The sequence below is a fragment of the Micromonospora arida genome (assembly GCF_003857035.1).
Lineage (GTDB): Bacteria > Actinomycetota > Actinomycetes > Mycobacteriales > Micromonosporaceae > Micromonospora > Micromonospora arida.
This window is the reverse complement of sequence record NZ_QGSY01000164.1, coordinates 57,672-114,732: the sequence shown is the minus strand read 5'-3', so window position 1 is coordinate 114,732 and position 57,061 is coordinate 57,672. Positions and strand designations below refer to the sequence as shown.

Genomic DNA, 57,061 nt, shown 5'->3' with positions numbered 1-57,061 from the left:
CGCCGACCCCGGTGGGACGCCAGCGCCGGCCACCCCGCTGGCCGTCGCGTTCGACACCGCCGCCGCGCGATACGACGTGCCACGCGACCTGCTGGTGGCGCTGGGGTACGCCGAGTCGCGGCTGGACATGCACGCCCGCACACCGAGCGCGGCGGGCGGTCACGGGCTGATGCACCTGGCGAGCGCCCCCGGCGTGCGCACCCTGGACGAGGCCGCCGCGCTGACCCGGCTCAGTCCGGCCGCGCTGCGGACCGAACCCGCGGCGAACGTGCTCGGGGCGGCGGCCGTGCTGCGCTCGTACGCCGACCAGGCGGGCCTCGACGCCGCAACGCGCGACGACGTGAACGGTTGGTACGGCGCGGTCGCCCGGTACGGCGGCGCCAGCGAGGCGTCGGTCGCGCGGCTCTACGCCGACACCGTCTACGACCTGCTGCGGACCGGGTTCACCGGGCGCGGCGAGGCGGTGGCCGGGCGACCGGTCGCGCCCCGGCGGGGTGGCCTGGAGCGGGCCGCCGTGCTCGGCGGGATCGGCACCCTCAGCACCGACTACGGGCCGGCCGCGTGGGCGCCGGCGAGCACGAGCAACTACACGGTGGCCAGTCGACCGGGCAGCCACCCGGTCACCCGCATCGTCATCCACATGACGCAGGGCTCGTACGCCGGCGCTGTCAGCTGGTTCCAGAACCCGGCCGCCCAGGCCAGCGCGCACTACACCTTCCGCTCCTCCGACGGGGCCGTCACCCAGTCGGTGCGGGAGAAGGACATCGCCTGGCACGCCGGCAACTGGACCTACAACACCGAGTCGATCGGCATCGAGCACGAGGGGTTCGTCGACAACCCCGCCTGGTTCACCGACTCGATGTACCGCGCCTCGGCCGCGCTCACCCGTAGCCTCGCCACGAAGTACGGCATACCCAGGGACCGGGCGCACATCATCGCCCACCGTGAGGTGCCCGGTGCCACCCACACCGACCCGGGCCCGAACTGGAACTGGACCTACTACATGCAGTTGGTGAATGGAATCACTGGCATCGGCTCCGGCGTGGTGACCACCGAGGCGTCCAGCCTCAACGTGCGCTCCGGCCCCGGCGCCAGCTATCCGGTCGTCGGCTCGGTCGCCGACGGCGCCACCGTCGCCGTCTACTGCCAGGCCGTCGGCAGCACGGTCACCGGCCCGTACGGCACGACCTCCGTCTGGAACCGGATCGGCACCAACCGCTACGTCTCGGACGCCTTCGTGGTGACCGGCTACGACGGGTACATACCGAACGTGCCGCGCTGCTGAGGGCGCGGTACGACCACGACCGCTCAGGCGGCCGCCGACGAGCCGAAGAGCAGGTCCAGCTGGGCGTCCAGCGCGCCCAGCGCCTGCTCGGCGGTGTACTGCCCGCCCAGCAGATAGACGCCGAGCCCCTCCATCAGCGCGAGCAGGCCGGCCGCGGCGGCGGCACCGTGGCGGTCGGGCAGGACGCTGGCGATGAACCCGGTGAACTGCGCGGTGTCCTCGTGCAGGCTCGGCGCGGCCGACGGTCGCACCGCCGTGTAGGCGAGGAACGCGAGTGCCACCCGCCCGTTGTCGCGGGTGCGTTCGTCGAGCGGCAACAGCGCGGCGAGCATCGTGCGCAGCAGCAGCCGAGGCGACGGGTTCTCGCCCAGCCCTGCCACCGCCTCGGTGACCCGGAGCTGGCTGCGCTCCCGCACCACGCTCAACGCGAACGCCATCATCTCGTCCTTGGTCCGGAAGTAGTGCTGGACCATCCCGGCGGACACGCCGGCCTCGGCAGCCACGTGTCGGAGGCTGACGGCCTCCAGGCCCTGGTCCGCGGCGACCCGCATCAGCGCGTCCGCGATGAGGGTGCGTCGCTCCTGGTGATCGACCTTCTTGGGCATGGCCTCGATCGTTTCACAGTGGGTGGCCCGGAGACTCCGCCAGCGCGACGGTCACCGGCTGACGGTCTGGCTCACCGGAGTGCCCCGCGCGCTGCGCAGCAGGCCGTCCGGGTCGTCGGCGTACAGTCGCAGCTCGTTCACCGGCGTGGACCCGGCCTTCGGCAGGTCGAAGGTCAGCGGCCGGCGCAGCAGGACGTCGATGCTGGTCTGGCTGCCGACCGAGATGGACACCACCCGACGGTCACCCTCCTGCTCGACCTGCACCGATCTGCTCGACGGCAGCGAACGGTAGCGCTTGCGCAGCGCCTCGACGTCCGTCCACGGGATCCAGATGTCGATGCCCGAGCTGAGCCGCACCCGCAGGCCCCGGTCGCCCACGACGTGGGGGTGGATCGTCATGCTGGCGAACAGGCCGATCATCCAGAGCAGACCCCAGATGCCGAGGCCCAGCACGATCCAGCGGGCGGGCCGCCACGGCACCACGTGGGTGACCACCACGTCGAAGATCGGGATCTCCACGACCGACAGGCCGATGAAGATGCCCAGGATCGGCTTGACCACGCCGAGGTAGCCGAACGGCTCGTCGCCGGGCCCCAGCGGCAGTGGACGACGCCGCGCCCACACGTACAGGCTGCGCCACGTCGCGGCCTCGGCCTCGGCCGCCCGACGCAGCAGCGGGCCCACCCGCGCCCTGGTCGGTGTCCTGGTGTCGTTCATGGTCGTCCTTCTCGCTCGGGGGCCGACGGTCCGTGCGGCGTGACGGTTCCGGCGCCGCCGTCCACTGTGACGAGCTGCCCGGTGGTGATGGTCCGGGTGGCGTCCGGCACGCAGATGACGGCGGGAATGCCGTACTCACGGGCCACCGTCGGGCCGTGCGCCATGATCGCGCCGGTCTCGGTGACCAGCGCCGCCGCGGTGAGGAACAGCGGGGTCCAGCCGGGGTCCGTGGTCGCGGCGACCAGGACTTCGCCGGGCTCGACGTGGGCCCAGCCCGGGTCGTTCACGACCCGGGCTGGGCCGGTCACCCGGCCCGCTGACGCACCCACTCCGGCGAGCGTCCCGTCGCCGGTCGATGCCGCCGGCAGGACGGTCTCCACATCCGTACCGTCGGAGAGCAGTGCCACCGGCACCGTCCGACGCCGCATCTCGCGGCGGTGCACGGCCCGTCGGGCGGCGACGGTGCCGCGCAGATCAACACCCTGGTGTACGACGGTGTGCACCTCGTCGAGGGTCAGGAACATGATGTCGTCGGGTTGGTCCAGCGACCCGCGGGCGTGCAGGTCGACGCCGATGAGCAGCAGTTGGCGACGGGTCTCGCGCAGCGGGTACAGCCCGGCGAACTTGCCGGCCTCGCGCAGGCCGGCCAACGACCGCGCCCGGCGCAACAGGAAACCGGCGATCCTGCCCCGCACCGGCCGCCGACGGCGAGCTCGGGTGACCAGTTCCTGCAGCGCTGTCTCGGCCGCCGAGGCGGCCCGCTGGAAGCGCTGGTCGGGACCCTGTTGCGGATCGGTCACCCGCAGGTAGTTGGCGACCGCGGCGAAGACCGGCGTGGGGTCCTCCGCCCAACGTGGCACCCCGAGGTCGACTTCGGCGACGCCCCGATGCCCGTAGACGTCCAGGAAGGCCGCCATGCCGATGTCGGGCAGCGTCCCGCGCAGGTGGCGTGCGGCCAACTCGGCCGGCGGGGTGTCGAGGAGAAGCCGGCGGTGCTCGCCCACGCCCTGGGCGAGCCGCCACAGGGCCAGGTCCATCTCGATGGTGACGTTGTGCGGCATGCCGCCGAGCACGGTGTGGATCTCGTCCGGGCCGGCGACGCCCTTGAGCAGCGCGGTCGGCAGGGCGGCGGCGAGCATCCCGGCGACGATCGGCCACATGATCGCGTCGGCGCGGTCGTCGGCGTCGGCGTCGTCCTGTGCCTGCACGAAGCGCAGCCGGTCGGCGGTGGTACGCAGGTCGGCGGGGGCGGCGGAGCTCACCCTCAGCTGCTCGATCGCCTCGAACATCCGGGTCCGCGCGGCCTCCGGACGGGCCAGCGCCCGCAGGATCCCCGCCACCGCGCGACGGGCCGTGCGCAGCGACGCGGCTCCCGATGCCCCACCGCGCCGGTCGCCGCCGCTGGTCGGGGCGAACCGGGGATCCGCCAGCACGTGCTGCATCACAGCCTGGGCGCGCGGCCCGAAGTCGACCGCCAGGAGCTTCACCAGTCGCTTGCGGGACGACCGGTCGCGCGCGAGGTCGGTCAGGTCGCCGTAGAGGCGGCCGCCGATGTCGACGATCTCGACCCGTACCCCGAGCGCGGCGAGCATCGCGGCGATCTGCGTCCGCAGGGTCGACATGCCCATCGGGGTGACCGGTTGAAGCATGCCCTGAACGTGCCCGAATTCCAGGTAGACGCGGGGGAGGGGCTTCTCGCTGAGCGGCGGGGCGGGGAACAGGCTGGTGATCGGCCGGGACTGGAGGAGCCACAGCGCGTCGTCCGCGTCGATGGCCCACTCGACATCCTGTGGGCAGCCGAAGTGGGCCTGCAACCGATCGCCGGTGGCGCGAAGGCGGGCCAGTTGCGGGGACGTCAGGCATCCGGCCTCGGTGCGCGTGACGTCGTCGAGGATGTAGTGGTCGACGGCGGCGGCGCCGTCCACCACTGTCGTACCGAGGCCGGCAGCGGCGTCGACGGCCATCTCGTCGCGGCGACCGGTCAGCGGGTTCGCGGTGAACAGCACTCCCGCCACCGTGGGCGTGACCATGCGCTGCACGACGACGGCCATCCGCACCGTTTGGTGATCGATGCCGCGGGCGTCGCGGTAGGCGGTCGCGCGGTCGCCGTGCAGCGAAGCCCAGCACTTCTCGATGGCGGCGATCAGCTCGGCGGTGCCGGTGACGTCGAGGACGGTGTCCTGCTGCCCGGCGAAGCTCGCGTCCGGCAGGTCCTCGGCGGTGGCGCTGGAGCGCACCGCCACCGGGCCCGCGCCGAGCCGCTGGTACGCGGCGACGACCTGGGCCGTGGGGACGACGCCGAGCCGGTATGCCTCGGTGGTGACGCAGAAACCGTCGGGGACCCGCTCGCCGTGCCGGATCAGCTCGCCCAGCCCGGCCGCCTTGCCGCCGACCAGGGCGGTCATGGTGGCGGTCACCTCGGACAACGCGATCACGTGCATGGGAGCCCACTCTCATTGCAATACAACTGCATTGCATCTGACCGTACCCTCTTGGCGATGCGACTGCAATGTCACCGCTGTGGGTGCGCCACCTCGGGATCGGAACGTTGCCGGGATCTGCCATGCTCGGGCCGGTGACGACCGGCCGCCCGACCACAGCCCGTTCCCACCGCCGCCCTCGAAGCCGTGCCATCCGCGTCCTCCTCGCGCTCGTCGCGGCGGCGGCCGTCCTGGGCGTCGCGGTGGTCGCGGTGCCGATGCTGCGACCGGCCGGGCCGCGCCCGCTCTTCCAGATGCCGGTGACCTGCGGCGAGACGTGGCAGCTCAGCACCTACCCCGGTCACGACGACTACGACGTCGATTTCTTCCCGACCGAGGGTGAGACGTGGGGGCGGCCGGTGCTCGCCTCGTACGCCGGCACGGTCACCGTGGCGGGCATCAACGGCTCGCTGGGTGGTCGGAATCCGGAGAACCCGGACGGCCCACGGGGGCGCGGCGGTGGCTACTGGGTGAAGATCGACCACGGCGGTAAGTGGGAGACGCAGTACCTGCACATGCTCGAACCGCCACTGGTCACGGTCGGTCAGAAGGTCGCCCAGGGTGACCAGATCGGGCGGCTCGGCAGCACCGGCAACTCCGGCGCTCCGCACCTGCACTACGAGCAGCGCCGCGGCTGGGAGAAGGTCGAGACCCACTTCGACGGCACGCCGTCGGGCATCACCACCGACGAACGCGAACAGATCCTGCGGCGGGTGAGCAACAACTGCCCGGCCGTTCCCTGAGGACCGCAGTTTGCCCGGCACGGCTCGGGGGCACTGATTCGATGGACAGTGCAGACGCAGGGGAGGAGCCGGTCATGGCCAAGGGTGACGTCGACACGTACCACGAGGACGGGCAGTGGAAGAACAAGCCGGAGGGCCACGAGCGGGCCACCAGCACGCATGACGTGAAGGCTGACGCGCAGGCCGAGGGCCGCGAGATGGCGGCCGAGCGCGGCGTCGAACACGTGATCAAGAAGCAGGACGGCACGATCGGGGAGAAGAACACCTACCCCCGCAGCCGCGACCCTCGGGACATCGAGGGCTGACAGCCTCCAGTCTCAGCGGACCGACCTCCTCGGCGTGGCAGAGGAGGTCGGTCCGCTTGTGCGTGGCCGATGCCGAACCAGCTTTATCCCCGTACGAAAAATATGGGTGTTTTGTGGGGTTATAGTCCAGTTCGGGGCTGGAGTGAAAGCTGGGAGTGGGCATGTCGTTTCGGGGCCGGCGTCGTCCGAGCAGCATCGCAGCGCTGGCGGTAGCCGTGACTGTGGGAGTTCTCGGGGTTGCGCCGCTCCCGGCGTCGGCGGCCGGTTCCGTCCTGTTCGACCAACCCTTCCACAACAACACCGCCAACGGCATCGGCCCGCTTGCGGTGCCCGCCGTGCCCGGCGCCGGCGCCACCAACGCCGCCTGCCTGAGCGCCGCAGGCAACTCCACCACCGGCCCGCTGCTCAGTTGCACCACCTCCACCGACCCGCAGGGCGCGGGCAAACTGCGCCTCACCCCCGCCACCATCAACCGGCAGGGCGGCGTGTTCGGCGCGGTGAGCGTTCCCACCTCGCAGGGCCTGCACCTCACCTTCAACACCTACCAGTACGGCGGCACGAACCCGGGCGCCGACGGCCTGGCCTTCGCAGTGGCCGCCGTGGACCCCGCCAACCCGAGGTCCCCGTCGACCCTCGGCCCATCGGGCGGCTCGCTGGGCTACTCCGCGGCGTTCAACGGCGTGTCCGCAGGGCTCTCCAACGGCTACCTGGGCGTCGGGCTCGACGTCTTCGGCAACTTCAGCAACAGCACCTACCAGGGGACCGGCTGCACCAACCCGCCGTACATCTCGACCACCGGCGGGCGGGTCCCCGGCCAGGTCGTGATCCGTGGACCAGGTGGCAACGGCGTCGGCTACTGCGCCATCGACAGCACCGCCGGAAGCACCTCGGCACCTGCCCTGCCGCTGCGGGCCAGCACCCGGGCCGCGTCCGTGGTGCCGGTCGAGGTCGTCATCAACACCACCTCGTCGCCGTACACCACCGATACCGGTATCACCACTCCGGCCGGTCAGTACCGGGTCAGGTTCACCCCGGTCGGCGGGGCCGCCCGGACCCTGTCAGGCATGCTTCCGGTCGTGTCGCCCGGCCTGTACCCGTCGCCGACCTGGCTGAACCCCAGCGGCTACCCACGGCAGGTCGCCTTCGGCTGGGTGGGCTCGACCGGCTCGGTCACCGACTTCCACGAGGTGGACAACGCTCGGGCGGTCAGCTTCAACCCGGTGCCCGACCTGAACGTGTCACAGACCAGCTCCGTCGGCGCCGCCCCGCAGCCCGGTGACCCGGTCACCTACTCGATCACCGCCGGGGTCGATGCCGGCGCCACCGAGACGTCGCCGATCTCGGTCACCCAGACCGTTCCCGCCGGAGTCCTCCCACGCGTGGCCTACGGCTCCGGCTGGGTCTGCGTCGCGCCATCCGGACAGACCGTCACCTGCACCAACAGCAACGGCCCGTTCGTCGGCGGCACCTCCCTGCCGCCCATCACCGTCGTCGCGACAGTCACCGGCACCGGTGTCACACCGACGCAGATCCAGACCACGACAGTCGCGACCTCGTCGTCGATCGACGCGAACCCGGGCCTCGCCACCAGCACCACACCTGTCGCGCCGGCCACCGCACCCAGTGGCGTCACCGTCACCCCGGCCCAGAGCTCCGTCTCCGGGGGCGTCCCGGTCACCGTCGGCGGCAGCAACCTCGCCGGCGCCACCGCGATCACCATCGGTACGGCCGCCGAACAGCAGGCCGGCACGTCCGTGCTGCTGGTGCCGTGCACCTCCGGCCCGGCCTCCGGGTGTTTCACAGTGAACCCCAACGGCACCCTCGCCATCTCCTCCATGCCCGCCCGGTCCGGCCCGGCGACGGTCACGGTCAGCGTCGTCACCCGAGGCTCGGCCGGGTCGGCGAACTTCGTCTACGCGTCCACACCGGGCACGCCCACCACCCCCACAGCGGTCGCGGGCGTCACCAGCGCCACAGTGAGCTGGACCGCGCCGGACAACAACGGCAGCCCGATCACCAGCTACCTGATCACCCCGATCCGGGACGGCGTCACCCAACCGACCCTGACCTTCGACGCCTCCACCACCAGCCGCACCCTGACCGGGCTCACCGCAGGCTCGTCGTACGCCTTCCGGGTGGCGGCGGTGAACGCGTTCGGCACCGGCGTGGCCAGCCCACCCTCGGCGGCGGTGGTCCCGTACACAGTGCCGGGAGCGCCGACGAACACCTCGGCCACCGCCGGAACCAACGCCGCCAGGGTGAGCTGGACGACCCCGGCCAACGGGGGATCGCCGATCACCGGTTACACGGTGACGCCGTATCTCGGCGCGGTGGCGCAGACACCCCGGGTCTTCAGCGGAACCGCCACGACCCAGATCGTCACGGGGCTGACCGCCGGTGCCACGTACACCTTCCGGGTGGCCGCGACGAATGCCGGCGGGACCGGCCCGCAGTCGGCCCCCTCCGGGCCGGTGACGGTCAACGCGCCACCGACGCTGACCTTCCCACCGCCCCCACCCGGCAAGGCGTACGAGCCGTACCAGTACCAGCTCACGGTGACCGGCGGCACCGGCCCGTTCACCTGGTCGGTCAGCGCCGGGAGCCTGCCCGCCGGGCTGACCCTCGACCCGGTCACCGGTCTGCTCTCCGGCACGCCCACAGTGTCCGGGACGTTCCCGTTCACCGTCCGGGTGACCGACTCGTTCGACCAGTCCGCGACCCGACCGGTCGACCTGGTCATCACCCCGCTCGGTGGACTCTCCATCAACGTCCCGGCGATCTCGGCGCTCGGCACCGTCACCTCGGGCACCACCGGCGTCTCGGGCCAACTCGGCCCGGTGACCGTCACCGACGACCGTGGCCCGTTCTCCGGCAACTGGGTCAGCGTCGTCTCCAGCACGAGCTTCACCACCGGCTCCGGCTCGGGCGGAGAGACCATCCCCAACAGCAACATCACGTACGCCTCGGGGCCTGCCCTCGCCGGCACCGGGGTCGGATCCTTCGTCCCGCAGCCCGGGGCGGTGCTGAACACCCCGCGTGTGGCCGCGGGGTGGTCCGGCCAGGCTGGAGGCCCGAACTCCGCCACCTGGAACCCCACGCTGTTTCTGACCCTCCCGTCCGGGGTGGTGGTCGGCGACTACGTGGCGGTCGTGACGCACTCCGTCATCTAGCCCCCTCCAGCCCTCGCCCTCGCCCTCCCATGTCGATCATGGAGTTGTGGTGGGTGGCGAATCGGTCTTGTCGTTCTCAAGCCGGGCACCACAAGCCATGATCGACTCGCTGGACGATGCTGCCCGGCCGTTCCGGGGAACGGCCGGGCAGGTGGTGGGTGGAGTGGGACGGTGGGTGGGTGGTCAGGCCCACTGGGTCTGGCGCCGGCGGACGAGGTACCAGCCACCAAGGGCGACCAGCACCAGCAGGGCGATGCCGCCGACCGTGTAGACCAGCCAACTCGGCCCGCTGGACGTCGCGACCGTCATCGGCGCCGCGACGGGTAGGACGATCTTCCCGGTCGCGGTGCTTTCCACGGTGCCGCTGGCGAGCTTCGCGTGCACGTCCCAGGTCCCGGCGGGCAGGGCCTGGTTGACCTCGATCCGAACCTGACCGCTCTGGCCGGGCAGGATCGTCACGCCGTTGGTCACCTTGAACGGACCGGCCTGGACCGCCGCCTTGGTCAGCGACAGGGTGCCGGTCATGTCCAGCGCACGTTCGCCGGTATTGGTGACCTTCGCGGTGACCACGGGGAACTCCCCGGTGCCCGGCTCCGCGGCCAACCCTTCGATCCGGAAGTCCGTTGGCGGCTCACCACCGGGACCGATGTCGAGGTAGACCCGAATGCCCACCCGGTGGATCTGGGTGACGTTGCCGGTGCGCTCCTTCACGCTGGTGACCTGCGCCCAGATCGCGGCGTACCGCTCGCCCTTCGACGCCTTCTTCGGCACGGCGAGCTCGACCTCGACCGGTCGTCGCTCGCCCGGGTCCAGCCGCATCGTGGCGGTCTTCAGCCGGATCCACCCGCTCAGTTCGTTGCCGGTACGCCCTTCGGGCACGGTGAAGGCGTTGTTCTCGACCGACGCGGCTCCGGAATAGAACTCGATTTTCTGCGCCTCGGCGGAGGTGTTCTGCACCTCGACCCGGCGGTTGATCGTCGTGCCGGGCTTCAGGTGATCCACGATGTAGACCTGGGCCCTCGGGTCCTGCACCCGGCTGGCCGGGATGTCCAGCATCCGGATGCTGATCGCGGCTTCCTCGGCTGGGTCCTGTCGCTGCTCCCGCACGGCAACGGCTGGTGCCGCCGAAACCCCGAGCGCCACGAGGGCGACCGAGGCCAGCAGCACCAGCCGGCCGAGCGGCTCAGAACACCGAATGTGTCACCGTCCCGGTGTAGACACCCTGGACGGTGCCGACGGGGATGTTCACCACCAGGGTGGGGTTCCAGGTGGCGAAGTTGTTGCCGGTGCCACCGGTGTGTGTCATCGCCGTCCGGGGGACGTTGATGATCACCTGCTGGGCCGCGGTGGGTTGGCCCGGCGTGAAGGTGCCAGAGCCGGCGGTCGCCGTAGCGGGGCCGGACCAGTACAGAACGTTGATGTTCGGGATCGTCTCCCCGGAGGAGCCGCCACCGGTGATGAAGTCGGTGGAGATGACGGTGGCCGTCCAGTTGGGGGTGAGCGAACCTCGCTGGTCCAGCACGGTGACCGGGCCGAGCAGACCGGTGACGGTCGAGCCCTCAATGCCGTGACCGATGTTGGCCGTCGCCGGCACGGTGATCGACAGGCCGCCGGCGGCGTCGACGGTGAGGGTCACGATCGTGTCACCCGTGGTGTCCGCGGCGGCCGGTCCGGCGAGCGCTACGACGGCGGCGACGCCGGCCAAGCCCGCGAGAATCTTTCTACGCATCGAGTCTCCTTTGTGCTGAAGTGCGCTGGGAAGCACTTAAGAGACTAACTACGCAAAACGCCCATTCATGCTCGAATGACGCGAGCATCACCCGGTGGACGTTCGATGATCGTGCTCGATCCTGGATGCGGCGGCGTCGTGTTCGCGGGAGGGGCCTCTTTCCTGGATCGAGCACGATCATGCATGGCCCGCCGCGCGCGCTGGGCCCGCGCGGAGGGCGCGCACGGCAAGGGCTCGGCGCCGTACCGGCCGCCGAGCCCTGCGAGCGGATTCAGGCCGCGACCACGTACGGGAACGTGGCGGAACGGGCGGCCTTGGTGACCTCCGAGGTGAGGCCCGCCGTGGTGCCGGTGTTGAGGACCAGGGAGAACATCACCTCGGGCACGTTGTCGGCCAGGGTGCGCCCGTTGCGGACCGCGAAGCCGAAGTTCGCGGCCGTGCCGACCTTGTACGAGAGCAGGTCGGGGTAGAGCTGCCGGGCGACGCTCCAGCCGTACGCCTGCGGGTCCGGTGCGGTGCCGTTCGCCTTGACCACCCCGGCGACCGCGTTCGCGATCTCCTCCCCGCCCTCGGCGAGGTCGTTGCTGGGATGCCGGAAGTTGGCGGGGTCGGAGAAGTCGGTGTCGTGGGGCCAGAAGATCGGCCACATCATGGGGTGGGCGGCGCGGTTGATCTGGCGCCATCCGCCGGCGTCGGTGGCCAGCATGGTGCGACACCACACGCCGATCTCGGTGCCGTCGCGCAGCAGCGGCTCGTCGTGGGAGACCTCGAGGACGATCGACTCGACGGTGGTGCCGGCGAAGCTGTTCTTGGCCTGGTCGGCCCGCCACGCCGAGCGGTCCACCCGCGAACCGTTCTTGACCGCGCCGTTGACGGTGGCGAGTTCGTCGAGGTCGATGAAGAAGGGGTCGGTGATCCGGCCGGCCCAGATCCGGACGTTGCCGCCGGTCGTCACCTCGCCGGTTCGCCCCTCGGCGATGGGGGTGCCCATCGCGGCGTCGTCGCGGGCATCCGCTCCGGTGAGCTCGTACAACTGGAGGGCCTGCCGGGCGTCGCCGTCCGGCTCGCCGAAGGCGAATCGGTAGGTCAGGTCCTCCACCTCGGCGCGGTTGATGTGAATCTTGATCTCGTAACGCGCCTCGGCGTGGAAGCCGCGCTTGATGTCGGCCCTGGTCACCGAGCTGTTGACGTCCATGACGAACACCGTGGCGCGGTCACCGTTGAAGACGTACAGGTCGTCGATGTACAACTGGCCGCCCTGGGCGGCCAGGGGCGTATCGAGGTGGTGCGACATGAGCTCACTCCCGGAACTGCCGGATTCTTGACTAATCCGAACATAGTGGGCATGAGCCGGACCTCCCCTCCCATCGAGTCAATCCGGTTCGAGGAGGTGGGCGAGGCTCCAACGGCGGTGGGCCGCCCGTAGTTCACCTCGGACGGCCCTCGCCTTCGTGCTCGGGTTGATCAGATGCGAGACCACTTCTGGTTGGCGGCGCCGAGGCAGTCCCACAGGTGCAGCTTGCCGCCGTTGTTGGGGTTGGCCTCCCGTACGTCGACGCACTTGTTGGCGTTGAGGTTGACCAGGTCGCCGGAGGCGTTGAGGGTGAAGCGTTGCGCGGTGTTGCCGTTGCAACTGACCAGGTTGACCTCGGTGCCGTTGGCGGTGCCGGCCCAGGCCGGGTCCATGCACTTGCCCATCGCGCGGACGGTCCCGTCGGAGGCGAAGGTCCAGTTCTGGGCCGCCGTGGTGTTGCAGTCCCAGATCTGGAGTTTGGCGCCCTCGACCGGGTCGGCGCCGGGGATGTCGATGCAGCGACCGCTCTGCGCGCCCCGGATCCGGTTGGTGCCGGGAGTCGGGTCGCCCCCGCCACCCGAGGTGTAGCTGGACACCCGGACGTAGTCGACGAGCATCTGCTGCGGGAACTGGGTCGAGCCGTCCGGGTAACCGGGCCAGTTACCACCGACCGCCACGTTGAGGATCATGAAGAAGGGGTGGTCGAACACCCAGCGGCTGCCGCCGAGCCGAGCGGGATCGACCCGGTGGTACTGCACCCCGTCGACGTACCAGGTGATGACGTTCGGCTCCCAGTCCACCCGGTAGGTGTGGAAGGTGTCGGCGAGCGGCGCGTCAAGGGTGCGGCTGCCCGTGATGCCGCCGCCGCCGGAGTAGCCGGGCCCGTGCACGGTGCCGTAGACGGTGTTGGGCTCCCTGCCGATGTTCTCCATGACGTCGATCTCGCCCGCGTCGGGCCACCCGCCGCCGGTGCCGAGCATCCAGAAGGCCGGCCAGATGCCCTGACCGCGCGGGATCTTGATCCGGGCCTCGAACCGCCCGTACGTCTGGGTGAAGGTGGCCGCCGTCAGCAACCGTGCCGACGTGTACTCGCAGCGCCCGTAGTGGCACTGGTAGTTGGCGGGATTGTCCCGGCGGGCGGTGATGACCAGGTTGCCCTGGCCGTCGTGGACGGCGTTGCTGGTGCTGTTCGTGTAGTACTGCCGCTCGTTGTTGCCCCAGCCGCCGCCGCCGGTGTCGAACCGCCACTTGTTCTGGTCGACGGGCGTGCCGGCGGGAGAGTTGAACTCGTCCTGCCAGCTGATGGGGCCGATGGCGGCCTCGGCCCGGTCGGGGTGCGCCGGGACGACGAGCGCCGTCGCGGTCGCGACGAGGGCGGCCGCCAGGAGTACGAGGGGGCGGAAGCGGAGGCTGGGCCGGGCTGTGAACACGGGAGGCTCCTCAGCTTGGGAGTGGTGGAGGCGGTTCGCCAGGGTAGAGAGCGCTCTCTAAAGCGAAGCATGTCGATATCATGCCTTTCTGTCAAGAGTGTTTCCAGTATCACGACTGTCCGTTACCGCCCGATGCTGACCAGTGAGCGGCGGAGCGCTGACCCCGGTCGTCGCCGTTGCATCGCTCGATGCCTCCGAGATGGACGACGCGACCCATCGAAGGAGTTCGGCGCGGCCGAGGGTTACTCGATAGCGGTCGAATCGACCCTTCCTATTGCCGTGGGGCGTCCACGCGGGACAGGATGACGAGGCGTGCCGGAAACTTTCCCGTAACCTGCGCGCTGCTGGTCTCTGTCACAAGGAAGTGGGAGTCAGTCATGAGCGAGGCGTCGACGGCGCTGGGTGTGCGCCTCTACCCGGATCTGGTCGAGCGGGGTGGCCTGGCCCCCGCGCTGATCGAAACCGCTGCCCGCCACGGGCTCGACATCGGCCGGGTGACCGCGCCGGAGCAGGGGCGGGCCCGGTTCACCTGCGCCGAGCTGCACTCCGACGAGGGCGTGGTCTGCGTGGGGCTGGGCTCGCAGGCCCGATACTTCATGATTGACCTGCGCGTCTCGGGAGAGGTTCTCGCCCGCGGTGACGTCATGGACCTGGTGCAGGTCGCCCAGGTGGCCGCTGCCTGGCGGGCCGGCCTGACGTTCGCCGAGCTGACCGCCCGGTTCCCGTTCATGGAGGAGATCAAGCACCGCCCGGCGCCGGTGGCCCAGGTCAGCTAGTCGGCAGGTCAGCAGCGCAGCCGAGGTGGCAGAGGTGACTCCGCACCGGCACTCCGGTTGAGGTAGGTCGACTGGACGAAGTCGACGAGGCGCTCCGCGTCGGTCGCAATCGAGGCCAGTCCGAACGAGACGCGGACCGCGCCGCCCGTCGGTAGCCCCAGCGCGGCGAGGTACTGGTCGATCGTGTCGACCCCCGCCAACAGCCGCTGCCGCATCGACGTCCGGCCCAACCCGAACGCGCCCTCGGCCGCGCCCGGGTTACAGAAACAGCCGGTACGCAGGGAGAGCCCGGCCGTTGCCGCCTCCCGCGCCACGAGCCGTTCGTCGACCAGCGTGCCGTCCGGGTGCCGGAGGTTGAAGGTCACCGTGCCACCGCGCCCCGCACCCGTCGTCGGCCCGTACACCTGGACCAGCGGCCCGCCGGTGTCGTGCCGCAGGGTGGCCAGCCGCTCCAGCAGCCACTCGGTGAGCAGGCCGACCCGGGCGTGGACGAGGTCCACGCCGATCGAGTCGAGCCAGCGCAACCCGAACTCCACGTCCGGGATGCTCAGGAAGTTGAGCGTGCCGTCCTCGAACGCCGACTCGTCGTCCATCGGCCGGTGCCAGTCGCCCTGCACGCTCACCGCGCGGATCGTGCCGCCGGCGAACCACGGTCGGCGCAACCGGGCCAGCGCCGAACGGCGCGCCAACAGCGCGCCGACCCCGGTGGGATACCCGAAGAGCTTGTACCAGCTCAGGCAGACGAAATCCGGCCGGACGACGCCGAGGTCCAGCCGGTTCGTCGGCGCGAAGGCGGCCGCGTCGAGCAGCACGTCGTAGCCGCGCTGGTGGGCCAGCTCCACCCAGCCCAGCGGGTGCTGCACCCCGGAGAAGTTGCTTTGCGCCGGATAGGCGAACAGCCCGCGCCGACCGGGCCGACCCCACCGACGGGCTCGGCTGGCGTCCAGCGCCGCGACCAGGTCCGACTCGGCGAACCGTAGCTCCGGCCCGTTCAGCGGCAGGTAGCGTACGGACGCGCGAGCCGACCGGGCGTACTCGCGGATGCCGTTGACCGAGTTGTGGTTGTCCCAGGTGAGCACGAGCGGCGCGGCCCGGCCGAAGTCGTACGCCTCGCCGACCAGCCGGCAGGCGCCGCTGGCGTTCGGGGTGAAGATGACCGCGTACTCGTCCGGGTCGGCGCGGAAGAAGTCGAGCACCGCGCGTCGCGCCGACTCCACCAGCGAGCCCGCCGCCACGCTCGTGGGGTTCTCCGAGTGGGGGTTGCTGTACAGGCCGGCGAGCAACCGGTCGTGGTGGGCGCGAACCTGCGCCTGGGCGGCCACCCCGGCTCCGGCGTAGTCGAGGTACACCTGCCCGTCGGTGTCCAGGTGTCGGTACTCGCTGGCGCGCAGCTCGTCGATCCGGCCGGTGGCGGCGTATCCCGGCAGCGCCGTGGGGGAGGCGGGTGGCGTCGGGTCAGGACGCACGACGGGGATCCCGTCGGAGCAGGACCGCCCAGGCCGCGCCCAGGAAGAGCAGCACGAAACCGCCGAGCACCAGCCAGTCGACCCACACCGGCCGGGAGAAGCTGTCGCCGTACGTGGCCAGCAGCGGCGGGCCGAGCGGGGAGCCGCCGTCGCGCCAGAGCCGCTCCACCCCGGCGGTGTGCCCCAGGCCCTCGAACGCCCACCGGTTCGACATCGCGTAGCTGAGCCACTGACCGCCGGCCGCCATGGCCGGCACCGGCAGGATCGCGCCGACGAACAGCACCTGTGGGAAGCAGAGCATCGGCAGCATGAGCGTCGCCTGGGCCGCGTCGGACACGGCCGCCGAGCAGAGCAGACCGAGGGCGAGCGCCGCCGCCGAGGAGAGCAGCAGGGTCGCGTACAGGGCGGCGAAGTCGGTGCCGCCGACCGGCGGTAACCGGGCCATGGCGCGCAGCACCCCGAGCAGGGCCAGGTCCACCAGGGCGAGCAGCGGCAGCAGCACCGCGACCTTCGCCAACAGGTACGGGACCAGCCGGACACCGGCGAGCCGCTCCCGGCGCAGGATCGGCAGCTCGGTGCAGATCTGGAGGAGCCCGTAGGTCAGCCCGAAGAAGAAGCCGCCGAACGCGATCCAGAACAGGATCATGACGGTCACCGTCGGGCTGGGTCTGGTCGGCTCGAACGCCCCCGGGCGGAACAGCAGCGCGAACATGCCGAGCACCATCAGCGGCGAGCCGAGCAGGATCGCCAGGGTCAGCCGGTTGCGGCCGACGATCTCCGTGTTGCGCGCGGTGAGGACCGCCCACTGGCGCAGCCGGCCGACGCGCCAGGGCGGCGTCGCGGCGACGTCAGCGTCGTCGGTGGTACGGGGACGCTGTTCGGCCGCGCGATGCTCGGCGAAGCGATCGGGCCACTCGGCGGGTTGCGTCGCCTCGTCGAGCCGGAGGTGGACCTCGACCAGGGACCGCAGGCCGAAGAACTCCCGGGCGGCGGCCGGGGTGCCGGTGAACGCCAGCCGGCCCTGACGGGTCAGCACGACGACCCGGTCGCAATGGTCCACGTCGGTGATCTGGTGAGTGGTCAGCACGACGGTGGCACCTGTGTCGACGAGCGCGCGGAGCAGCCGGAGCAGCTCCACGGCGATCGCCGGGTCCAATCCGGAGGTGGGCTCGTCCAGGAAGAACACGCCGGGTCGGGTGAGCAGCTCGACGGCGATGCTGGCGCGCTTGCGTTCACCGCCGCTGAGCAGGCCGACCGGCGTGGCGGCCCGGTCGGTGAGTCGCAGCTCGGCGAGCACCTCCGCGACACGGTCACTGATCTCGGCCGGCCCGGTGGTGGAGGGCAGGCGTAGTCGGGCGGCGTACCGCAGGGTGCGGGCCAGGGGCAGCTCGCGGTGGATGATGTCGTCCTGCGGAACCACACCGATGGTGCCGGCCGCGGCGCTGCCGTCGTACGTCACGGTGCCCGCCGCCGGTCGCTGTACCCCGGCGAGGATCTCCAGCAGGGTGGTCTTGCCGGCGCCGCTGGCGCCGATGATCGCGACCAGCTCGCCCGGCGCGATGCTCAGGCAGATGTCGGTCAGGATCTGGCGACCGCTCCGGACGCTCTGGCCCAGCCCCTGAGCGGCGATGCCGACACCGGCACGCGGGGGAGACGTGGTCTGCTCGGTCGTCATGTCGAGTGCTCGATCCGGTCGGGGATTGGTCCGCCTGAATATCGTGCCTCGCCGATGCTACTGAGCGGCCGAGCAGTGCGCCCGGAGTGGACGGTCAGCGACCGTCGTCCGTTCAGCCGGTGGTGGTCCGCGCCTGCGCCGGCACCTGGAGGAGATCGAGGCAGTTGCGCCACAGCGTCTCCAGCTGGGTCGGATCGTTGAGCAACTTCGCGAGCAGGACCCGTCCCTCGATCTGGGCGACGATCGATCGGGCGGCCTCCCGGCTGTCGACCGCCGGGCCCGCCAGGCCGCGCTCCTTCGCCTCGACGACGACCTGCTCGATGAGGCTGATCTGCTCCTCGAAGATCTCCTGGAGCCGACCGCGGATCTCCTCGGCCTGGTTGCTGAGTTCGAGGGCGAGGTTGCCGAACAGGCAGCCCGCGACCACGCCGGCCTTCTGCTGGCCGACGCGCTGGACCTCCTCGGTGGCCTCGAACAGGTCCCGGAGCCGCTGCAGCGGGTCGCGCTCGCTGCCGAGCAACTGCTCCCACTGGCGGCGCTGGGTGACCCAGTGCTCGTCGATGACGGTGCGGGCGAGCGCCTGCTTCGACTCGAAGAAGTAGTAGAAGCTGCCCTTCGGCACGCCCGCCGCCGCGCAGATCTCGGCCACGCCGAGCGCCGTGTAGCCGCGCTGCTCGATCAGCGTGGCGGCCGCGTCGAGGATCTTGTTCTTCGCGTCACTGGTCCGACCCATGCCTCGACGATACACGACCGGTCGGCTAGCTTTTAGTAGACCAGTCGTCTAGTGAAGGTGGTTCCCTCATGAACAGCAGTCAGAGCCAGAAGGTCGTCGTGATCACCGGTGCCTCCCAGGGCATCGGCGCCGGTCTCGTGGACGCCTACCGCAAGCTCGGGTACGGCGTCGTGGCGACCTCGCGCTCGATCGGCGCGTCCGACGACCCGGAGATCGTCACGGTCCGGGGCGACATCGCCGAGGCTGACACCGCCGAGCGGGTGGTGCGTGCCGCACTCGACCGCTTCGGGCGGATCGACAGCCTGGTGAACAACGCCGGCGTCTTCGTCGCCAAGCCGTTCACCGACTACACCGACGAGGACTTCGACCAGGTCACCGGGATCAACCTCGCCGGGTTCTTCCACCTCACCCAACGCGCCATGCCGCACCTGCTGGCCAGCGGGGCCGGTCATGTCGTCAGCATCACGACGAGCTTCGTCGACCAGCCCAACTCCAACGTCCCGTCGGTGCTCGCGTCGTTGACCAAGGGCGGCCTCAGCTCGGCGACCAAGTCGCTGGCCATCGAGTACGCGGGTCGCGGTGTCCGGGTCAACGCCGTCGCACCCGGCGTCATCAAGACCCCGATGCACCCGGTCGAGACGCACCAGACGCTCGCGGGTCTGCACCCGGTGGGCCGGATGGGCGAGACCAGCGACGTCGTCGATGCCGTGGTCTACCTCGAGTCCGCCCCGTTCGTCACCGGCGAGATCCTGCACGTCGACGGCGGGCAGAACGCCGGTCACTGATCCCGCCACACCGAGCAGGCCGCCCACCGATGTGTGGGGGCAGGATCCGCACCGCCGGTGCGGATCCTGCCCGACGGCGGCCGGTGCGACACCCTGCGCGGGGGTACGCCTCGTGCGCCGGTGGGTCACCGGCCGCAGTCATCGAGCCCGAGCGGATGCGTTCGACGGGCTGAGGCGGTGGGGTGTCTCGGCGGTGCCGCCGGTGACACGGAGCCCCGGTAGCGCGCAGGGCGCCTCGGCCGGCTCGGCTAGGCGGCGGGTACCGCGGCGAAGAACTGTCGAAGCGCGTCGGCGACCACTGTGGGTGCCGTCATGGTCACGAAGTGCGACTGACCTGGCCAGACGACGTAACGGGCCGCTGGAATCGCCCGCGCGATGGCGTTCATCGTGGTGGGCATCGGCTCCCAGGTGTCCGCGCCGGCCAGCAGGAGAGTCGGCACGGCGATCGAGGACCACCGGGTGATGTCGGTGCTGTCCTGCGCGAGCGCCTCCAGATCGTGCAGCCAGCCGACCGCCGAGCGGCGCGCCTCGACCGGGTCGGGCACCCGATCTCCCGCGCCGGCGGCCATCGCGGCGACGATCTCGGCCGGAACCCGCGTCACATCGTTCAGGGCCGCTGCCATCGCGGCGGCGTCGTCGCGCTCGAAGGCGGCACGGTACCGGTCGAGCAGCGGCGCGACCTGCGCTCCGGCCGCGAAGAGCGGCGGCTCGAAGATCGCCAGGGAGCGTACGTCGCGCGGATCGACCAAGGTGGTGTGCAACGCCAGGGTCGCTCCGTAGGACGCGCCGACGAGATGGACCGGTCGGCCCGAGGATCGCCGGGCGGCCTCGATGACGGCGAGCAGGTCGGCGGTCTCGTCCCGGAAGGACTTGGTGCCGGCCGGAACGTCGCTGGGGCCGTATCCGCGCCGGGCCGGCAGCCACACCTCGTGGTCCTGGGTCAGGTGCTCCGCGACGGTGGCCCAGGAGTGCAGCCCGCCACCTGAGCCGTGCACCAGGACGACGGGGTCTCCGACACCCAGTCGTCGTGCCACCAGGTGGGTTCCGTCGGCCGACTCGACCGACTGATCGTGGCTGCTCACTGCTGCTCCTGTTTCTGGGTCGGCCAGTTGCTCAACGTGGTGTGCACCGCGTCGAGAATCGACTGCCACGACGCGTCGACAGCGCGGGGATGCCCGAAACCGTCGACCGTTTCGAGGCTCACGAAGCCGTGGAAGGTGCTGCGGACGAATCGGATGGCGTCGGTCAGGGCCGGCTCGTCGAGCCCGTACCCGCGCAGCATCGCGTAACTCAGCTCGATCAGGCGTAGGTGCCCGGCCGACCGGGTGCCGACCTCGGGCGGCAGTTGGAGCTGGGTCGCCGCGTACTGCCCCGGATGGGTGACGGCGAACGCGCGCCAGGCGTCGGCGAATCCGACCAGGGCCTGGCGACCGGCCCGCCCCGCCACCGCGATCGCCAGCGCGTCGGCGAAGGTGGTCGCCGCCCGGACCGCGACGTGCTCGATCAACGCGTCCCGGCTGCGGACGTGCACGTACAGGGCCGCGTCCGAGACCCCGAAGTGCCGGGCGACGGCGGCGACGGTCAACCGGGACAGGCCGACCGAATCCGCCAGCTCGGCAGCGGCGGCCGAGACGCGCGCGTTGGTCAGACCCTGCCGTGGCATACCGGACCTTTGCTTCACTAGGAATTAACTTAGGGTTCCTAAGATAGCACCGCAGTCGGCTGCGGGGTTCGGGCAGGCATGAACTGCCCAGTCGGGGGAAGACCGGCCGTTCCACCGCCGAACAGGAGAGCCGGGATGAAAGCCGTCGTCTACACCGACGTCCGGACGGTCGCGGTGAGGGAGGTGCCCGACGCGACGCTGGAGGCGGAGACCGACGCGCTCGTGCGGATAACCTCCACCGCCCTGTGCGGCACCGACCTGCACATGTACGACGGACGCACTAGCGCCGAGCCCGGCCTGGTGCTCGGGCACGAACCGTTGGGCGTGGTGCAGGAGGTGGGCGCCGCGGTGCAGACCGTCCGGCCGGGGACCCGGGTGGTGATCCCCACGCACCTGTTCTGCGGGACGTGTGTGATGTGTGCCCGCGGGCTCTCGGCGGCCTGCCTGCGGGCCCGGGCCGCGGGGCCAGGCGCGGCGTATGGGTATGCCGGGATGGGTCCGTACCGGGGAGCGCAGGCCGACCTGCTGCGGGTGCCGTGGGCCGACGCCAACTGCGTACCCCTGCCCGGCGAGCCGGGGGACGCGTACGAGGACGACTTCGTGCTGCTGGCCGACGCGTTCGTCACCGGGTGGCACGCCGCCACCACCCTCGCCGAGGTTGGGCCCGGTGACACCGTGGCGGTGTTCGGCGCCGGCACAATCGGCCTGCTCGGCGCCTACGCGGCGCTGCTCCGAGGCGCCCGGGTCGTGTACTCCGTCGACGGCGTCGACGCCCGACTCGACAAGGCCGGTGAGATCGGGGCCGTGCCGATCGACTTCCGCAGGGGCGACCCGGTCGAGCAGATCCGGGCCGACCGGGCCCGGACCGGGCTGCCGCTCGGAGAGGAGAAACTGGGCGGTGTCGACAAGGTCATCGACGCGGTCGGGTTCCAGGCCCGCGACCGGGAGCACCCCGACCGGGAGTGCCCGAACCAGGTCATCGCCGACGCAGCCCGGCTGGTCAACGCCGCCGGCGCGATCGCGGTCGCCGGTGTGTACCCGGACCGGGACCCACACCCCGGGCCCGGCGCGGATGGCCACGAGAACCTGGTCGCGCCGTGGGGGGTGCTGTTCAGCAAGGGGGTCGCGGTCCGTTTCGGTCGCACCCACGACCGCCGCTACACCGTCCTGCTGCGGGACCTGGTCGTCGCGGGCCGGGCGCGGCCCAGCGTGATCGTCACCCACCACGGCACCCTGGCCGACGCCCCCGAGCTGTATCGCCACTTCGACCGGCGGGAGCACGGCGTGATCAAGGCGGTGCTGCACCCGAGCTGACCCGGCCGGGATGGCGCGGTGTGCCGCCACGAACCGCCCTTAACGGACGTCAGGGCACTGATCTGTCGTCCGGTGAACTCCGCTCCGCGAAGGTGACGGTCGATGCGTCCGGCCGGCAGAGGCGTGGGTCACATCGGCTGCCCGAGACCCGTGGTGCGCCTCCCGTACGGCGTTGGGCCTGGTTGCCGATCACCGTCGTTCGATGGCACGGCGGGTGCGCTGCGTTACCGGCCGCACCCTCCCTGGCGCGTCTTGCCTGGTGGGAAAGCTGCGGGTAGCGGCGCGGGTCGATCGGCGCGTTGTCGCAGGTCGGCGTGGGTGCGGGAGCCGAAGCGGGGTGCCGGGAGGGGCTGCGGTGGCCGCTGTGGCAGACGAACACTCTGCCACATCTATATTGCCGGATTGTTACTTTTTCAACAGTCCCTCGCCTTGCGGATGGCCCTTCGGCCGCAATACGTTGCCGTCAACAACAAAACCAAGTGAAGGTTCAACCTTCCGGAGGCAACCGATGACGTTGGCGAGGTGGTACGAGCGATGAGCGACGTGCCCATCCTCCTTGAGATGCGCTCCATCACCAAGGAGTTTCCCGGAGTCAAGGCCCTCTCCGACGTCAACCTGGTGGTTCGCGCCGGCGAGATCCATGCCATCTGCGGCGAGAACGGCGCGGGCAAGTCCACCCTGATGAAGGTGCTCAGCGGGGTGTACCCGCACGGCACCTACGACGGCAAGATCATTTACCAGGGGTCGGAGAGCAAGTTCTCCGACATCCGGGCCAGTGAGAACGCCGGCATCGTGATCATCCACCAGGAGCTCGCGCTCATTCCAGGGATGTCGATCGCCGAGAACATCTTCCTCGGCAACGAACCGCGCAAGCGGGGCGCGATCGACTGGAAGGCTGCGAACCGGATGGCGCTGGACCTGATGGCCCGGGTCGGTCTGGAAGAGGACCCGGACACCCTGATCAAGGACATCGGGGTCGGCAAGCAGCAGCTCGTGGAGATCGCCAAGGCGTTCGCCAAGGACGTGAAGCTGCTGATCCTCGACGAGCCCACCGCGGCTCTCAACGAGGCCGACTCCCGTCACCTGCTGGACCTGCTGCGCGGTTTCCGCTCCCGTGGCATCACCTCGATCATGATCTCGCACAAGCTCAACGAGATCGAGGCGATCGCCGACCAGATCACCATCCTGCGCGACGGCCGGACCGTGGAGACCCTCGACGTCAAGGCGGACGGGGTCGACGAGGACCGGATCGTGCGGGGCATGGTCGGCCGCGAGCTGAGCAGCCGGTTCCCGGACCACACGCCGAAGATCGGTGAGGTCTTCTTCGAGGTCCGCAACTGGAACGTCCGGCACCCGATCTCCGCCGATCGGCAGGTCTGCAAGAACGAGAGCTTCGTGGTGCGCCGCGGCGAGATCGTCGGTTTCGCCGGCCTGATGGGTGCGGGCCGCACGGAACTCGCGATGAGTGTCTTCGGCCGCTCCTACGGGGTGTACGAGTCGGGCACGATCATCAAGGACGGCAAGGAGATCGTGCTGAAGTCGGTGGCGGACGCCATCGACAACGGGCTCGCCTACGTCAGCGAGGACCGTAAGGCGCTCGGCCTCAACCTGCTCGACGACATCAAGACGTCGACGGTGGCCGCGAAGCTGTCCAAGATCTCGCACCATGGCGTGCTGAACGAGGTCGAGGAGTATCAGGCGGCCGAGGCGTACCGCAAGGAGTTGCGGACCAAGGCCCCGACGGTCGACGAGGGCGTCTCCAAGCTCTCCGGCGGCAACCAGCAGAAGGTCGTCCTGGCCAAGTGGATGTTCAGCGACCCGGACCTGCTGATCCTCGACGAGCCGACCCGCGGTATCGACGTGGGCGCCAAGTACGAGATCTACGGCATCATCCAGCGGCTCGCCGACCAGGGGAAGGGCGTCGTCGTCATCTCCTCGGAGCTGCCTGAGCTGATCGGGCTCTGCGACCGCATCTACACCGTGTTCGAAGGTGCCATCACGGGCGAGATCGCTCGGGCGGACGCGAACCCGGAGACCCTCATGAAGCAGATGACCTCGACGAAGAAGTTGGCCACCCGATGAGCCGTATCAAGGACCTTCAGAAGAACCTGTTTGGAGGCACGACCTCCAACGCCCGCCAGTTCGGGATGATCTTCACCCTGGTGGCGATCGTCTTGATCTTCCAGATCTGGACCAATGGGCTGACGCTGCGGTCGGACAACCTGATCGCGCTGTTCCAGCAGAACTCGTACATCCTGATTCTGGCCATCGGCATGCTCATGGTGATCGTCGCCGGGCACATCGACCTCTCGGTCGGCTCGGTCGCGGCATTCACCGGCATCCTGGTCGCCAAGTCGATGACCGAGTGGGATCTGCCCTGGCCCGCCGCCATCGTGTTCGGCCTCGCCATCGGCGCGGTGATCGGCGCGTGGCAGGGCTTCTGGGTGGCGTACGTCGGGGTGCCGGCGTTCATCGTCACCCTGGCCGGCATGCTGCTGTTCCGCGGTGGCAACCAGTTCATCGGCAACGCGCAGAGCATTCCGGTGCCGGAGGGCTTCCGGGAGATCGGCTCGGGCTTCCTGCCCGAGTTCGGTCCGAACACCGGCTACAACAACGCGACGCTGCTGCTCGGTCTGGCCGCGGCGGTGGCGGTGGTGTGGCGCGAGATCCAGGCCCGCAAGACCCGTCGGGCGATGGACGCCGACCCGGTGCCGATGTGGATCTCCATCCTCCGGATGGCCGTCATGGTCGGGGTCATCGCCTTCGCGGCGCTGCGCTTCGCCAGCGGTCGCGTCGGCACCAGCTTCCCGATCTCGGGCATCATCCTGGTGGCGCTGGTCATCGCGTACTCCTTCTACACCCGCAACACGGCCGGCGGCCGGCACATCTACGCGGTGGGCGGCAACTCCCGGGCGGCCGAGCTGTCCGGCGTGAAGCTCAAGCGGGTCAACTTCTTCGTCATGATGAACATGTCCGTCCTGGCCGCGCTGGCCGGCATGATCTTCGTGGCCCGTTCGCAGGCATCTGGCCCGCAGGACGGCAACGGCTGGGAGTTGGACGCCATCGCCGCGGTCTTCATCGGCGGCGCGGCCGTCGCCGGCGGCATCGGCACCATCAGCGGCTCCATCGTCGGTGGTCTGGTCATGGCCGTGCTCAACAACGGCCTCCAGCTTCAGGGCGTGGGCACCGACAAGGTCCAGATCATCAAGGGCCTGGTCCTGCTGCTGGCGGTCGCGATCGACGTCTACAACAAGAGCCAGGGGCGGTTCTCCATCATCGGGAGCCTGATGCGGCCCTTCCGCCGCGACGACTCCGTCCCACCCGCCTCACCGCCGGACGCGGAGCGCGAGCCCGCCAAGGCAGCGGTGTCCGGCTGACGGTCACCGACCTCACCACCCTGTTACACCTCCAGAAAGGCAAGTCCTCACCATGCGTAAATTCTTCGGCACGTCGGTGGTCGCGGTCAGCGCCGCCGCCATGCTGGCCCTCGCCGGCTGCGGTTCCGGCCGCGACGGCGACAGCAGCTCCAGCGGCGACGCCGCCAAGGGCTTCGCGGCCAACTCCCTGATCGGCGTGGCCCTCCCGGCCAAGACCTCGGAGAACTGGGTCCTCGCCGGTGACCTGTTCAGCAACGGCCTCAAGGAGGCCGGTTTCCAGGCTGACGTGCAGTACGCCGGCGCGTCGACCACGGTCGCCGACCAGCAGGCCCAGATCACCGCCATGACCACCAAGGGCGCCAAGGTCATCGTCATCGGCGCGACCGACGCCGCGCAGCTGGCGACCCAGGTCGCGGCGGCGCACGCCGCCGGCGCCAAGGTGATCGCGTACGACCGGCTCATCACCAACACGCCCGACCTCGACTACTACGTCGCGTTCGACAACTTCAAGGTCGGCCAGCTCCAGGGCCAGGCCCTGCTGGACGGCATGAAGGCCAAGAAGCCGAACGGCCCGTACAACATCGAGCTGTTCTCCGGCTCGCCGGACGACAACAACGCCGGTGTCTTCTTCAACGGCGCGATGGACGTGCTCAAGCCGGAGATCGACAAGGGCAACGTCGTTGTCGCCTCGGGTCAGAAGGACGTCAAGCAGACCGCCATCCAGGGCTGGAAGGCCGAGGGTGCGCAGGCCCGCATGGACCAGCTGCTGACCTCGACCTACGGCAGCAAGGAGCTGGACGGCGTCCTCTCCCCGAACGACACCCTGGCCCGCGCGATCCTGACCTCGGTCAAGGGCGCAGGCAAGCCGGTCCCGGTCGTCACCGGCCAGGACTCCGAGGTGGAGTCGGTCAAGTCGATCGTCAAGGGCGAGCAGTACATGACGATCAACAAGGACACCCGCAACCTGGTGAAGGAGACCATCAACATGGTCAAGGCTCTCCAGGCCGGCGACAAGCCGCAGGTGAACGACACCGAGTCCTACAACAACGGCAGCAAGGTCGTCGACACGTACCTGCTTCCGCCGGTCGCCGTCACCAAGGCGAACGCGGCTGAGGCGTACGCCAACGACCCGAAGCTCGCGCCGCTCACCAAGTAATCACGCACGGTAGGCAGTAACGCCGATGGGTCCCGGGTCTCCTCTACCGGGACCCATCGTCGTCCCTGCACCCCCGCACCAACCGGCCTCGACCCGGAAGGAGGTCTGACCGTGGCGATACCAGTACGGGCCAGGCCAGCCGGCGTCGGCCGCAACGCCGAATCCCCGCTGCCGTCGGTTCCCGGCGCCAGCCAGGAGGAGATCCGGCGGCAGAACCTCGGCGCTGTGCTGCGCTACGTCCACCTGCACGGACCGACGTCCCGCGCCGAGCTGACCAGCCGGCTCGGCCTCAACCGAAGCACCATCGGCGCCCTCGCTGCCGACCTGGTCGCCAGCGGCCTGGTCACCGAGGAGGCTCCGACCACCGCCCGCCGCGCCGGCCGCCCCTCGCTGGTCGTCAGCCCTCGCTCCGACCGGGTCTACGCCCACGCGTTGAGCATCGACGCGGACCGGCTGCGTGCCGCCCGGGTCGGCCTCGGCGGGCAGATCCTCGATCTACGGGAGATCCCCCGACCGGGCGGCATGTCGGCGATCGAAGCCGTCGGGCCCCTCGCCGACCTGGTCCGCGACATGGAACGTTCGGTGGCCGGCGACGCGCTGCTGGTCGGCGGCGCCGCCGCGGTCACCGACACCACCCGCGACCCGGACGGCAGGCTCCGGATCGCCAGCATCGACGAGACGCTCGGCGCCGCGCTGGAGGCGGAGTTCAGCTCCGGCCCCGGGTTCGTGGCCGGCGACCTGGCCGACATCGCCGGCTTGGCCGAGCATGTCCGGGGCGTCGCGGTCGGCATCGACGACGTCATCTACCTGCACGGCGACCTGGGCATCAGCGCCGGCATCATCGTCGGTGGCCGACTGGTGATCGGCCACCGGGGTCACAGCGGCAAGGTCGGCCACATGGTCGTCAACCCCAACGGCCTGCCCTGCGGTTGCGGTTCACGCGGTTGCTGGGAGACCGAGATCTCCGAGGCCGCGCTGTTGCGGCACGCCGGCCGTGACCCGAGCGACCGCGCGGCGGTGGCCGAGGTGCTGCGCGCGGCGGCGGACGGCGACCCGACCGCCCGCGCGGCGGTCGAGCAGGTGGCGGACTGGCTCGGCTTCGGCGTGGCGAACCTGGTCAACGTGGTCAACCCGGACGCCGTGGTGTTCGGTGGCTCGCTGCGCGACATCTTCACCGCCGGCGCGGACGTGGTCCGGGACCGGCTCGACACCATGCCACTGCCCGCCTCGCGCGAGCACCTGGGGTTGCGCGCGGCGGCGCTCGGCCGCGACGCCGTCCTGATCGGCGCCGCCGAGTTGGCGTTCGACAAACTCCTGGCCGACCCGTTGAACGTCGGCGTCGCGGGCCAGGTCGGCACCGCCGATCCCGCGTAGCCGCGACTCCCCGCCGGTGCCGCCTGGCTCCGGAAGTTACCTGACGTCGGCCGCGACGCTTGCCGCTGGCACCACCCTGCCCCACTCGGTCTGGTCTTCGTGGGACCTCCCGTACGCACTATCGTACGGTGTACGGTAGCGCGGCCAGACAGTTTCGGGAGGGGAGCGCGCTGATGACAAGAACCGACGCGATAGTGGCGCACGGGCTGCGCAAGCGGTATCGGGACCGGTACGCGCTGGACGGGTTCGACCTGCGGGTGCCGCGGGGAACCGTGTGCGGCCTGCTCGGCCCGAACGGGGCCGGCAAGACCACCTCGGTACGGATCCTCTCCACCCTGCTCCGACTCGACGAGGGTCGTGCCGAGGTGGCCGGCTTCGACGTGACCCGCGAGCCCGATCAGGTGCGCTACCGGATCGGGCTGGTGGGGCAGCATCCCGCGCTCGACGAGGCGCTGAGCGGCCGGCAGAATCTCGTGCTCTTCGGCCGGCTGTTCCACCTGGGTCGCCGCCGGGCCCGCCAACGGGCTGTCGAGCTGCTGGAACGCTTCGGCCTCGCCGACGCCGCCGAGCAGCCGGTCAGCACGTACTCCGGCGGCATGCGCCGACGGCTCGACCTGGCGGCGGGCATGATCCTGGCCCCCGCGGTCCTCTTCCTCGACGAGCCCACCACCGGGCTGGACCCGCGTGGCCGCAACGAGGTGTGGGAGTCGGTCCGGGAGTTGGTACGCACCGGCACCACAGTGCTGCTCACCACCCAGCAACTGGACGAGGCCGACCAACTCGCCGACCGGATCTCGGTGGTCGAGGCCGGCCGGGTGATCGCCGAGGGAACTCCGGACGACCTCAAGACCCGGCTCGGCGGCGATCGGATCGAGGTGGTCGTCGCAGCGCCGACCGACCTTGCCGCCGCCGTCGCCCAGATACGCCGGGCGGCCGACGACGAACCGACTGTCGACGTGGACCGGCGGATGGTGAGCGTCCGGGTCGGTCACCAGGCCGGTGCGCTCGTCGACGTGTTGCGGGCGCTCGACGCCGTGAACGTCCCGGTGGCGGACGTCGCGCTGCGCCGCCCAACCCTGGACGACGTGTTCCTGCACCTCACCGGGCACCGGGCGGCGACCGCCGAGGTGGCGGCATGAGCGCGGTGACCGTGCCGGCCCCGCCGGTGGATCTGACGCCCGGCCGGCCCGCCCTCCTGGCCGACAGCGGCACGCTCGTCTGGCGCGGCCTGGCCCGGTGGCGACGCGATCCTGGCCCACTGATCGCCTCGCTCGGCTTCAACATCCTGATCGTGTTGATGTTCGCCTACCTGTTCGGTGGCGCGTTGCAGGTGCCCGGCGGTGGCAGCTACCGAGAGTTCCTGATGCCCGGCATGTTCGTGATGACCATGGTCTTCGGCATCAGCCTCACCACGATCGCCGTTGCCGAGGACCTGGAGCGCGGGGTGACCGACCGGCTCCGATCGATGCCCGTGTCACCGCTGGCGCCGCTGGCGGCCCGGGCGGTGGCCGACATGCTGTTCGCGGTTGTCACCCTCGGAGTCCTGCTGCTGACCGGTCTCGCAACCGGGTGGCGGGCACACGGTGGGGTCGGTGCCACGCTGGCGGCGGTGGGATTGATCCTGCTGCTGCGCTTCGCCCTGATCTGGGTCGGCATCTTCCTCGGGCTGGTCGCCCGTGGGCAGACCGCCGTGGTGGCCGTGCAGACCCTGGAGTTTCCGCTCGGCTTCCTCTCCAACGCGTTCGTCGCACCGTCCACCATGCCCGCCTGGCTCGGGGCGGTGGCCGCGTGGAACCCGCTGTCGGCGACCGTCGGCGCCACCCGTGAGCTGTTCGGCAACCCCGGTTGGGGCGGCGACTCCTGGGCGGCGCAGCACTACCCGTTGCTGGCGGTGCTCTGGCCGCTCGTCCTGGTCGCGGTCTTCCTGCCGCTCTCGGTGGCCCGGTACCGACGGCTGGCCGGCTGAGACCGCACGGACGCGGGTTTGACCCTCTGGGCCCGATCGGTGTCGGTGGTCGTCGTTAGGCTCACCGGCGTGGATGTGCACCGACTCGATCGGGCCCAGGCGCGGCGGATCGCCATCCGGGCCCAGCTGCTGGCCGCTCCGCGTCCGACCGACCTGATGACCGTGGTCCGCCAGTTGACCCTGGTGCAGATCGACCCGACCGCGGCCGTCGCGCCCAGCGCCGACCTCGTCTGCTGGAGCCGGCTCGGCTCGTCGTACCAGCCAGCGCACATGCGCGAGGCCCTCGAACGGGACCGGACGCTCTTCGAGCACCAGGCGATGGTGCGACCGATGGACGACCTGGGGCTCTTCCTCGCGGCGATGGCGGCGTCGCCCGGTCATGAGCGCCACCGCGAGTGGCTGCGCGCCAACGACTCGTTCCGGCGAGACGTCCTCGACCTGCTCGGCCGTGCCGGTCCGCTGCTCTCCCGCGACATCCCGGACACGAGCGCCGTGCCCTGGCCGTCGTCGGGCTGGACCAACAACCGCAACGTCACCCAGATGCTGGAGTTCCTGGTCCTGCGTGGCGAAGTCGCGATCGCCGGCCGCCAGGGCCGACAGCGGCTCTGGGACGTGGCCGAGCGGGTCTACCCGGCCGACGTCCCCGTCATCGAGCTGGAGCAGGCGCGCCGACTTCGCAACGAGCGACGGCTGCGGGCGCTGGGCATCGCTCGGGAGAAGGCGGTGGTCGTGCCCGGCGAGCCGGCCGAGGTCGGTGACGCCGGCGAACCAGCGGTCATCGAGGGCGTGGCGGGGGAGTGGCGAGTGGACCCGGCCGCGCTCGGTCAGCCCTTCACCGGGCGTACGGCGCTGTTGTCACCGTTCGACCGGCTGGTGCACGACCGGGTCCGCCTCGCCGACCTCTTCGAGTACGAGTACGTGCTGGAGATGTACAAGCCCAAGGCGAGTCGGCGGTGGGGCTACTTCGCGCTGCCGATCCTGCACGGCGATCGGCTGGTCGGAAAGGTGGACGCCACGGCCGAGCGTCGGCGCGGCACGCTCGCCGTGCACGCCGTCCACGAGGACGTGCCCTTCACGCCCGAGGTGACCCGGGCCGTGCACGAGGAGCTGCACGACCTGGCGTCCTGGCTGTCGCTGACCGTCGAGGGCCTGCGCTGACGGGTGATCGCCGAGGCCCCCGCTCCCCGACGAGCACCCGTCGCCCCGCTAGGCGATCCGGCGGATCCGGCGCACCGCCAGGTAGAGCAGGAGCACGGCAAGGGCGACGAAGATGCCCGTCTCGATGCTTTGGAACAGCCAGAACCGGTCCGCCGGTTGGTACAGCTGCCAGTTGTACGCGCCAGGTTCGAGGCCCAACTCGGCACCGCAGACCCGACCGTCCGGCCCCTGCCCGCCCGGTGGGCACTGGATCCGGCCACCCTCCGCCATCATCGTGCCGTCGGGGTTCCGGACGCCCTGGGCGAGGACCCAGTCGCCCCGGCTGACCTCGGGTGGCCCTTCCCCCTCGATCGGGAAGGTCTGGGTCCGGGCCGCCTGATAGTGCCGTCGGGCCAGCAGCTCCACCGCCGCCCGTACGCCGATGAACCCGGCGAGGGTGATGCCCATGGCGGGCAGCATCCGCTTCCAGACGGTGCCAGCGAAGACGCCCAGCGCCACGGCGAACAGGGTGTAGCCGATCGGGACGATGCCCTGCAGATCGAAGACGATCATGCCGAACCGGCCCTCGTGTGCGGCCTTGGTGAGCGGGTCGACCCACCAGGACATGCCCAGCCCGTAGACCGTCGCGAGGATCAGGGCGGACCCGCTCACCAGCCCGAACTTCACCAGGGCCCACCGATTCCGGCCGACGCCCTGGGTCCAGACGAACCGGTGCGTACCGTGCTCCACCTCGCGGGCGACCAGCGGCGCACCCCAGAAGAGGCCGACCAGCACCGGCAGGGTGATCAGCAGTACGGCTACCAGACTGAGGTTGCCGTACTGGTTGCCGAAGCGCCGATAGCCCGCGTCGCAGGTCTCCCGGGTCGCCTGCGCCACGTCGGCGCGGGCGAGTTGGCTGGCGCAGTCCGTCAGCCCGAGGTCGGCGAAGGTGTGCCGCATCGCGATGCCGATCGGCACCAGCAGGGCGGCGAGCGCGGCGAGCGCCAGCAGCGTGTAGAACGCCTGCTTGCGATGTTGCCGCCAGGTCAACCAGATCATGCTGCTACCCCCCACTCGCTGTGACTGGTCTGCGTGGTGCCGTCGGCCAGGTAGGCCAGCACGACGTCCTCCAGGCTCACCTCGCGGACCGTCCAGGCCGGATCGGTGACCGGCCCGTCGGCGCGGACCAGCAACGTGGACTGCCGGTCGGTGTGGCTGGCCCGGACCACTGCGGCGACGCCCCCGATGACGCCGCCGTCGTGTCGTGGCCCGACGAGCTGCCGGTGCTCGGCGACCAGGTCGTCGACCGCGCCGGTGAGCTGCACCTGGGAGGCGTTCAGCACGATCAGGTAGTCACAGACCCGTTCCAGGTCGGCCAGCAGGTGCGAGGAGAGCAGGACGGTGGTGCCCGACTCCGCGACGCTGCCCATCAACGACTGGAGGAACTCCCGTCGAGCCAGGGGATCGAGGCTGGCGACCGGTTCGTCGAGCAGCAGCAGCCGCGGCTGCTTGGCCAGTGCCAGAGCCAGCGCGACCTGGGCCCGTTGACCGCCGGAGAGCTTGCCGACCGGCTTGTCCGGCGGGATGCCGAGCTGCGCCAGCCGGGTTCGGGCCAACGTCGCGTCCCACCGCTTGTTCAGCTTGCCGCCGGCGATGACCAACTCGGACGCCGTGAAGTCCCGGTACAACGGGGTGTCCTGGGCGACGAACCCGATGTCGGCCAGTCCCTCGGTGTCGCCGTACGGGGAGCGACCGAACACCCGGACCGCACCGGCATCGGGCTTGAGCAGCCCGACGGCCAGGTGCAACAGCGTGCTCTTGCCCGCGCCGTTCGGCCCGACCAGCGCGGCGATCCGGCCGGCCGGCAGATGCAGCGAGCAGTCCCGCAACGCCCAGGTGCTGCCGTACCGCTTGCCGAGCCGGTCTGCTTCCAAGACCATGTCCATCCCTTGTCCTCTCGTTCCGCTCACGCGGGCTCCTTCTGTGGGGCGTCGTCGGCGAGGGTGGCGCGCAGCGTCGTCTCCACCAGGGCGATGACGTCCTCGGCCGTGAGGCCGGCGGCTTGCGCCCGGTGCAGCCAGGCGACCAGGTCGTCGCGCAGCTCGGCCTGGTTGGGCAGGGACGCGCTGGCCAGGGTGCGCTGAACGAACGTGCCCACCCCGGGTCGGCCACCGACCAGACCCTCGATCTCCAACTCCCGGTACGCCTTCAGCACCGTGTTCGGGTTGATCGCCAGGGATTGCGCGACGTCCCGGACCTTCGGCAACTGGTCGCCCGGTGTCAGCAGGCCAACCCGTAGCGCCTGTTTCACCTGCTGCACGAGCTGCATGTAGGTGTTCACCTTCGACCGGCTGTCCAGTACGAACTCGATCACTCCCGATGATCCTTCCTGTTGTCCTACGACAGTAGGACTAATAGACAGCTTCATCGGTGACCCACCGGCTGTCAAGCCCGGCGCGGCACGTTCTGTTCGGGCGCGGCGCGTCTCGTCCGGCGCGCCGCTTGCTGGCCGTCGGGCCCGGCGCGGCGGGCAGGACCCTGGTGGCACCGGCAGGCCACCGGTTGGCACCCAAGGGTCAGCCCGCGGGGAAGGGACCGGCAGCGATCCGCGTGGACGGGGAGGTGTCGGGTGGTCACCAACGAACTGACGACGTCGAGGGCGACTCCACTACAGGCCGCTCGCGCCCGGGGCCGCGTACGCGGGCGGTTGATCCTGCTCGGCCCGGCGTTCGTCGCCGCCGTCGCGTACGTCGACCCCGGCAACTTCGCCACCAACTCCGCTGCCGGCGCCCGCTACGGCTACCTGCTGGTCTGGGTCGTGGTGGTGGCCAACCTGATGGCGATGCTGGTGCAGACGCTCACCGCGAAGCTGGGTCTGGCCACCGGGCGCAGCCTGCCCGAGCTGTGTCGGGAGCGCCTACCCCGGCCGGTGAACCGGGTGATGTGGGTGCAGGCCGAGTTGGTCGCCATGGCCACCGACCTGGCCGAGGTGATCGGTGGCGCGGTCGCCCTGTACCTGCTCTTCGGCATCCCCCTGCTGCCCGGCGGGATCATCATCGGCACGGCCGCGTTCGCCGTGCTCGCCCTGCGCTCGCGCGGGTACCGCGCCTTCGAGGTTGTCATCGCCGTCCTGCTCGGGGTGATCGTCCTGGCCTTCGCCGCCAACCTGCTCGCCTCCGGCTCCGACCCCGCCTCGGCCATGGCCGGTCTGGTGCCGCGCCTACAGGGCACGGACAGCGTGCTGTTGGCCGCCGGCATCCTCGGCGCGACCGTCATGCCGCACGTCATCTACGTGCACTCCGCGCTCACCCGCGACCGCATTCCCGCCGCCGACGACACCGAGCGTCGGATCCTGTTCCGCGGCCAGCGCACCGACGTGCTGCTCGCCCTGAGCGCGGCCGGCGCGGTCAACCTCGCCATGCTGCTGATCGCTGCGGCCAGCTTCCGGGGCGGCGGCCCGGGCGGTGCGGACAGCCTGGAGGGGGTGCACGCCGGGCTCGGCCAGACCATCGGGACCGCCGCCGCGTTCGGGTTCGCCGTCGCCCTGCTGGTCTCCGGGCTCGCCTCCACGAGCGTCGGCACCTACGCCGGAGAGGTGATCATGCAGGGCTTCCTGCGTCGGCGGGTGCCGCTGCTGCTGCGTAGGTTGGTCACCCTCTTGCCCGCGCTGGCCGTGCTCGCCATCGGCCTCGACCCGACCCGGGCGCTCGTGCTGTCCCAGGTCATCCTCAGCTTCGGCATCCCGTTCGCGCTGATCCCGGTGGTCGCCTTCACCCGCCGCCGCGACCTGATGGGCAACCTGGTCAACCACCCGCTCACCACCGCCGCCGCTTCCCTGGTGGCCGTGCTGGTGGTCGCGCTCAACGCGTTCCTCCTCTGGCAGGTCGTCGCCGGCTGAGCCGGTGGGAGCGGTCGTGGTCAGGTGCGCCGCCCCTCGTCTCGGGTCGGGATCTCCTGGCGCTGTTCGAGGGCGTCCGCCGGGTTGGCGTCGGCTGGCAGCGACGTCGCCTCCTCGAGCGTGCCCGCCGGGAAGGCGCCCTGTTCGGCCAGGTCGGCCTCGGCGGCCTCCGGGTCCACGTCACCCGACACCCGGTCCGGCGGCCCGACGTCGAACGCGTCCTGCCGCTGTTCCAGGGCATCCGCCTCCGGCGGGGGGAACGTGCCGCCCTGTTCGTCCCGGTACGTGCTCATCGGAGCCTCCCACCCGGCGGGTGTCGACATGCCGCCGGGCCGCTGCCTACCCGTCAGCGCCGCACTCACGCCGCCACGCTGGTCAAGATCTGGGCAGTTCCCGGGACGTGCTGCCTCCGCGGCGGCGGTAGCGGCACGTCCCGGTAGTTGCGCGAATCTTGAGGCTGATCGTCATGCCGCCGGCGGCACGACGCGACGGCAGTGGGCCGCGGTCGGATTCCGCACCGTGGTGGGCGCCCCCAGGTCGACCGGGCTCGGACCGCCCGAGCAGGCCAACGCGTCCACCTGGCCGCCGGCGAGGATGGGCGCCGATGCGGTACCGGTCAGCGCCAACGGCCCGGCCACCCGGGCCCCCACCATCGTGACGTGGTCGGTGGTGCCGGTCAGCGCCACCGCGCCGCGTACCTCGGTGTCCAGCACCTCGACGGCCGTGGCACGGGACGCCGTCAGATTCCCGGCGATCGAGGAGCCCTGGGCGACCAGGGCGGCGTCGGGCGCGACGGTGACCGGGCCGGTCACGGTGGCCGCGCGCAGGCAGGTGACACCGGCGGTGACGGTCAGCGGGCCGGCGTGTCGGCCGGTGAGCACTGTGGTGCAGGTCGGTGGTGGCGGAATCAGGGTGGCCACGAACGCGCGGGCCGGCCCGATGTTGCCGACGGCGTCGATGCCCCGGTACTCGACGCGGTGCCGGCCGTACCCGGGAGACCGCTCGGCGAACGGGGACACGGACATGCCGCCCGAGCCGAGGTTGCCGTAGACCAGGCCGTCCACGTCGGTGCCGGTGGCGGTGAACAGGAACGGCGATCGGGCATCGGTGGGCCAGCCGTAGTAGTTGTGCCACCCGTCGCCGTCGAGCCGGAACTCCGAGGTGACCTGGCCGGTGCCGTCGTCGGTGCCGGTCAACCCCATGCTGAACGGGCCGTTGTACACGTACTCGGTGGGTCGGCCGGGCCGGGCGACGGTGAGCAACGGCTCGGAGAGGGCGTACGCCACGTCGGGCCGCGTCGCGTCGACCGTCCAGGTGCGGGTCACCGTCCTCCTGGTGCCCGGCTCCTCTACCCGGGCGGTCAGCCGGTGGGTACCCCGCGACAGGCGCAGTGCGCCCAGGTCCACGTCCCGGTCGGTGCCGGTGTCGGCCACCGGCCTGCCGTCGAGCGTCCAGCGCACGCGTGGCGCCCGATCGGTGGGCTGGTTGGTCCGCACGTACACCACGTCGTGCGCGCCGACCGGCCGGTCGGTCGCGGTGGACGCGGTGATCGCCAACGGCGACTCCACCACCGGGGTACGCACCGCGGTGTCCACGGTCCAGGCGCGGGTCTGGGTCAGCGCCGGTGAGCTGCGGACCGCAGGGTCGCGGACGAACTCCGTCGGGTCGGTCACCGTGGCGGTCACCGTGTGCCGGCCGGGAGAGAGCCGTAGTTTCCGCAGGTCCAGGTGGCGGGCATTGCCGGTACGAGGCACCGCTCTGCCGTCCACCGACCATGTCACTGTCAGCGCGTGGCTCACCGGGTGCAGGGTGTCCACCCAGAGCAGCCGGTCCACACCGACCGCCTGATCGGTGGCCGTGCCGCCCTGAACGATGCCGACCCGGGCGGCGATCCGTTCGGTCATGCGCTCCCGGCCGACCTGGTCGAAGTAGAAGCCCAGCGACTTCATCATCGAATGCCGGCTCGGTCGCCACACCCCACGCTGGAGGTACAGGCCGCCCTCGTAGCGGCCGATCGTTCCGCCCGCCTCGCTCGGCTCACCCAGCCAGCGCCACCACTTGGCCCGGGTGTCGCGCATCTGCCGCTCGGTCAGCACGGTGTGATGCACCGAGCCCGGTTCCGGCCCGCTGTAGGTGTCGCCCGGCACCCCACGGCCGTAGTAGTCGTACTCGTCCTGCAAGCCACCGAGCGAGTGCCCCAGCTCGTGCGGACTGATCAGCGCGGAGAGCGCGTTGCCGCCGGAGGCGGTGGCGTTGCTGCCGCCGGCCCCACCGTAGGTGCCGCTGTTGGCCAGCGCGATCAACTGGCGGTTGCCGGGGTTGGTGCCGCCGGCCAGGTCGGCGTACGCGTTCGCGGCGGCGCCGTCGACCGTGAGCAGACGCTGCACGCTCGCCGGGTTGCAACCACCCCAGAAGCCCATGCCCAGCGCGGTGTCGCGTCGCGGCGCGGACAGGCCGGGGTCGCAGTCCACCCCGGACTCCGCCGAGACGATCTCCACGGCGTAGACGTTGAAGTAGCTGCGGTAGGACTTGAACGGCTCGATCGTCCACAGGGTGTTGAGGTGCCGGTCCACGTGTGCTCGGAAAGAGGGTAGGTCGGCCTCGGTGTAACCGTCGCCCAGCAGCACCAGGTTGAACCGCGTCGCCGGGTCACCGGTGACCTGGATCGGCACCACGGTGGCGCCGGCCACCGGGACGGCGGCCGGTGTGGCGGCGGCCGGTGTGGCGACCGTCAGTCCCGCCGCGACCAGCGCCGCGACACACAACCCCACTTTGATCCGCACCCTGCGCCCCTTCCATGGCCGGTCGGCCTGGCGGTGCCGGGCGCCGGGCCCGGCGGGGGCGCCGTCGTCCGGGCCTGCCGCGACAGTGGACATCTCGGACCGTACCGGTCTGAGCACCGACAGGTAACCCTCGGCGGTCAGTCGGCCGTCGCCTCGGGTGTGGTGTTCCGGCGGGTTCCGGCGGCCAGCGCCAGCGCCAGCAGCGCGCACACCGCGCCGACCAGGAAGAGCAGCGAGGCGGCCGGCTGGCCCAGCCACTCCCAGTACGGGTGCCAGGCCGGATGGGGCTCGCCGAGGTGGTGGTACAGCAGTTGCGGTGCGGCCGGCAACACCGGCAGCCACCACAGCACCGTGGCCACACCGATCAGGCCGTTCACCGTGCCGCGGCTACGGCGTTCCTCGGTGCGTCGGCTGGTCCAGCCGAAGACCAGCCAACCGGCCACCGCGCCCAGTACCGTGCCGAGCACTCCGGCGGGGACCACCAGGGTCGGCGGCGCGCGGTGCAGCTCGACCGAGAGGTAGCTGGCGTCGACGGCTGTCTGCGAGGAGATCGACGCGTTCAGGATGGTGTCGCCACGTCGGGCGGTCAGCTCGGTGTCGGTGACCGCCTGAGGGGTGGCGCACATCTTGTCCGCGCAGCTCACGCGGTCGGACACCTGTTGTTCGTACACCCGCCAGCCGGCACCGGTCAGGCGCTCCCGGGCCACCGTGACGATCTGCTCGGCGGGCACCGGTGGCGCGCCGAGGGCGCCGGCGCCGGTGGCGCTCTCCTGGTACTCGCCGCCGTCACCGAGCACCAGGGTCTTGACCGTCGACAGGCGCAGCGCGTGCCCGTAGACGACGAAGAGCGCCGGCGGGGTGTCGATCTCGCCGAGGTCGTGGCCGGGAAAGACCTCGGTGAGGATTGCGGCGGCCTCGGCCCGGTCGGGTTGCGGTCGGGAGGTCTCCCAGGCGGCCCGGCTGGCCAGGGCGCCGGTGAAGAGGCCGCAGACGACAGCGGCGAGCGGCACCCATGCGACGGCGGAGCCGCTGGCCGGGCGGCCGAGGCGGCGCAGCAGCCGCCGTGCGAGCCGGGTGGCCGGCGCGGTGTCGCTCACGGACATGTCCACCCTCTGGCGTGAAGATCAGGCGGAGCGACAGTACATCGACCAGGGGTCCCGGCGCGTCCCCCCGATGACCGCCGCCCGTGGCCGGGATCGGCCAGGATGGGCGGGTGGCCGGTCACGGCCGCGACGAGGAGGGTGGGCGATGCGGGGACGTGGACGGTTGACCTGGGGGCGGCGTGCTCGTGCGGGGGCGGTAGTGACCGCGTTGCTCGCGGGCGTGGTACCGCCGGCCGTGGTGCTGGTGCCGGGCGCTGCCACGGCGGGCGCTGCCACGGCGGCGGGGACGCCGGTCTGCCAGGTGCGCGACGACCGGCTGCGCGAGATCTCCGGGATGGTCGCCACCGACGACGGGTACGTGGTGATCAACGACGGGGCCGACGACGAGGCCCGCCGCCGGATCTTCTTCCTCGACCAGCGTTGCGATGTGGTGCGCACCGTCTCCTTCCCGTCCCGGCCCCGCGACACCGAGGACCTGGCCATCGGCCGGGACGGCACCGTCTGGGTCGCCGACATCGGTGACAACGACCGCTCCCGACCGACGGTCGGGGTGTGGCGGCTCACGCCGGGGGCGAAGCAGCCGGTGCTGCACCGGATGACCTACCCGGACCGTCCGCACGACGCCGAGGCGCTGCTGCTCGACGCGTCCGGTCGGCCGCTGATCGTCACCAAGGGCGGCAGTGGCACTGTCTTCCTGTACGCGCCGGCGACAGCGCTGCGTCCGGACGCGACGACGCCGCTGACCGCGCTCGGCCAGGTGACAGTGCCCTCGACCACGACCAGCAACCCGTTCTCGTTCCTGGGGCGCGGCGTGATCACCGGCGCGGCGAGCGCACCGGAAGGACGGCGGGTGGTGCTGCGCAGCTACGCCGACGCCTTCGAGTACGACGTGCCCGACGGCGACGTGGTCCGCGCGTTGACCACCGGCACCCCGCGGATCACGCCCTTGCCGGACGAGCCCCAGGGCGAGTCGATCACCTACAGTCCCGACGGTCGGTCGTTGCTCACCGTCTCCGAGTCCGCCGGTCAACCAGCAGGCACCCGCTCGACGATCCTGCGCTACCCGGCCACCGCCAGCGCGGCCACGGCTGCGCCGTCCACGGAGTCCGTCGACCCGGTGTCGCCCACGGCGGTCCGTCCGGCTGCCGGGGAGATCGGCGGCGGGGCTGGGCGGACCTGGCCGCTGGCCGTCGGCGCGGGAACACTGCTGATCCTGCTCGGGTTGGCCGGCGTGCTGTGGTGGAGGCACACCGCGCGCCGGTGAGCGGGCCGGGCCTGCGGCAGGATGGGGGGATGTCCGTCCTGTCCACGTTGCGCCACCCGATCATCGCCGCCCCGATGGCTGGTGGCCCGTCCACGCCCGCGCTGGTGGCCACCGTGTCCGCCGCGGGTGGGTTGGGCTTCCTCGCCGCCGGGATGATCGACACCGGCCGGCTGGTCGCCGACGTCGCCGAGGTCCGCGCGCGTACCGACCGGCCGTTCGGTGTGAACCTCTTCCTGCCCGACCCCGGCGGCGTCGACGAGGCCGCCATCCGGGCGTACGCCGAACGGCTCGCCCCGCAGGCCGCGCAACGCGGCGTGAGCCTGGGCGAGCCGGTGGGCGGCGACGACGCGTACCCGGAGAAGCTGGCCGCGCTGCTCGCGGACCCGGTCCCGGTCGTGTCCTTCGTTTTCGGGCTGCCCGGCCGGGCGGCGGTGACCGCCCTGCGCGAGCGGGGCACCGAGGTGTGGGCCACCGTCACCCGCCCGGACGCCGCGACCGCCGCCGCCGACCTTGGTGTGGACGCGGTGGTGGTGCAGGGCACCGAGGCCGGTGGGCATCGCGGCGGCCTGCCGGACGACGACGACTACGGGTTGCTGCCGCTGCTCCGACTGACCGCCGCCCGCTGTGACCGGCCGTTGGTGGCCGCGGGTGGCCTCGTCGACGGCCCCTCGGTGGCCGCGGTGCTGGCCGCCGGCGCTGCCGCCGCGCAACTCGGCACGGCCTTCCTGCGCTGCCCGGAGGCGGGCAGTTCGCCGATGCACCGGGCGGCGGTTGCCAGTGCCACGCCGACCGCGTTGACCCGGGCGTACACCGGTAAGCGGGCCCGTGGCGTGGCCAACGACTTCCTGCGCCAGCACGACGCGGTGGCACCGAGCGGTTACCCCCAGGTGCTGCACCTGACGCGTCCACTGCTCGCCGCGGCCCGGCGCGACGCGGACGCATCGGTGACCAACCTGTGGGCCGGGCAGGCGCACCCGCTGGCCCGGGACGTGCCGGCGGCGCAGGTGGTCGCCGAGGTGAGCGCCGACGCCCGGGCCGCGCTGGCCACAGTGGTCCAGCGGTCCAGCCGCTGGGGCTGAGCAGGACGCCGGCAACCGGTTCGGGCGGGCGGGACAGGGCCAGGCGGGCAACCCGTTAGAGTCTCGCCGTGATCGAGATCGGTGCGCAGGTCGACCTGTCCCACCCGGCTGAGCGGGTCTGGCGCGCTCTGACCGATCGGGAGTTGCTCGGCCGGTGGATCGCCGAGGCCGAGATGGTCGAGGGCGTACCGGACCGGTTGCTGTTGCACACCGCCGGCCTGCCCGGCTTCGAGGCCAACGTCGAGGTCGAGGTGACCGAGCGGCAGGAGCCGGACCTCCTCGTGCTGGCCTGCGACGAGGCCGGCCGGCTCAGCGAGCTGACCTGCGCGGTCACGACCACGAAGCAGGGCTGCCGACTGGAGCTACGGGAGGTCAGCACGCACGGCGCGTGGTCCGCCGAGCAGCACGAGCCGCGCGAGCAACAGCTCCGGCAGGCGCTGACGGTACGGCTGCCGGCCATCCTCGACTGGCTCGCCTTCCAGCAGGTCGACCTGCGCCGGGCCGACGGTGGGATGACCGCGGAACTGCCGCTGATCGGCGTACGTGGCAGGGCCGGTCGCAACCCCCGCCGGCGTCGTACGGTCGTCGCCGTGGTCGCCGGCGCCGTCCTGCTGGCGGGGACCGCGGCATGGGTGACATTGCCGCCCGACTCGAAGCCTGCCGCCGCGCCCGCACCGACCACGACCGCGTCGCCGACCGTGACGGCCGACAGGACCACCGTCGCTCCCACGGCGACTGCCTCGGCGCGTCCCTCGCGGACCACCGCGTCGGCGACCGCCCGGCCGAGCCGGACCCCGTCGGCGAAGCCCTCCCGGACGCCCACGTCGGCTGCCCCACCTCCGCCTTCGGCGCCGTCCGTCACGGCGCGCTACGAGACCGAATCCGACCGACTGTTCGGCTACACCGGCGAGATCGTGGTCGGCAACCCCGGCGCCGCACCGGTGGCGGACTGGGCCGTGGTGGTCACCCTCGCCGAAGGCACCACCGTCGACGACGTCGACGGCGCGAACTGGCGACAGGACCGACGGGTGATCACCTTCACCGGAGCAGCGGTGGCGGCCGGGGGATCTCAGACGATCAGCTTCGACGTCCGCGACAGCCGGCCGAAGGCCCGGGAGCCGGAGAGCTGCACGATCGGCGGGCGACCCTGCGCGGGCCTCTGACTAGGCTGCCGTCATGGCATTGCTGCACAGGGCGACCCTGCACCCCACGAAGCTGGACCTGCTGACGGCCTGGCTGCCCTCACGACAGTGGTTCGCCGGACCGCCCGGCGTGGAGGTGGTGAGCCGGGGCGCCTACCGCTTCGACGACCCGGCCGGCGAGGTCGGCATCGAGACGATGCTGGTCAGCGCCGCCGATGGGCCGGTCCACCATGTTCCGCTCACCTACCGCGCCGCGCCTCTCGACGGTGCGGACGGCTGGCTGGTCGGCACCACCGAGCATTCGGTGCTCGGCCGGCGCTGGGTGTACGACGGCTGCGTCGACCCGGTGTACGCGGCCGCGCTCGCCCACGCGATCCTCACCGGCAGCGGCCAGGCGGAGCAGTACTTCGAGGTCGACGGCCGGCGCGAGGTGCGTGAGCCGACCATGACGGTCGTCGTCGACGGCGTGGCCGACGCCCAGGCACCGGCCGTCGGCGCGGTGCGACGGGTGGTCGACGAGGACCAGACGCTCATCGACACCGACACCGTCGAGCTGGTCGTCGTGCGCCGGCCGGGGGCCGGGGCCGACGGGCCGGCCGGGGGCACGCTGAGCGGCAGATGGGACGGTCGGTCCACGGCCGTGCCGCTGGCGTACGCCAGGACACGCTGATCTGTGCGCGGTGGGCGGCCCGATCGCTCGGGCCGCCCACCGCTGTCACCACTGCGCCGGAGGCGGGGGCGGCGACACGGGCGGCCGGTCGTCGCAGGTGATGGTGTTGGGCAGCAGCCACGGAGCGAGCCACCCGCCGTCGTTACCGCCGAGGTCGGTCAGTGTGAACTCCGAGCCGGCCGGGGTGAAGTGGAACGATCCGCAGTTGTTGACGCCGACCGCGCCCACGTTGCGGGCGTCCACGTTGGCGAACGAGGCGGACCCGGCCGCGCGGGCGCTGACCACCGAGGTGCCGGTGCCGTCGACCCGGACGTCCCGGAAGCGCGCATCGGAGATCGAGTAGAGATCCTTCACCGGCCAGTCGCTGACCAGCATGATCGCGTTGTACGTGTTGTCCAGGTACGCGTCGCCGGTCACCTCGATGGGTGCCTCGATGCTGCGATCCAGGGCGAAGACCCAGATCGCGCCCAGCCCGATGTTCCAGTTCAGCTCGTACGTGCCGGCGCGAGCGGTGGTGTTGTTGGTGAACCGCAGGTGCCCGGTGAACGGCTCTGCGCCGAATCGGGCCCCGGCGTGCAGGCCGCTGCCCTCGCGTACCGGGTCGGCGACCAGGTTGTGCGAGACGGTGGTGTCGGTGCCGCCGTAGATGGCGATGCCGTTGGCCAGTGTCGGTGACTGGACGGTGTTGTGGTCGAAGGTGTTCCGTGCGTTGGCCGTCTTCTCCGACCACATCGCCAGGCCGTCGTCGCCGGTGTTGCGGACGAAGTTGTGCGACACGAGGGAGTCGGTCACGCCGGTGTGGAAGTTGAGCGCGTCGGCGATCTGGTCGACGATGATGTTGTTGGTGACCCGGACGTTGCGCATCGGGCCGTCGAACCACAGGCCCGCCTTGGTGTGGTGCAGGTAGAGCCCGTCGATGGTGGAGTCGCTCATCGCCCCACCGATCGCGTTGACCTGGTCGGTGTCGACGCGCTCCCGCACGTCGCCCTCGATGGCGAAGCCGGAGAGGTGCACGTCACGGCTCCCGCCGTCGGCGGCGTCCCGCCCGTAGAACCCGACTCCGGTGTGCACCGAGCCGTCCGGCGCGGGCGTCGGCAGGGCGACCTCGCGGCCCTTGATGGTGGTGTACCAGTTGCCGGCGCCCTCGATGGTCACGTCGTCGACGATGATGTGCCGGTTGACCTGGTAGGTGCCCGGCGGGATGTACACCTTGAGGTGGGCGCGCCGAGCGAAGGCGATGGCCCGGTCCAGCGCGTCGGCGGAATCCCGCCGGCCGGTGGGGTCGGCGCCGAACGCGAGTACGTTCGCGGCAAGCAGCCGGACGTGCGGCGGCGCGACCAACTCGGAGTCGAGCAGGTCGATGACGGTCCAGGCGGCGGCGCTACCGGGCGGCGCGGTGAGCCGGACCGTGTCGCCGGCCCGGTAGGTACGTCCGAGCAGCAGCCGCTGCTCGTCGTAGAAGTGGGTGGGCCGGAACGGCTTGTCGATGCTCGGGTACGGCGTGGTGGCCGACGGCACGCACTGGCATTCGGTGATCCACCAGTCCGGGTGCAGCAGACCGGCCTGCGGGTCGTTGGTGAACGGGTACTGGTTGTAGAGCCACGAGTACTGCGACGTGAGCGTCATGGTGCGCAGGTGCTTGCCGTTGACGGCGACCCGCAGCGGTGCGGTGATCCCGCCACCCTGCGGCGCGTCCGGGATGCTGTACCGCACGGTGATCCCGTTCGCCGCGCTGGGCAGGACGAACTCCACGTACTCCCCGGGGGTGAGCCGGACCGCCCGGCGGCCGGAAGCCTCCGCGGGCAACGTGTAGGCGGTCCGGTCGGGCCCGATGATCTCGCCGTTGGTGCGGGCGTTCTCCGCTTCCTGCTCGAGAAAGTCGACGTCCGCGCCGCGTCCGGCGACCAGCGCCGGATCGAGGGCGGCCCGGGTGACCACCGGCTGCGCGCCGGCGGACGCGGGTGGACTGGCGGCGGCCGCGGTGGGCCCGGCGACCAGCACGGCGAGACCGGCCGCGAGCGCGACGGCGGTGCCGCTGGGCCGGCCGGGGCGTCCCCGCGCCGGCGTGAGGCTGCGAAACATCGGTGACCCTCCTGAATGGGTGGTGGTGGAGGTCCGCCCGGCGTTCCCCCGACGCCCGACATTGATCGTCATGATGCAGCACCGGACAGGGCGCTGCAAGACACCTATCGAACAACGAAAATTAACGACTATCAGGCCGCAAGAAATGGACGGTCGTCGAGTTGAGGTGTCGCGCGTCGTCCGCCCCGACCAGCTCACGCCCGGCGTAGGCTGATCCGCGTGGATCAAGAAGACCGGATTGCCCTCTTCCTCGACTACGAGAACCTCGCGTTGGGCGCGCGCGACCATCGCGGCGGCGCGGCCTTCGACTTCCGGCCCATCGCCGATGCGCTGGCCGAACGAGGTCGGGTGGTGGTCCGCCGGGCGTACGCCGACTGGTCCTACTTCGACGAGGACCGTCGGATGCTCACCCGGTCCCACGTCGAGCTGATCGAGATCCCGCAGCGGATGGGCGCGTCCCGTAAGAACGCCGCGGACATCAAGATGGCCGTCGACGCGATCGAGTTGGCGTTCGAGCGCGACTACATCTCCACCTTCGTGATCTGTAGTGGTGACAGCGACTTCACCCCGCTGGTGCACAAGCTGCGCGAGCTGAACAAGCGGGTCATCGGCGTCGGGGTCGAGGGGTCCACCTCGGGGCTACTTCCCCCGGCGTGCGACGAGTTCCTGTACTACGACCGCTTGGAGGGCGTGGACATCCCGCCGGCCCGCGGCCGGCGCGCTCGTCCCACCACGCGGCAGGCCGGCGCGGAGCAACGCCCACCCGAGCCGGAGCAGGAGCAGGACCGCCGACCGCAGGACGCGGAGCCCGATCGGGACGTGGACGCCCTCGCCGTGCTCGTCGCCCAGTCGGTCGCCGGGTTGCAGGGCAGCGCCAACGGTGACGTCACCGCCTCCCGGCTCAAGCGCACCCTGCTGCGCAAGGACCCCACGTTCAGCGAGTCCGACTACGGCTTCCGCACCTTCGGCGAACTGCTGCGCCACCTCGCCGAGCGCAACGTGATCGAGCTGGGCGAGGGCCCGGCGAAGGGTGACCCCGAGGTCTCGCTGCCCGAGCACGGCGACCGCGAGGTGGCGTTCGGCCTGCTCCGGGGCGTCGTGGCGGACCTGGGTAGCGGCGGGAACCCGGTGGCGTTGTCCGGGTTGAAGAACCAGGTACGCCGGGCCCGCCCCGACTTCAGCGAGAAGAAGCTCGGCTACCGCAGCTTCCTGCAGTTCTGCAAGGCCGCCGCCACCGCCGGCGTGCTGGACCTGCGCTGGAGCCCCGAAGCCGACGACTACCTTCTGACAACCCAAACCTGACCACCCCGCCCCAACCTCCTCGTGTCCCCTCGTGTTGATCAAGAGGTTTGCGTCACCGGGAACGCGATTCATGACGCGAACCTCTTGATCAGCAAAGGTTGGGAGTGGGAGTTGCGGGGAGGGTGCAGAGTGGGGCGGGGTTCCTGATTCGCAAGTCAGGAGCGGGAGAACCGCCCGTTATGGTTGCGAACCGTCAACGGTTGGCCCGAAATGCGTCTGGATTGTCACCCTTGCCCCGGTCCGGGCATACCTGCGCCGTACCCTCGGCGCGGGAATTGCTATACGGTCGGCGAATGAAGGTGGAGGAGCACTGGTGGAACGGAGACACGACCCCGCGCGGGCGCCGGGACGTGTACATCCGTACTGACGGGCAGGGTTGGGAGGTCCGCGCCCAGATCGGTGGGGCGTCGGGTCGTGAGCGGGTGCAGCAGTGCCCAAGCCGGGCCTCGGCGGCCATCCTCGCCGACGCCTGGCGCGGCACCCACCCATCCTGGCGCGAGCTAAAGCAGCGCTGATCCGGCACCGGGCCGGGTCGGCAACGCTCCCGGGCTCCAGCCCGGCGCGCCCGCCGACCGGCCCGGCGCTCGGTAACCACTCACCAACTCGGCTGAGGTCAGCTCGCAGGTCATCCCTTCTGCAGCATGACGGAAGCAACATCTGCCAGAAGCGCCAGCGCCCAGTCCAATTGCGGGCAGCGGTTTGTTCTCGGCACTCAAAGCAGCCGCCTGCCCGCGGGCCACTACTCCTCATCAAGTGATCAAGTGATGAAAAGTAGGTCCCGGGGAGCGGATTGAGCTACTTGTCATCACTTGATCAAGAGATGGCGGAGGGTCTCCGTGTCCCCGCCCTCAAGTCGGGTATCCGAAGGGCTGCCGGTCGCGCCCGATGGAGGTCGCCCATGTCGCAGGGTCCCGACGAGGAGAACCCCAGGATCGACGAGGAGGTCCGAGAGGCCGAGCGTCGGCTCGCCAACCTCGGCACCTCGTCGGACGACGCGCTGACCGACGACGACGCCCGTGCACCGGACGAGGCTAGCTCCGAAGACAGCCCCGATTGATGCTCCGCCTTCGATAGTTGCTTCCGCAGTCCCGCGTCCTCCCGAAAGGGGTGGCCCGATTGCGGGCCTGTCCGGCGGATCGAACCGGACAGGCCCGCAGTCGGCGAAGAGGGTCAGCGCTTCAGCGTGAAGGTGAAGTCCCCGGAGAGCTTGCCGCTCAACCGGAACGCCGAAACGATCTTCCCCTCCGCGATCAGACGATCGACCTCGCCCCGCGACACACCGCAACCCTCCGCGATCAGTCGGGACGGCCGGACCGGGATCCGTGCCGCGTTGCGGACCGCGACGTCGATCACGTCGAGGTCCAGGTGATCCGATCCGCCGGTGTCGAGACGCCAGGCGTCGGTCCAGTCCAGGGCGAATCGGGTTTGGTGCTGGACGGCCGGATCCTGAAGCAGTTCGGCGGTCAGGCCCGGGTCGTTGGCATGGAGCCGGTCCAGCAGTTCGGGTGGGATGGCGCGCACCGTCATCCGTTCCAGGACGGTGAGCTTGGCCGTCTCCCCGCAGGCGGTGCAGAGCGCGAGCAGCCAGACGTCGAGGAGCTTGTGGTTGGCGTTGACACGGAACTTGCCGCTCGCCCGGAGGCGTTGGGACGGGCACGCGTGGCAACGGCGGCGAATGATGGGCAGGCAGGTGGGCACGACGGCCCAGTTTTTGAGCACAGAAGTACACCGGTCTCAGTGAGAAGTCCGCAGCAAAAAGGAGCGCGGCGCACAGGCGCGACGCGCGACAAATCAGCTCTCGGGAGGTCTCACAGGGTGTACAACGGCACGTCCTTGCCTAGACGACCTGGTTGCGCAGCACGGTAACGGCGCACGGCGGCGCCGCTCCACTGGTTTTCGCGTACGCGCCAGGAGCCCGGGTGGCGGGACGTGCGAACCGGTCAGGCGGTCGGGACCGGCAGCACCACGCCCTCGGCCGCCGACCGGTGCGCCAGCTCGATCAACTCGACAGTGTGGACGGAGTCCCGGGGGTCCACCGGCATCGGCGCGCCGTCGCGCAGCGCAGCCGCCACCTGGGCGTAGAAGCTCTGGTACGCGCCCGGTTCGGTCGGCACCGGCCGCAGGTCACCGTCGACGCCGAGCAGGCCGTAGCGGTCCGACGGGACCTCGCCCCAGCCCGGCTGGTCCGGTCGGCCACCGTCGTGCAGCGCCGCCTCCTGCACGTCCAGCCCGTAGCTGGTGTAGCCGGCCCGGTCGCCCAACACCCGCAGGCGCGGCCCGAGTTGAGCGGTCACCGCGCCCATCCACAGGTGCGAGTGCACCCCGTTGGCGTGGGTCAACGCCACGAAGGCGTCGTCGTCGACGGCCGCGCCCGCGCGGCGACGGTCCACCTCCGCGTAGACCCGCTCGACCCGGCCGAACAGCTGCACCGCCTGGTCGACGAGGTGGGCGCCGAGGTCGAAGAGCGCGCCGCCGGCCTCCTCCGGACCGGCGAGCTCCCGCCAGCCCGGCTTGATCGTCGGACGGAACCGCTCGAACCGGGACTCGAAGCGCAGCACCTGCCCCAACTCGCCCTGCTCGACCAGGCGGCCCACGGTCAGGAAGTCGCCGTCCCAGCGCCGGTTCTGGAAGACCGTCAGCGGCACCCCACGCTCGGTCGCCTCGTCGATCAGCGCGCGGCCCTCCGCGGCAGTCGGGGAGAGGGGCTTGTCGACGACGACCGGCAGGCCGGCGGCGAGCGCCGCGCGCGCCACCGGCACGTGCTGCCGGTTCGGCGTCGCCACCACGACCAGGTCCAGGGCGTCCGGGGTACGCCACAGCTCGTCGGCGTCGTCGACCAGGCGGGCGTCCGGGAAGTGCTGTCGCGCCTGCTCGCGTCGCTGCGGATCACGGGTCACGATGGCGTCGAGCCGCAGCCCGGGAGTCGCGGCGATCAGCGGCGCGTGGAACACCCGGCCCGCCAGCCCGTACCCCAGCAGACCAACCCGCAGCGCCTTCGCCATGCCGTGCCCCCGTCTCCCTGGTCCGCGCCCTGACCTGGCCCGGTACCGCTGAGAAGAATCTACGCCGGGGGCGGTCGGGCCCGATCTCGGCCCGTCAGCTCACCGGGTCGACGCGCAGGTAGGTGAGGACCGCGAGCACCCGACGGTTGGTGTCGTCGCTGGGGGGCAGGTCGAGCTTCAGCAGGATGTTGCCGACGTGCTTGCCGACCGCCGCCTCGCTGACGTGCAACCGGCCGGCGATCGACGCGTTGGACCGCCCCTCGGCGAGCAGTGCCAACACCTCGCGTTCCCGGGCGGACAGTGCGGCGAGCGGGTCGCGGGGGCGGTGCAGAAGTTGCCGGACCACGTCCGGGTCGATGGCGGTGCCGCCCCCGGCGACCCGGCGCAGCGTGTCGACGAACTCGGTGACCTCGGCGACCCGGTCCTTGAGCAGGTAGCCGACGCGTTGGCCGTCGCCACTGTCCAGTAGCGCCGCCGCGTACCCGGTCTGCACGTACTGGCTGAGCACCACGACCGGGAGGTCAGGTCGCTCGGTGCGAAGCGTGACGGCCGCGCGCAGCCCGTCGTCGCGGCGGCCCGGCGGCATCCGGATGTCGGTCAGCACCAGGTCCGGTCGGTGGTCGCGGGCCGCAGCCAGCAGGTCCGGTGCGGAGCCGACGGCCGCGCACACAGTGAAGTCGAAGCGGGTCAGCAGGGCGACCAGACCCTCACGCAGCAGCACCTCGTCCTCGGCGAGCACCACCCGGGTCACCGACGACATGGCAGCTCCACCCGGACCACTGTAGGCCCGCCGGGCGGGCTGGACAGCAGCAGCCGGCCGTCCACGGCGGCGACCCGGTCGGCGAGCCCGGTCAGCCCGGTGCCCCGGGCCGGGTCGGCGCCGCCGTGACCGTCGTCGGTCACCTCGATGACGAGGTCGCCGCCGGACCGGGTGAGGCGTACGTCGGCGCGGGTCGCCCGGGCGTGCCGGGCCACGTTGCCCAGCGCCTCGGAGACCACGAAGTAGGCGGTGGTCTCCACGATCTCCGGCAGCTCGTCGTGCAGGTCGGCGTGCACGACGACCGGGATGGTGGCGGCGTCGGCCAGCTCGCGTACGGCGCCGGCCAGCCCGAGGTCGGTGAGGCTCTGCGGGCGGATGCCGTGCACCAGTTGCCGCAGCATCACCATCAGACCCCGGGCCTGGTCGTGCGCCACGGCGAGTGGTCGGGAGGCCGGGGAGTCCTCGGGTACGTCCAGCCGGGCCAGCCCCAGCTGGAGGGTGAGGCTGGTGAGCCGGGGCTGTGCGCCGTCGTGCAGGTCGCGCTCGATGCGGCGGCGTTCGGCCTCGTACGCGCCGACCAGTCGGGTGCGGGAACGGGTGACCTCGCGCAACGCCGCCGCGTCCACCGGGTGGGCCAGCAACCACCGGGCCACAGCTGCCTGGACGGCGGCGAGCAGACCGATGGCGTACCAGAGCACCGGGATCAGCAACACCCCCACGATGGCGTACGGAATGGCTTCGCCGACGCTGTCGATCGGCTGCCAGATCACCACCGGCTGGTTGGCGTCGCCGGCCAGCCAGGGGCTGGAGATCATTCCGAGGTCGAGCAGCACCAGGACCAGGAACACCCAGTACGCGACCGGCGTGAACCCGCCCAGCCAGAACAGGTACGCCACCTCCCGCCAGGTCGCGGCGCTGCGGTAGCGCGCGACCAGGCCCGGCCACGGCGACGAGGCCAGCGGACGACCGTCGACGAGCCCCACCCGCCACCGCTCGACGACGGCCACCGGGAAGCTCACGAGCGGTGCCAACGCCAACAGGGTGAGGCTGCCGGTCGCCAGGAACAGCATCAGCGCGATGCTCGGCGGTCGGCCGTGCTGTCGGAGCCCGTTGACAGCGGCCAGCAGGGGCGCGCCGATGACCAGCAGCCCGACACCGAGGACACCGGCGATCGGCACGGTGGTCACCAGGTAGGCCAGCGCGCGCCAGGGCCACGCGGAGATCAGCCAGCGGCGGCGGCGTAGCGCCTCGGCCAGGTGCGAAGGGTGTTCCGTGGTCATGCAGCAGACGCTAATCGGGAGCGACCGGGTGCCCCAGCCGTCCAGATCCACTCTTCGGGGTATGCCCAGCACTACCGGCGGACGGGTGTACGGGGCCCGGAAACGGGAAGAACGCGCCGTCGCGCGGCCCGCGTGACCTGTGCCGGCGGCTGGAGAGACATGGGTGCCAGAACCTTCGTGGTGGTCGGCGGGACCAGCGGTCTCGGCCTCGCGGTGGCCCGACTGCTCGTCAACGAGCATCAGGTCGTGGTGTTCGGCAACGTGCCGGCCGAGGTCGCCGCCGCGACCGACGAGCTGGGTTGCGACGGCGCCGTCTGCGACATCTCCTCCTACGAGCAGGTCCGCGACGGGCTTGCCGAAGTGGTCGAGCGCTACGGCACGATCGACGGGGTGGCGGCCTGCGCCTCCATGTGGGCGGGCGGCGACCTGGGAGACCTGTCGGTGGAACACATCCGCCGGGCCGTGGAGATCAACGTTCTGGGCATCACGTACCTGCTGCGGGAGGCGGTGCAGCACCTGCACCGGCAGGGCCACGGCAACGTCGTCTACATCGGCGCGCTGGCGCTGGCGGCGCCCCGGCCCGGCATCCCCGTCTACCGGGCCACCAAGAGCTACGGCAACAGCCTTGTCGATTCGCTGGCCGAGGCCCAGCACAGCAACCGGGTCAAGGTGATGCAGCTGCACCCCGGGCCGATGCCGACGCGGCTACAGGAACGGGTGGGTGCCGAGTTCCTGGACGAGGTGTACGCCATGCCCGAACAGGTCGCCACCGAGGTCGTCCGGTTGCTGCTGCTCGAACCCGACGACCTCTACGTCTCCGGTGAGCGCGTGCTGCGCGCGGACGGGCGGTGGTGACTGCCGCAGCCGGACCCGCCGACCGTCCGGCCTCGGCCTGGGCGCCGCTGCGGACGGCGGTCTACCGCAACCTGTGGCTGGCCCTGCTCGCCGCCAACATCGGCACCTGGATGCAGACCGTCGGCGCGCAGTGGCTGCTGATCAACCACTCCAACGCCGCCACCCTCGTCGCGTTGGTGCAGACCGCCAGTCTGCTGCCGGTGCTGCTGCTGGCGTTGCCCGCCGGGGTGCTGGCCGACAGCTTCGACCGCCGGCACCTGCTGATCGCCGTGCAGCTGTTCCTGGTGGCGGTGGCGGTCGCGTTGACGCTGCTCACAGTGACCGACCGGATGCCGCCCGCGCTGCTGCTCACCCTCACCTTCGCGTTCGGTGTCGGGCAGGCGCTGACCCTGCCGGCCTGGGCGGCGGTGATCCCGGAGCTGGTGCCGCAGGACCAACTCCGGTCGGCGTCCGCGCTCGGGTCGATAAGCGTGAACGTGGCGAGGGCGGTCGGACCCGCGGTGGCCGGCGTGCTGATCGCCCGTACCGGCGTCGCCCCGGTCTTCGGCATCAACGCGGTCGCCTTCGGGATCTTCGCGTACGCGCTGTGGCGCTGGCGGCCCGGCAACGCCCGCGCGGTCGAGGTGCCCGAGCGGTTCACCGCCGCGCTGCGGGCCGGCAGCCGCTACGTACGCCACTCGCCGACAGTCCGCCGGCTGTTGCGCCGTGCGTTGGTCTTCGTGGTTCCGGCCAGCGCGCTGTGGGCGTTGCTGCCGTTGGTGGCCAGCCGCCGGCTGGGGCTGGGCTCCGGCGGGTACGGGGTGCTGTTGGCCGCCCTCGGAATCGGTGCGATCGCGGGTGGTGTGCTGCTGGCCGTGATCCGCAACCGTCTGTCGGCCAACCAGCTTCTGCTCATCGCCGGAGCGTTGTTCACCGTGGCGCTGACCGTGGTCGGCACCGTGCGGGCGGTGCCGTTGGTGCTGCTCGCCCTGCTGCCCGCCGGGATGGCCTGGGTGACGGTACTGGCCAACGTCAACGCCGAGATGCAGATCTTCCTGCCCAGCTGGGTACGGGCTCGGGGCCTGGCCGTCTACCAGGTCTGCTTCGCCGGTGGGCAGGCGGCCGGCGCGCTCATCTGGGGGCTGCTGGCCGACATGGCCGGGCTGTTGTCCGCCTACCTCGTGGCGGCGGCACTGATGCTGGTCGGCACCGTGACGAGTCGGATCTGGCCGCTGCCGAACCTGCGGTCGGTGGACCGCGAACCGGCGGCCTACTGGCCGCAACTGCATCTGGCCCACGAACCGGACCCGTGGGTGGGGCCGGTGCTGGTGACGGTGCAGTACACCGTCCGACCGGAGCGGACCCAGCAGTTCCTGGCGGCGATGGACCTGGTGCGTGGCGCGCGGCAACGGACCGGCGCGATGCGCTGGGGGCTGTTCCGCCCGGCCGAAACGGTGGACCGGTTCGTCGAGGTGTACCTGGTGCCGTCCTGGGACGAGCACCTGCGCCAGCACGGCGGCCGGTTGACAGGTGAGGACCGCGCGGCCGAGCAACGGGCCCGGGAGCTGACCGACGGGGAACCGGAGGTCCGACACCTGGTGCCCGCCGCCGCCGGCCCGACGCTCTCCGACGACAGCGAGGCGCTCTGATCCGGCGTGTGTGCGTCGACGCGGGCGGCGGGACCTGCCGGACGTCAGCGGGCGAGTGCACCGCATGCTGTGCTGATGTCCGGCGTCAGGCCGCCGTCCCCACAGTCGATGTTCGCCGCCGCCCGCCCGGCGAGCTGCCACTGCGTTCCCGACCGCTGGAGGAAGATCTGCGGTTCCGGGAGAGTGTCCGGCGCCCCGGCCGGTACGGCGGTCAGCCGCGCATAGGAATTCCGACAGGCGAAGATCTCGACCCGGGCGATCTGTGCGCCGTCCAACAGCGCCTGGCTGGCCGCCAGCAGCGTGCTGGGCGTACAGCTGGCGTCGGTGTCGATTGGCCGATCCGGCGCGCCGCCACCCACCGCTGGTGATTCGGCGCCGGCGGTGGGTGGCGCTGACCCGTCACCGGCGGCGGACCCACCACCGTTGGCCCGGCCTGGCGCGGCGCTCGCGGTCTGCGGGGCGTCGATGGAGGGAGACGGTCCGCCGGTCGGGGGCGCCGCGGACGGGGTGGACCCGGGCGAACTGGCGGCGGGCGCGCCGACCGAGCGCGGCGCGGGTTGGGAGCAGCCCGCCACCGCACACGTCAGGACCATCGCCAACGTCAATGCCACGTCACTGCCTCGAGTTCGCACAGCTGACTCCCTGCCTCGTCGGTCGGGCCGGATTCGCCTTCCGGACCCGCCGACGACGGTAGGAGTCGTGCCTCTGCCGAAGCTGAACCAAACCTTGAATCCGCAGGCGGGGAGGGCCCTCAGGCGGCCGACACGGCCAGGGAGCCGGCGGCGGTCGATCCGGCACAGTCGAAGCCACAGCCGGGGCCGCACGCCCGGTGCCAGCCCGGAGCCTCGGCGGCCTCCCGGGTGCCCAGCCGGGTGAACACGGCCAGGGCGTCCGTCCAGGCGGTGTGGGCCGCCGGCAGGTCGCCGCCCGCCGCCCGGACCAGCCCGATGTCCCGCAGGGTCCGCGCTCGGCCCAGGTCGTGCCCGAGCGCCTGCCATCCGTCGTACGCCAGCTCCAGCACGCGGGCCGCGTCGTCGAGCTGGCCGGCGGCGAGGTGCAGCTCACCGATGGTGCGCTGAACGAGGGCCACGCCCAGCCGGTCGTGCAGCCGCCGGCAGGTGGCCAACGAGCGTTCGAGAGGCCCCCGGGCCCGGTCGATTTTCCCCTGGCGCAGCCAGATCTTGGCCAGCGCCTGCGACGTGTAGCAGGTGATGTGCTCGTCCTGATGCTCCACGATCAGCGCATGTGCGCGAGTGCACCACGCCTCCGCCTCGTCCAGCTCGCCGCGCGCCCGGTGCACCAGGCCGATGGCGCGCGTGGCGATCGCCTCGCCACGCCAGTGGCCGAGCGTGCGGTACCCGCTGATCGCCTCGCCGAGCCGCGTGGTGGCCGCCGTGTCGTCACCCAACTCGCGGTGACAGTGCCCCAGACCGTAGCGGGCGTGCGCGGCGCCGTTCTCGTCGCCGAGCCGGGCCAGCGTCTCGGCGGCCGCCTCCAGCAGCGGGATCGCCTCGTGGTGCCGTCCCACCTCGCGCAGCACCGTGCCGAGACCGTTGCGCGCGGCAGCGGCCCCCGCCTGGTGACCGGCCTCGTCGAAGAGCGTGACCGCGGCGGGAAAGTAGCGCTCCGCCTCGGCGAACCGGTCCTCCTTGTAGCGGAGCAGCCCGATGCCACACTCGATGACGGCCTGCGCGACCCGGTTGCCGGTGCGGCGGGCGACGCCGATCGCCGCCGCGTGGGTACGGTCCCAGCTCACGAAGTCGTTGCGGACCGCGAACGAGGCGAAGACCAGCGCGTCGGCCAACGCGCAGGCGGCGGCGTCCATGTCGAGTTCGGCCGCACGCTCCACCGCCGCGACCAGGCACGCGCCCTCGGCGTCGAGCCAGCCCGGCCGCAGGTGATCCGCTGCCAGCACACAGGACTGGAGGCTGACCGGCATCGGCGGTTGCCGGTACAGCGGCGGCACCGCGTGCGGAAGCCGCTCGCCGAGGCGCTCGCTGAGCCCGGTTGCCGCGGTCAACACCCGGGCCACGGCGGTGTGCAGTTCGGCTGTGCTGTCCTCCTCGACGGCACGCTCGTACGCGTACAGCCGAACCAGATCGTGCATCCGGTAGCGCAGCGTGCGGTGCACCGGGTCCGGGACCACCTCGATCAGCCGGGCGTCGACCAACAGGTCCAGAAGCTCCTCGGTGACGTCCACCGGCTCGCCCAGCAGTGCCGCGCCCAGCCACTCGGCGAAGGTGGGCGCTCCCATGAAGCCGAGCAGGCGGAAGACCCGCCGCGCGGCCGGGTCCAGGCCGTGGTAGCTGACCGCCACGCTGAGCCGGACCGCCAGACCGTCGGCGGTCATCTCGTCGAGCCGGTAGCGCTCGTTGCGCAGCCGGTCGGCGAGACGGGCTATCCGCTGGTGTGGTCGGGCGGTCAGCCGCGCGCCGACGATGCGCAGGGCGAGCGGCAGGCCGGCGCACAGCTCGACCAGCGTCTCGGCCGCCTCCGGCTCGCGAGCGATCCGGTCCGCGCCGATGATCTGCCCTAGCAGGGCCAGTGACTGCTCGGGGGTGAACATCGTGAGCTCGACATGGTGCGCGCCGGGAACAGTGGTCAGCCGGGCCCGGCTGGTGGCGATCAGGGCGCAGCCCGAGTCGCCCGGGATCAGCGGACGGACCTCCTCGGCGCTGACGGCCGCGTCGAGGACGATCAGGATCCGTCGTCCGCTGATGGTCGAGCGGTACTCGCCCAGCTTCTCCTCGGTGCTGCGCAGTTGCTGGACGTTCGACACGCCCAGGGCGCGCAGGACCTGATTGAGGACGCTGACCGGGTCGCTGCGCCGGCCGTCGAGCCCCACGAAGATCTGCCCGTCCGGGTAGCTGGCGCGCAGCAGGTGGGCGAGTCGGACGCTGAGCGAGGTCTTGCCGACGCCGCCCGGCCCGGACAAGATCAGCGGTGGCCGTGCGGTGAGCGTCTGCTGCGGCTGGGCCAGGGCGGTCAGCGCCTGCTCGATCTCCGCCTCGCATCCGGTGTGGTCCGGCAACG

At 71.3% G+C, this 57,061-nt stretch carries 49 protein-coding genes (2 of these 49 only partly in view); 24 read left to right on the top strand and 25 right to left on the bottom strand.

Features of this window, described 5'->3' with window-relative positions; translation table 11 throughout:
* Positions 1–1,285: the 3' portion of an N-acetylmuramoyl-L-alanine amidase gene (locus DLJ58_RS13410; protein WP_124856323.1), read on the top strand. The gene continues 101 nt to the left of window position 1, outside the view; 1,285 of the gene's 1,386 nt are visible here — the last part of the coding sequence; its start codon lies off the left edge, out of view; it ends in the stop codon at positions 1,283–1,285.
* Between the two features lie 23 nt (positions 1,286–1,308).
* On the opposite strand, the gene DLJ58_RS13405 is transcribed toward DLJ58_RS13410, so the two are convergent.
* The 3 genes from DLJ58_RS13405 to DLJ58_RS13395 are packed head-to-tail and all read right to left on the bottom strand — an operon-like array spanning position 1,309 to position 5,048.
* Positions 1,309–1,890, bottom strand: coding sequence for a TetR/AcrR family transcriptional regulator (locus DLJ58_RS13405; protein ID WP_124856321.1), 582 nt, complete (start codon positions 1,888–1,890; stop codon positions 1,309–1,311).
* Positions 1,891–1,941: 51 nt separating this feature from the next.
* Positions 1,942–2,607, bottom strand: a complete 666-nt coding sequence (locus tag DLJ58_RS13400) for a hypothetical protein (protein ID WP_124856319.1) — start codon at positions 2,605–2,607, stop codon at positions 1,942–1,944.
* Positions 2,604–5,048, bottom strand: a complete 2,445-nt coding sequence (locus DLJ58_RS13395) for a PEP/pyruvate-binding domain-containing protein (RefSeq protein ID WP_124856317.1) — start codon at positions 5,046–5,048, stop codon at positions 2,604–2,606. The genes DLJ58_RS13400 and DLJ58_RS13395 overlap by 4 nt, the downstream gene beginning before the upstream one ends.
* A gap of 122 nt (positions 5,049–5,170) precedes the next feature.
* Between DLJ58_RS13395 and DLJ58_RS13390 the strand changes: the two genes are divergently transcribed.
* From DLJ58_RS13390 to DLJ58_RS13380, 3 genes are all read left to right on the top strand, one after another.
* Positions 5,171–5,830 carry a M23 family metallopeptidase gene (locus tag DLJ58_RS13390; RefSeq protein ID WP_124856315.1) on the top strand — a complete coding sequence of 220 codons (660 nt, stop codon included), beginning with the start codon at positions 5,171–5,173 and terminating at the stop codon, positions 5,828–5,830.
* A gap of 74 nt (positions 5,831–5,904) precedes the next feature.
* On the top strand, positions 5,905–6,135 hold the full coding sequence (locus tag DLJ58_RS13385) for a DUF2188 domain-containing protein (RefSeq protein WP_124856313.1): 231 nt from the start codon (positions 5,905–5,907) through the stop codon (positions 6,133–6,135).
* A gap of 161 nt (positions 6,136–6,296) precedes the next feature.
* Entirely contained in the window at positions 6,297–9,305 is a 3,009-nt protein-coding gene (locus DLJ58_RS13380; protein ID WP_124856311.1) for a fibronectin type III domain-containing protein, read from the top strand.
* 183 nt (positions 9,306–9,488) lie between these two features.
* Here the strand turns inward: DLJ58_RS13380 and DLJ58_RS13375 are convergent, their stop codons facing one another.
* The 4 genes from DLJ58_RS13375 to DLJ58_RS13360 all read right to left on the bottom strand — a co-directional run bounded on the left by DLJ58_RS13375 (position 9,489) and on the right by DLJ58_RS13360 (position 13,758).
* Entirely contained in the window at positions 9,489–10,412 is a 924-nt protein-coding gene (locus DLJ58_RS13375; RefSeq protein WP_124856309.1) for a COG1361 family protein, read from the bottom strand.
* 76 nt (positions 10,413–10,488) lie between these two features.
* The gene (locus tag DLJ58_RS13370) at positions 10,489–11,034 is read right to left on the bottom strand and encodes a hypothetical protein (protein WP_124856307.1); all 546 of its coding nucleotides are present in this window, start codon (positions 11,032–11,034) and stop codon (positions 10,489–10,491) included.
* A 271-nt stretch (positions 11,035–11,305) separates the two neighbouring features.
* Positions 11,306–12,328, bottom strand: a complete 1,023-nt coding sequence (locus DLJ58_RS13365; RefSeq protein WP_124856305.1) for a DUF4331 family protein — start codon at positions 12,326–12,328, stop codon at positions 11,306–11,308.
* Positions 12,329–12,498: 170 nt separating this feature from the next.
* Positions 12,499–13,758: a glycoside hydrolase family 16 protein gene (locus DLJ58_RS13360; RefSeq protein WP_124856303.1), complete on the bottom strand. Its 1,260-nt coding sequence runs from the start codon at positions 13,756–13,758 to the stop codon at positions 12,499–12,501.
* A gap of 377 nt (positions 13,759–14,135) precedes the next feature.
* On the opposite strand from DLJ58_RS13360, the gene DLJ58_RS13355 reads away from it, so the two are divergent.
* A complete protein-coding gene (locus DLJ58_RS13355) occupies positions 14,136–14,534 on the top strand; it encodes a hypothetical protein (protein ID WP_112638248.1) in 399 nt (132 codons plus the stop codon).
* A gap of 8 nt (positions 14,535–14,542) precedes the next feature.
* Here DLJ58_RS13355 and DLJ58_RS13350 read toward each other — a convergent pair whose 3' ends face one another.
* The 3 genes from DLJ58_RS13350 to DLJ58_RS13340 all read right to left on the bottom strand — a co-directional run bounded on the left by DLJ58_RS13350 (position 14,543) and on the right by DLJ58_RS13340 (position 18,408).
* Positions 14,543–16,000 carry an aminotransferase class V-fold PLP-dependent enzyme gene (locus DLJ58_RS13350; protein WP_124856301.1) on the bottom strand — a complete coding sequence of 486 codons (1,458 nt, stop codon included), beginning with the start codon at positions 15,998–16,000 and terminating at the stop codon, positions 14,543–14,545.
* Positions 15,990–17,675: an ABC transporter ATP-binding protein/permease gene (locus DLJ58_RS13345; protein WP_124856299.1), complete on the bottom strand. Its 1,686-nt coding sequence runs from the start codon at positions 17,673–17,675 to the stop codon at positions 15,990–15,992. Before DLJ58_RS13345 ends, DLJ58_RS13350 begins: the two co-directional genes overlap by 11 nt.
* A gap of 112 nt (positions 17,676–17,787) precedes the next feature.
* Positions 17,788–18,408 carry a TetR/AcrR family transcriptional regulator gene (locus DLJ58_RS13340; RefSeq protein ID WP_124856297.1) on the bottom strand — a complete coding sequence of 207 codons (621 nt, stop codon included), beginning with the start codon at positions 18,406–18,408 and terminating at the stop codon, positions 17,788–17,790.
* Between the two features lie 68 nt (positions 18,409–18,476).
* On the opposite strand from DLJ58_RS13340, the gene DLJ58_RS13335 reads away from it, so the two are divergent.
* Complete coding sequence (locus DLJ58_RS13335; RefSeq protein WP_124856295.1) at positions 18,477–19,193, top strand: SDR family NAD(P)-dependent oxidoreductase; 717 nt, start codon at positions 18,477–18,479, stop codon at positions 19,191–19,193.
* A gap of 248 nt (positions 19,194–19,441) precedes the next feature.
* Here the strand turns inward: DLJ58_RS13335 and DLJ58_RS13330 are convergent, their stop codons facing one another.
* Entirely contained in the window at positions 19,442–20,275 is an 834-nt protein-coding gene (locus tag DLJ58_RS13330) for an alpha/beta fold hydrolase (RefSeq protein ID WP_158629585.1), read from the bottom strand.
* Positions 20,272–20,856: a TetR/AcrR family transcriptional regulator gene (locus DLJ58_RS13325; RefSeq protein ID WP_124856291.1), complete on the bottom strand. Its 585-nt coding sequence runs from the start codon at positions 20,854–20,856 to the stop codon at positions 20,272–20,274. The genes DLJ58_RS13330 and DLJ58_RS13325 overlap by 4 nt, the downstream gene beginning before the upstream one ends.
* Before the next feature lie 135 nt (positions 20,857–20,991).
* On the opposite strand from DLJ58_RS13325, the gene DLJ58_RS13320 reads away from it, so the two are divergent.
* From DLJ58_RS13320 to DLJ58_RS13285, 8 genes are all read left to right on the top strand, one after another.
* Positions 20,992–22,170 carry an alcohol dehydrogenase catalytic domain-containing protein gene (locus DLJ58_RS13320; protein ID WP_124856289.1) on the top strand — a complete coding sequence of 393 codons (1,179 nt, stop codon included), beginning with the start codon at positions 20,992–20,994 and terminating at the stop codon, positions 22,168–22,170.
* A gap of 534 nt (positions 22,171–22,704) precedes the next feature.
* Complete coding sequence (gene mmsA, locus DLJ58_RS13315) at positions 22,705–24,252, top strand: multiple monosaccharide ABC transporter ATP-binding protein (RefSeq protein ID WP_124856287.1); 1,548 nt, start codon at positions 22,705–22,707, stop codon at positions 24,250–24,252.
* Positions 24,249–25,547 (top strand): multiple monosaccharide ABC transporter permease, encoded by a 1,299-nt coding sequence (gene mmsB, locus DLJ58_RS13310; RefSeq protein WP_124856285.1) that lies wholly within the window; start codon positions 24,249–24,251, stop codon positions 25,545–25,547. Before mmsA ends, mmsB begins: the two co-directional genes overlap by 4 nt.
* Positions 25,548–25,599: 52 nt before the next feature.
* A complete protein-coding gene (locus DLJ58_RS13305) occupies positions 25,600–26,703 on the top strand; it encodes a substrate-binding domain-containing protein (RefSeq protein WP_124856283.1) in 1,104 nt (367 codons plus the stop codon).
* 111 nt (positions 26,704–26,814) lie between these two features.
* Positions 26,815–28,077 (top strand): ROK family transcriptional regulator, encoded by a 1,263-nt coding sequence (locus tag DLJ58_RS13300; protein ID WP_124856281.1) that lies wholly within the window; start codon positions 26,815–26,817, stop codon positions 28,075–28,077.
* A gap of 173 nt (positions 28,078–28,250) precedes the next feature.
* Positions 28,251–29,216, top strand: a complete 966-nt coding sequence (locus DLJ58_RS13295) for an ATP-binding cassette domain-containing protein (protein WP_124856279.1) — start codon at positions 28,251–28,253, stop codon at positions 29,214–29,216.
* Positions 29,213–30,043, top strand: a complete 831-nt coding sequence (locus DLJ58_RS13290; protein WP_124856277.1) for an ABC transporter permease — start codon at positions 29,213–29,215, stop codon at positions 30,041–30,043. Before DLJ58_RS13295 ends, DLJ58_RS13290 begins: the two co-directional genes overlap by 4 nt.
* 69 nt (positions 30,044–30,112) lie before the next feature.
* Positions 30,113–31,201, top strand: a complete 1,089-nt coding sequence (locus DLJ58_RS13285; RefSeq protein ID WP_124856275.1) for a DNA glycosylase AlkZ-like family protein — start codon at positions 30,113–30,115, stop codon at positions 31,199–31,201.
* Between the two features lie 48 nt (positions 31,202–31,249).
* On the opposite strand, the gene DLJ58_RS13280 is transcribed toward DLJ58_RS13285, so the two are convergent.
* From DLJ58_RS13280 to DLJ58_RS13270, 3 genes are read right to left on the bottom strand one after another with little or no spacing between them, the layout of a single operon-like run.
* The gene (locus DLJ58_RS13280; protein ID WP_124856273.1) at positions 31,250–32,239 is read right to left on the bottom strand and encodes an ABC transporter permease; all 990 of its coding nucleotides are present in this window, start codon (positions 32,237–32,239) and stop codon (positions 31,250–31,252) included.
* Positions 32,236–33,126, bottom strand: coding sequence for an ABC transporter ATP-binding protein (locus DLJ58_RS13275; protein ID WP_124856271.1), 891 nt, complete (start codon positions 33,124–33,126; stop codon positions 32,236–32,238). The genes DLJ58_RS13280 and DLJ58_RS13275 overlap by 4 nt, the downstream gene beginning before the upstream one ends.
* Positions 33,127–33,146: 20 nt before the next feature.
* Complete coding sequence (locus DLJ58_RS13270) at positions 33,147–33,554, bottom strand: GntR family transcriptional regulator (protein ID WP_112678633.1); 408 nt, start codon at positions 33,552–33,554, stop codon at positions 33,147–33,149.
* Between the two features lie 255 nt (positions 33,555–33,809).
* Here DLJ58_RS13270 and DLJ58_RS13265 point away from each other — a divergent pair, with 255 nt between their 5' ends.
* A complete protein-coding gene (locus DLJ58_RS13265) occupies positions 33,810–35,078 on the top strand; it encodes an Nramp family divalent metal transporter (RefSeq protein ID WP_112624877.1) in 1,269 nt (422 codons plus the stop codon).
* 20 nt (positions 35,079–35,098) lie between these two features.
* Here the strand turns inward: DLJ58_RS13265 and DLJ58_RS13260 are convergent, their stop codons facing one another.
* From DLJ58_RS13260 to DLJ58_RS13250, 3 genes are all read right to left on the bottom strand, one after another.
* A complete protein-coding gene (locus DLJ58_RS13260; RefSeq protein ID WP_124856269.1) occupies positions 35,099–35,371 on the bottom strand; it encodes a hypothetical protein in 273 nt (90 codons plus the stop codon).
* A 171-nt stretch (positions 35,372–35,542) separates the two neighbouring features.
* Entirely contained in the window at positions 35,543–37,861 is a 2,319-nt protein-coding gene (locus DLJ58_RS13255) for a M64 family metallopeptidase (RefSeq protein WP_208741070.1), read from the bottom strand.
* A 137-nt stretch (positions 37,862–37,998) separates the two neighbouring features.
* A complete protein-coding gene (locus DLJ58_RS13250; RefSeq protein ID WP_124856265.1) occupies positions 37,999–38,958 on the bottom strand; it encodes a hypothetical protein in 960 nt (319 codons plus the stop codon).
* 151 nt (positions 38,959–39,109) lie between these two features.
* On the opposite strand from DLJ58_RS13250, the gene DLJ58_RS13245 reads away from it, so the two are divergent.
* The 4 genes from DLJ58_RS13245 to DLJ58_RS13230 all read left to right on the top strand — a co-directional run bounded on the left by DLJ58_RS13245 (position 39,110) and on the right by DLJ58_RS13230 (position 43,119).
* The gene (locus tag DLJ58_RS13245) at positions 39,110–40,228 is read left to right on the top strand and encodes a hypothetical protein (RefSeq protein ID WP_244218926.1); all 1,119 of its coding nucleotides are present in this window, start codon (positions 39,110–39,112) and stop codon (positions 40,226–40,228) included.
* A 29-nt stretch (positions 40,229–40,257) separates the two neighbouring features.
* A complete protein-coding gene (locus DLJ58_RS13240; RefSeq protein WP_124856263.1) occupies positions 40,258–41,307 on the top strand; it encodes an NAD(P)H-dependent flavin oxidoreductase in 1,050 nt (349 codons plus the stop codon).
* Between the two features lie 68 nt (positions 41,308–41,375).
* Complete coding sequence (locus DLJ58_RS13235) at positions 41,376–42,470, top strand: SRPBCC domain-containing protein (protein ID WP_124856261.1); 1,095 nt, start codon at positions 41,376–41,378, stop codon at positions 42,468–42,470.
* A 13-nt stretch (positions 42,471–42,483) separates the two neighbouring features.
* On the top strand, positions 42,484–43,119 hold the full coding sequence (locus DLJ58_RS13230) for a CG0192-related protein (protein ID WP_124856259.1): 636 nt from the start codon (positions 42,484–42,486) through the stop codon (positions 43,117–43,119).
* Between the two features lie 45 nt (positions 43,120–43,164).
* On the opposite strand, the gene DLJ58_RS13225 is transcribed toward DLJ58_RS13230, so the two are convergent.
* Entirely contained in the window at positions 43,165–45,201 is a 2,037-nt protein-coding gene (locus tag DLJ58_RS13225; protein ID WP_124856257.1) for a glycosyl hydrolase family 28-related protein, read from the bottom strand.
* A gap of 219 nt (positions 45,202–45,420) precedes the next feature.
* Between DLJ58_RS13225 and DLJ58_RS13220 the strand changes: the two genes are divergently transcribed.
* The 3 genes from DLJ58_RS13220 to DLJ58_RS33830 all read left to right on the top strand — a co-directional run bounded on the left by DLJ58_RS13220 (position 45,421) and on the right by DLJ58_RS33830 (position 47,560).
* Positions 45,421–46,503 carry a PIN domain-containing protein gene (locus DLJ58_RS13220; protein ID WP_124856255.1) on the top strand — a complete coding sequence of 361 codons (1,083 nt, stop codon included), beginning with the start codon at positions 45,421–45,423 and terminating at the stop codon, positions 46,501–46,503.
* 293 nt (positions 46,504–46,796) lie between these two features.
* Positions 46,797–47,018: a hypothetical protein gene (locus DLJ58_RS13215; RefSeq protein ID WP_030335934.1), complete on the top strand. Its 222-nt coding sequence runs from the start codon at positions 46,797–46,799 to the stop codon at positions 47,016–47,018.
* Positions 47,019–47,401: 383 nt separating this feature from the next.
* Positions 47,402–47,560, top strand: coding sequence for a hypothetical protein (locus DLJ58_RS33830; RefSeq protein WP_158629584.1), 159 nt, complete (start codon positions 47,402–47,404; stop codon positions 47,558–47,560).
* A 113-nt stretch (positions 47,561–47,673) separates the two neighbouring features.
* On the opposite strand, the gene DLJ58_RS13210 is transcribed toward DLJ58_RS33830, so the two are convergent.
* From DLJ58_RS13210 to DLJ58_RS13195, 4 genes are all read right to left on the bottom strand, one after another.
* Positions 47,674–48,222 carry a DUF1062 domain-containing protein gene (locus DLJ58_RS13210; RefSeq protein WP_124856253.1) on the bottom strand — a complete coding sequence of 183 codons (549 nt, stop codon included), beginning with the start codon at positions 48,220–48,222 and terminating at the stop codon, positions 47,674–47,676.
* A gap of 221 nt (positions 48,223–48,443) precedes the next feature.
* Entirely contained in the window at positions 48,444–49,505 is a 1,062-nt protein-coding gene (locus tag DLJ58_RS13205) for a Gfo/Idh/MocA family oxidoreductase (protein WP_124856251.1), read from the bottom strand.
* Between the two features lie 94 nt (positions 49,506–49,599).
* Positions 49,600–50,265, bottom strand: a complete 666-nt coding sequence (locus DLJ58_RS13200) for a response regulator transcription factor (protein WP_124856249.1) — start codon at positions 50,263–50,265, stop codon at positions 49,600–49,602.
* Positions 50,253–51,545 (bottom strand): sensor histidine kinase, encoded by a 1,293-nt coding sequence (locus DLJ58_RS13195; protein WP_124856247.1) that lies wholly within the window; start codon positions 51,543–51,545, stop codon positions 50,253–50,255. The genes DLJ58_RS13200 and DLJ58_RS13195 overlap by 13 nt, the downstream gene beginning before the upstream one ends.
* Positions 51,546–51,704: 159 nt before the next feature.
* Here DLJ58_RS13195 and DLJ58_RS13190 point away from each other — a divergent pair, with 159 nt between their 5' ends.
* Positions 51,705–52,400: an SDR family NAD(P)-dependent oxidoreductase gene (locus DLJ58_RS13190; RefSeq protein WP_124856245.1), complete on the top strand. Its 696-nt coding sequence runs from the start codon at positions 51,705–51,707 to the stop codon at positions 52,398–52,400.
* Entirely contained in the window at positions 52,394–54,028 is a 1,635-nt protein-coding gene (locus DLJ58_RS13185; RefSeq protein WP_124856243.1) for an MFS transporter, read from the top strand. Before DLJ58_RS13190 ends, DLJ58_RS13185 begins: the two co-directional genes overlap by 7 nt.
* Positions 54,029–54,072: 44 nt before the next feature.
* Here the strand turns inward: DLJ58_RS13185 and DLJ58_RS13180 are convergent, their stop codons facing one another.
* Complete coding sequence (locus tag DLJ58_RS13180) at positions 54,073–54,639, bottom strand: hypothetical protein (protein ID WP_124856241.1); 567 nt, start codon at positions 54,637–54,639, stop codon at positions 54,073–54,075.
* 140 nt (positions 54,640–54,779) lie between these two features.
* Positions 54,780–57,061 carry the 3' portion of an AfsR/SARP family transcriptional regulator gene (locus DLJ58_RS13175; protein WP_158629583.1) on the bottom strand. 898 nt of this gene lie beyond the right edge of the window, so only the last 2,282 of its 3,180 coding nucleotides appear in the window; the start codon falls outside the window, past its right edge; it ends in the stop codon at positions 54,780–54,782.

What these genes read in the sequence shown, in the direction of transcription:
- DLJ58_RS13345 (WP_124856299.1), bottom strand. Translation starts at nt 17,675, where the DNA reads ATGACGACCGAGCAGACCACGTCTCCCCCGCGTGCCGGTGTCGGCATC.
- DLJ58_RS13190 (WP_124856245.1), top strand. Translation starts at nt 51,705, where the DNA reads ATGGGTGCCAGAACCTTCGTGGTGGTCGGCGGGACCAGCGGTCTCGGC.
- DLJ58_RS13305 (WP_124856283.1), top strand. Translation starts at nt 25,600, where the DNA reads ATGCGTAAATTCTTCGGCACGTCGGTGGTCGCGGTCAGCGCCGCCGCC.
- mmsA (WP_124856287.1), top strand. Translation starts at nt 22,705, where the DNA reads ATGAGCGACGTGCCCATCCTCCTTGAGATGCGCTCCATCACCAAGGAG.
- DLJ58_RS13400 (WP_124856319.1), bottom strand. Translation starts at nt 2,607, where the DNA reads ATGAACGACACCAGGACACCGACCAGGGCGCGGGTGGGCCCGCTGCTG.
- DLJ58_RS13205 (WP_124856251.1), bottom strand. Translation starts at nt 49,505, where the DNA reads ATGGCGAAGGCGCTGCGGGTTGGTCTGCTGGGGTACGGGCTGGCGGGC.
- DLJ58_RS13335 (WP_124856295.1), top strand. Translation starts at nt 18,477, where the DNA reads ATGAACAGCAGTCAGAGCCAGAAGGTCGTCGTGATCACCGGTGCCTCC.
- DLJ58_RS13390 (WP_124856315.1), top strand. Translation starts at nt 5,171, where the DNA reads ATGCTCGGGCCGGTGACGACCGGCCGCCCGACCACAGCCCGTTCCCAC.
- DLJ58_RS13195 (WP_124856247.1), bottom strand. Translation starts at nt 51,545, where the DNA reads ATGACCACGGAACACCCTTCGCACCTGGCCGAGGCGCTACGCCGCCGC.
- DLJ58_RS13215 (WP_030335934.1), top strand. Translation starts at nt 46,797, where the DNA reads ATGAAGGTGGAGGAGCACTGGTGGAACGGAGACACGACCCCGCGCGGG.
- DLJ58_RS13295 (WP_124856279.1), top strand. Translation starts at nt 28,251, where the DNA reads ATGACAAGAACCGACGCGATAGTGGCGCACGGGCTGCGCAAGCGGTAT.
- DLJ58_RS33830 (WP_158629584.1), top strand. Translation starts at nt 47,402, where the DNA reads ATGTCGCAGGGTCCCGACGAGGAGAACCCCAGGATCGACGAGGAGGTC.
- DLJ58_RS13365 (WP_124856305.1), bottom strand. Translation starts at nt 12,328, where the DNA reads ATGTCGCACCACCTCGATACGCCCCTGGCCGCCCAGGGCGGCCAGTTG.
- DLJ58_RS13395 (WP_124856317.1), bottom strand. Translation starts at nt 5,048, where the DNA reads ATGCACGTGATCGCGTTGTCCGAGGTGACCGCCACCATGACCGCCCTG.
- DLJ58_RS13240 (WP_124856263.1), top strand. Translation starts at nt 40,258, where the DNA reads ATGTCCGTCCTGTCCACGTTGCGCCACCCGATCATCGCCGCCCCGATG.
- DLJ58_RS13355 (WP_112638248.1), top strand. Translation starts at nt 14,136, where the DNA reads ATGAGCGAGGCGTCGACGGCGCTGGGTGTGCGCCTCTACCCGGATCTG.
- DLJ58_RS13275 (WP_124856271.1), bottom strand. Translation starts at nt 33,126, where the DNA reads ATGGACATGGTCTTGGAAGCAGACCGGCTCGGCAAGCGGTACGGCAGC.
- DLJ58_RS13320 (WP_124856289.1), top strand. Translation starts at nt 20,992, where the DNA reads ATGAAAGCCGTCGTCTACACCGACGTCCGGACGGTCGCGGTGAGGGAG.
- DLJ58_RS13340 (WP_124856297.1), bottom strand. Translation starts at nt 18,408, where the DNA reads ATGGGTCGGACCAGTGACGCGAAGAACAAGATCCTCGACGCGGCCGCC.
- DLJ58_RS13370 (WP_124856307.1), bottom strand. Translation starts at nt 11,034, where the DNA reads ATGCGTAGAAAGATTCTCGCGGGCTTGGCCGGCGTCGCCGCCGTCGTA.
- mmsB (WP_124856285.1), top strand. Translation starts at nt 24,249, where the DNA reads ATGAGCCGTATCAAGGACCTTCAGAAGAACCTGTTTGGAGGCACGACC.
- DLJ58_RS13225 (WP_124856257.1), bottom strand. Translation starts at nt 45,201, where the DNA reads ATGTTTCGCAGCCTCACGCCGGCGCGGGGACGCCCCGGCCGGCCCAGC.
- DLJ58_RS13405 (WP_124856321.1), bottom strand. Translation starts at nt 1,890, where the DNA reads ATGCCCAAGAAGGTCGATCACCAGGAGCGACGCACCCTCATCGCGGAC.
- DLJ58_RS13380 (WP_124856311.1), top strand. Translation starts at nt 6,297, where the DNA reads ATGTCGTTTCGGGGCCGGCGTCGTCCGAGCAGCATCGCAGCGCTGGCG.
- DLJ58_RS13325 (WP_124856291.1), bottom strand. Translation starts at nt 20,856, where the DNA reads ATGCCACGGCAGGGTCTGACCAACGCGCGCGTCTCGGCCGCCGCTGCC.
- DLJ58_RS13230 (WP_124856259.1), top strand. Translation starts at nt 42,484, where the DNA reads ATGGCATTGCTGCACAGGGCGACCCTGCACCCCACGAAGCTGGACCTG.
- DLJ58_RS13200 (WP_124856249.1), bottom strand. Translation starts at nt 50,265, where the DNA reads ATGTCGTCGGTGACCCGGGTGGTGCTCGCCGAGGACGAGGTGCTGCTG.
- DLJ58_RS13290 (WP_124856277.1), top strand. Translation starts at nt 29,213, where the DNA reads ATGAGCGCGGTGACCGTGCCGGCCCCGCCGGTGGATCTGACGCCCGGC.
- DLJ58_RS13260 (WP_124856269.1), bottom strand. Translation starts at nt 35,371, where the DNA reads ATGAGCACGTACCGGGACGAACAGGGCGGCACGTTCCCCCCGCCGGAG.
- DLJ58_RS13245 (WP_244218926.1), top strand. Translation starts at nt 39,110, where the DNA reads ATGCGGGGACGTGGACGGTTGACCTGGGGGCGGCGTGCTCGTGCGGGG.
- DLJ58_RS13385 (WP_124856313.1), top strand. Translation starts at nt 5,905, where the DNA reads ATGGCCAAGGGTGACGTCGACACGTACCACGAGGACGGGCAGTGGAAG.
- DLJ58_RS13280 (WP_124856273.1), bottom strand. Translation starts at nt 32,239, where the DNA reads ATGATCTGGTTGACCTGGCGGCAACATCGCAAGCAGGCGTTCTACACG.